69 protein-coding genes and 1 tRNA gene (2 of these 70 running past the window's edge) are annotated in these 54,250 nt (G+C 65.7%); 22 read left to right on the top strand and 48 right to left on the bottom strand.

Annotation, left to right across the window (positions count from 1 at the left end; translation table 11 throughout):
* The 28 genes from A7G45_RS00715 to A7G45_RS00850 all read right to left on the bottom strand — a co-directional run.
* Positions 1-100, bottom strand: partial view of a hypothetical protein gene (locus A7G45_RS00715; protein ID WP_260932377.1) — the start only. 224 nt of this gene lie to the left of the window's left edge; only the first 100 of its 324 coding nucleotides appear in the window; the start codon lies at positions 98-100; its stop codon lies off the left edge, out of view.
* On the bottom strand, positions 97-222 hold the full coding sequence (locus A7G45_RS00720) for a hypothetical protein (RefSeq protein ID WP_260932380.1): 126 nt from the start codon (positions 220-222) through the stop codon (positions 97-99). The genes A7G45_RS00715 and A7G45_RS00720 overlap by 4 nt, the downstream gene beginning before the upstream one ends.
* Complete coding sequence (locus A7G45_RS00725) at positions 219-533, bottom strand: hypothetical protein (RefSeq protein ID WP_260932382.1); 315 nt, start codon at positions 531-533, stop codon at positions 219-221. Before A7G45_RS00725 ends, A7G45_RS00720 begins: the two co-directional genes overlap by 4 nt.
* Complete coding sequence (locus A7G45_RS00730) at positions 530-1,012, bottom strand: hypothetical protein (protein ID WP_260932385.1); 483 nt, start codon at positions 1,010-1,012, stop codon at positions 530-532. Before A7G45_RS00730 ends, A7G45_RS00725 begins: the two co-directional genes overlap by 4 nt.
* Complete coding sequence (locus tag A7G45_RS00735; RefSeq protein ID WP_260932388.1) at positions 1,009-1,374, bottom strand: hypothetical protein; 366 nt, start codon at positions 1,372-1,374, stop codon at positions 1,009-1,011. The genes A7G45_RS00730 and A7G45_RS00735 overlap by 4 nt, the downstream gene beginning before the upstream one ends.
* 64 nt (positions 1,375-1,438) lie before the next feature.
* Entirely contained in the window at positions 1,439-1,732 is a 294-nt protein-coding gene (locus A7G45_RS00740) for a hypothetical protein (RefSeq protein ID WP_260932390.1), read from the bottom strand.
* On the bottom strand, positions 1,729-2,292 hold the full coding sequence (locus A7G45_RS00745) for a 3'-5' exonuclease family protein (protein ID WP_260932393.1): 564 nt from the start codon (positions 2,290-2,292) through the stop codon (positions 1,729-1,731). The genes A7G45_RS00740 and A7G45_RS00745 overlap by 4 nt, the downstream gene beginning before the upstream one ends.
* Before the next feature lie 6 nt (positions 2,293-2,298).
* Positions 2,299-2,628, bottom strand: a complete 330-nt coding sequence (locus A7G45_RS00750) for a hypothetical protein (protein ID WP_260932396.1) — start codon at positions 2,626-2,628, stop codon at positions 2,299-2,301.
* The gene (locus A7G45_RS00755; RefSeq protein ID WP_260932399.1) at positions 2,621-2,965 is read right to left on the bottom strand and encodes a DUF4326 domain-containing protein; all 345 of its coding nucleotides are present in this window, start codon (positions 2,963-2,965) and stop codon (positions 2,621-2,623) included. The genes A7G45_RS00750 and A7G45_RS00755 overlap by 8 nt, the downstream gene beginning before the upstream one ends.
* Entirely contained in the window at positions 2,958-3,467 is a 510-nt protein-coding gene (locus A7G45_RS00760; RefSeq protein WP_260932402.1) for an ASCH domain-containing protein, read from the bottom strand. Before A7G45_RS00760 ends, A7G45_RS00755 begins: the two co-directional genes overlap by 8 nt.
* Positions 3,464-4,027, bottom strand: coding sequence for a hypothetical protein (locus tag A7G45_RS00765; protein WP_260932405.1), 564 nt, complete (start codon positions 4,025-4,027; stop codon positions 3,464-3,466). The genes A7G45_RS00760 and A7G45_RS00765 overlap by 4 nt, the downstream gene beginning before the upstream one ends.
* Positions 4,024-6,711: a DNA methyltransferase gene (locus tag A7G45_RS00770; RefSeq protein ID WP_260932408.1), complete on the bottom strand. Its 2,688-nt coding sequence runs from the start codon at positions 6,709-6,711 to the stop codon at positions 4,024-4,026. The genes A7G45_RS00765 and A7G45_RS00770 overlap by 4 nt, the downstream gene beginning before the upstream one ends.
* The gene (locus A7G45_RS00775; RefSeq protein WP_260932411.1) at positions 6,708-6,956 is read right to left on the bottom strand and encodes a hypothetical protein; all 249 of its coding nucleotides are present in this window, start codon (positions 6,954-6,956) and stop codon (positions 6,708-6,710) included. Before A7G45_RS00775 ends, A7G45_RS00770 begins: the two co-directional genes overlap by 4 nt.
* On the bottom strand, positions 6,953-7,201 hold the full coding sequence (locus A7G45_RS00780) for a hypothetical protein (RefSeq protein WP_260932413.1): 249 nt from the start codon (positions 7,199-7,201) through the stop codon (positions 6,953-6,955). Before A7G45_RS00780 ends, A7G45_RS00775 begins: the two co-directional genes overlap by 4 nt.
* Before the next feature lie 139 nt (positions 7,202-7,340).
* On the bottom strand, positions 7,341-7,580 hold the full coding sequence (locus A7G45_RS00785; RefSeq protein ID WP_260932416.1) for a hypothetical protein: 240 nt from the start codon (positions 7,578-7,580) through the stop codon (positions 7,341-7,343).
* Complete coding sequence (locus A7G45_RS00790; protein WP_260932418.1) at positions 7,577-8,419, bottom strand: DUF2303 family protein; 843 nt, start codon at positions 8,417-8,419, stop codon at positions 7,577-7,579. Before A7G45_RS00790 ends, A7G45_RS00785 begins: the two co-directional genes overlap by 4 nt.
* A 35-nt stretch (positions 8,420-8,454) precedes the next feature.
* On the bottom strand, positions 8,455-8,790 hold the full coding sequence (locus tag A7G45_RS00795) for a YfdP family phage-associated protein (RefSeq protein WP_260932421.1): 336 nt from the start codon (positions 8,788-8,790) through the stop codon (positions 8,455-8,457).
* A 53-nt stretch (positions 8,791-8,843) separates the two neighbouring features.
* Positions 8,844-9,494 (bottom strand): molecular chaperone DnaJ, encoded by a 651-nt coding sequence (locus A7G45_RS00800; RefSeq protein ID WP_260932424.1) that lies wholly within the window; start codon positions 9,492-9,494, stop codon positions 8,844-8,846.
* The gene (locus tag A7G45_RS00805) at positions 9,491-10,555 is read right to left on the bottom strand and encodes a recombinase RecT (protein WP_260932427.1); all 1,065 of its coding nucleotides are present in this window, start codon (positions 10,553-10,555) and stop codon (positions 9,491-9,493) included. The genes A7G45_RS00800 and A7G45_RS00805 overlap by 4 nt, the downstream gene beginning before the upstream one ends.
* Positions 10,552-11,508 carry a YqaJ viral recombinase family protein gene (locus A7G45_RS00810; RefSeq protein WP_260932430.1) on the bottom strand — a complete coding sequence of 319 codons (957 nt, stop codon included), beginning with the start codon at positions 11,506-11,508 and terminating at the stop codon, positions 10,552-10,554. The genes A7G45_RS00805 and A7G45_RS00810 overlap by 4 nt, the downstream gene beginning before the upstream one ends.
* Complete coding sequence (locus A7G45_RS00815) at positions 11,505-12,032, bottom strand: LuxR C-terminal-related transcriptional regulator (RefSeq protein WP_260932433.1); 528 nt, start codon at positions 12,030-12,032, stop codon at positions 11,505-11,507. Before A7G45_RS00815 ends, A7G45_RS00810 begins: the two co-directional genes overlap by 4 nt.
* Positions 12,029-12,328, bottom strand: coding sequence for a hypothetical protein (locus A7G45_RS00820; protein WP_260932436.1), 300 nt, complete (start codon positions 12,326-12,328; stop codon positions 12,029-12,031). The genes A7G45_RS00815 and A7G45_RS00820 overlap by 4 nt, the downstream gene beginning before the upstream one ends.
* Positions 12,325-12,666 (bottom strand): hypothetical protein, encoded by a 342-nt coding sequence (locus tag A7G45_RS00825; protein WP_260932437.1) that lies wholly within the window; start codon positions 12,664-12,666, stop codon positions 12,325-12,327. The genes A7G45_RS00820 and A7G45_RS00825 overlap by 4 nt, the downstream gene beginning before the upstream one ends.
* Positions 12,663-12,956 carry a hypothetical protein gene (locus A7G45_RS00830; protein ID WP_260932439.1) on the bottom strand — a complete coding sequence of 98 codons (294 nt, stop codon included), beginning with the start codon at positions 12,954-12,956 and terminating at the stop codon, positions 12,663-12,665. The genes A7G45_RS00825 and A7G45_RS00830 overlap by 4 nt, the downstream gene beginning before the upstream one ends.
* 54 nt (positions 12,957-13,010) lie before the next feature.
* Positions 13,011-13,316: a hypothetical protein gene (locus A7G45_RS00835; protein WP_260932441.1), complete on the bottom strand. Its 306-nt coding sequence runs from the start codon at positions 13,314-13,316 to the stop codon at positions 13,011-13,013.
* A complete protein-coding gene (locus A7G45_RS00840) occupies positions 13,313-13,504 on the bottom strand; it encodes a helix-turn-helix domain-containing protein (protein ID WP_260932444.1) in 192 nt (63 codons plus the stop codon). Before A7G45_RS00840 ends, A7G45_RS00835 begins: the two co-directional genes overlap by 4 nt.
* A gap of 85 nt (positions 13,505-13,589) precedes the next feature.
* Entirely contained in the window at positions 13,590-14,438 is an 849-nt protein-coding gene (locus tag A7G45_RS00845; RefSeq protein WP_260932446.1) for a phage antirepressor KilAC domain-containing protein, read from the bottom strand.
* Between the two features lie 56 nt (positions 14,439-14,494).
* Positions 14,495-14,758 carry a helix-turn-helix transcriptional regulator gene (locus A7G45_RS00850; protein WP_260932450.1) on the bottom strand — a complete coding sequence of 88 codons (264 nt, stop codon included), beginning with the start codon at positions 14,756-14,758 and terminating at the stop codon, positions 14,495-14,497.
* Positions 14,759-14,978: 220 nt separating this feature from the next.
* Here A7G45_RS00850 and A7G45_RS00855 point away from each other — a divergent pair, with 220 nt between their 5' ends.
* The 3 genes from A7G45_RS00855 to A7G45_RS00865 all read left to right on the top strand — a co-directional run bounded on the left by A7G45_RS00855 (position 14,979) and on the right by A7G45_RS00865 (position 17,394).
* A complete protein-coding gene (locus A7G45_RS00855; RefSeq protein WP_260932454.1) occupies positions 14,979-15,944 on the top strand; it encodes a hypothetical protein in 966 nt (321 codons plus the stop codon).
* Between the two features lie 671 nt (positions 15,945-16,615).
* Positions 16,616-16,831, top strand: a complete 216-nt coding sequence (locus A7G45_RS00860) for a hypothetical protein (RefSeq protein WP_260932457.1) — start codon at positions 16,616-16,618, stop codon at positions 16,829-16,831.
* Entirely contained in the window at positions 16,828-17,394 is a 567-nt protein-coding gene (locus A7G45_RS00865; protein WP_260932461.1) for a DUF1942 domain-containing protein, read from the top strand. The genes A7G45_RS00860 and A7G45_RS00865 overlap by 4 nt, the downstream gene beginning before the upstream one ends.
* A gap of 9 nt (positions 17,395-17,403) precedes the next feature.
* Here A7G45_RS00865 and A7G45_RS00870 read toward each other — a convergent pair whose 3' ends face one another.
* The 3 genes from A7G45_RS00870 to A7G45_RS00880 form a co-directional block, all read right to left on the bottom strand.
* Positions 17,404-17,826 (bottom strand): hypothetical protein, encoded by a 423-nt coding sequence (locus A7G45_RS00870; protein WP_260932464.1) that lies wholly within the window; start codon positions 17,824-17,826, stop codon positions 17,404-17,406.
* Between the two features lie 7 nt (positions 17,827-17,833).
* Positions 17,834-18,328: an ImmA/IrrE family metallo-endopeptidase gene (locus tag A7G45_RS00875; RefSeq protein WP_260932468.1), complete on the bottom strand. Its 495-nt coding sequence runs from the start codon at positions 18,326-18,328 to the stop codon at positions 17,834-17,836.
* A gap of 198 nt (positions 18,329-18,526) precedes the next feature.
* Positions 18,527-18,603 (bottom strand) — tRNA-Leu (locus A7G45_RS00880).
* Positions 18,604-18,817: 214 nt separating this feature from the next.
* On the opposite strand from A7G45_RS00880, the gene A7G45_RS00885 reads away from it, so the two are divergent.
* From A7G45_RS00885 to A7G45_RS00895, 3 genes are read left to right on the top strand one after another with little or no spacing between them, the layout of a single operon-like run.
* A complete protein-coding gene (locus tag A7G45_RS00885; protein ID WP_260932471.1) occupies positions 18,818-19,291 on the top strand; it encodes an XRE family transcriptional regulator in 474 nt (157 codons plus the stop codon).
* 2 nt (positions 19,292-19,293) lie between these two features.
* A complete protein-coding gene (locus A7G45_RS00890; protein WP_260932474.1) occupies positions 19,294-19,812 on the top strand; it encodes a hypothetical protein in 519 nt (172 codons plus the stop codon).
* A gap of 8 nt (positions 19,813-19,820) precedes the next feature.
* Positions 19,821-20,960, top strand: coding sequence for an MAB_1171c family putative transporter (locus tag A7G45_RS00895; protein WP_260937878.1), 1,140 nt, complete (start codon positions 19,821-19,823; stop codon positions 20,958-20,960).
* Here the strand turns inward: A7G45_RS00895 and A7G45_RS00900 are convergent.
* The 3 genes from A7G45_RS00900 to A7G45_RS00910 all read right to left on the bottom strand — a co-directional run bounded on the left by A7G45_RS00900 (position 20,957) and on the right by A7G45_RS00910 (position 24,358).
* The gene (locus tag A7G45_RS00900; RefSeq protein ID WP_260932477.1) at positions 20,957-21,853 is read right to left on the bottom strand and encodes an alpha/beta fold hydrolase; all 897 of its coding nucleotides are present in this window, start codon (positions 21,851-21,853) and stop codon (positions 20,957-20,959) included. The two genes, A7G45_RS00895 and A7G45_RS00900, sit on opposite strands and share 4 nt — an antisense overlap.
* A gap of 125 nt (positions 21,854-21,978) precedes the next feature.
* Positions 21,979-22,728 (bottom strand): DUF2510 domain-containing protein, encoded by a 750-nt coding sequence (locus tag A7G45_RS32455; protein ID WP_260932478.1) that lies wholly within the window; start codon positions 22,726-22,728, stop codon positions 21,979-21,981.
* Between the two features lie 4 nt (positions 22,729-22,732).
* Positions 22,733-24,358, bottom strand: a complete 1,626-nt coding sequence (locus tag A7G45_RS00910) for a hypothetical protein (protein WP_260932480.1) — start codon at positions 24,356-24,358, stop codon at positions 22,733-22,735.
* Between the two features lie 214 nt (positions 24,359-24,572).
* Between A7G45_RS00910 and A7G45_RS00915 the strand changes: the two genes are divergently transcribed.
* Positions 24,573-25,160, top strand: a complete 588-nt coding sequence (locus A7G45_RS00915) for a hypothetical protein (RefSeq protein ID WP_260932482.1) — start codon at positions 24,573-24,575, stop codon at positions 25,158-25,160.
* Between the two features lies 1 nt (position 25,161).
* On the opposite strand, the gene A7G45_RS00920 is transcribed toward A7G45_RS00915, so the two are convergent.
* The 5 genes from A7G45_RS00920 to A7G45_RS00940 form a co-directional block, all read right to left on the bottom strand.
* Complete coding sequence (locus A7G45_RS00920) at positions 25,162-26,415, bottom strand: RNA polymerase sigma factor (RefSeq protein ID WP_260932485.1); 1,254 nt, start codon at positions 26,413-26,415, stop codon at positions 25,162-25,164.
* 7 nt (positions 26,416-26,422) lie between these two features.
* Positions 26,423-26,818, bottom strand: a complete 396-nt coding sequence (locus A7G45_RS00925; RefSeq protein WP_133763353.1) for a YciI family protein — start codon at positions 26,816-26,818, stop codon at positions 26,423-26,425.
* Between the two features lie 168 nt (positions 26,819-26,986).
* Positions 26,987-27,364: a hypothetical protein gene (locus A7G45_RS00930; RefSeq protein WP_260932494.1), complete on the bottom strand. Its 378-nt coding sequence runs from the start codon at positions 27,362-27,364 to the stop codon at positions 26,987-26,989.
* Positions 27,365-27,376: 12 nt separating this feature from the next.
* The gene (locus A7G45_RS00935; RefSeq protein WP_260932496.1) at positions 27,377-28,732 is read right to left on the bottom strand and encodes an acetyl-CoA hydrolase/transferase family protein; all 1,356 of its coding nucleotides are present in this window, start codon (positions 28,730-28,732) and stop codon (positions 27,377-27,379) included.
* Positions 28,733-28,739: 7 nt separating this feature from the next.
* A complete protein-coding gene (locus A7G45_RS00940; RefSeq protein WP_260932499.1) occupies positions 28,740-30,386 on the bottom strand; it encodes an acyl-CoA synthetase in 1,647 nt (548 codons plus the stop codon).
* A 630-nt stretch (positions 30,387-31,016) separates the two neighbouring features.
* Between A7G45_RS00940 and A7G45_RS00945 the strand changes: the two genes are divergently transcribed.
* The 6 genes from A7G45_RS00945 to A7G45_RS00970 are packed head-to-tail and all read left to right on the top strand — an operon-like array spanning position 31,017 to position 39,124.
* Positions 31,017-31,106 (top strand): K+-transporting ATPase subunit F, encoded by a 90-nt coding sequence (locus A7G45_RS00945; RefSeq protein ID WP_020099126.1) that lies wholly within the window; start codon positions 31,017-31,019, stop codon positions 31,104-31,106.
* The gene (kdpA, locus tag A7G45_RS00950; protein ID WP_260932562.1) at positions 31,106-32,776 is read left to right on the top strand and encodes a potassium-transporting ATPase subunit KdpA; all 1,671 of its coding nucleotides are present in this window, start codon (positions 31,106-31,108) and stop codon (positions 32,774-32,776) included. The genes A7G45_RS00945 and kdpA overlap by 1 nt, the downstream gene beginning before the upstream one ends.
* A complete protein-coding gene (kdpB, locus tag A7G45_RS00955; protein WP_260932565.1) occupies positions 32,777-34,945 on the top strand; it encodes a potassium-transporting ATPase subunit KdpB in 2,169 nt (722 codons plus the stop codon). It abuts the gene before it with no gap.
* Between the two features lie 2 nt (positions 34,946-34,947).
* A complete protein-coding gene (locus tag A7G45_RS00960) occupies positions 34,948-35,907 on the top strand; it encodes a potassium-transporting ATPase subunit C (RefSeq protein ID WP_260932568.1) in 960 nt (319 codons plus the stop codon).
* Between the two features lie 11 nt (positions 35,908-35,918).
* Entirely contained in the window at positions 35,919-38,447 is a 2,529-nt protein-coding gene (locus tag A7G45_RS00965; protein ID WP_043398996.1) for a DUF4118 domain-containing protein, read from the top strand.
* Positions 38,444-39,124 carry a response regulator gene (locus A7G45_RS00970; RefSeq protein WP_043398993.1) on the top strand — a complete coding sequence of 227 codons (681 nt, stop codon included), beginning with the start codon at positions 38,444-38,446 and terminating at the stop codon, positions 39,122-39,124. The genes A7G45_RS00965 and A7G45_RS00970 overlap by 4 nt, the downstream gene beginning before the upstream one ends.
* A gap of 2 nt (positions 39,125-39,126) precedes the next feature.
* Here the strand turns inward: A7G45_RS00970 and A7G45_RS00975 are convergent, their stop codons facing one another.
* Positions 39,127-39,954, bottom strand: a complete 828-nt coding sequence (locus tag A7G45_RS00975; protein ID WP_260932575.1) for a class I SAM-dependent methyltransferase — start codon at positions 39,952-39,954, stop codon at positions 39,127-39,129.
* 255 nt (positions 39,955-40,209) lie between these two features.
* Here A7G45_RS00975 and A7G45_RS00980 point away from each other — a divergent pair, with 255 nt between their 5' ends.
* The 5 genes from A7G45_RS00980 (at position 40,210) to A7G45_RS01000 (ending at position 43,787) form a co-directional block, all read left to right on the top strand.
* The gene (locus tag A7G45_RS00980) at positions 40,210-40,965 is read left to right on the top strand and encodes a cutinase family protein (protein WP_043984083.1); all 756 of its coding nucleotides are present in this window, start codon (positions 40,210-40,212) and stop codon (positions 40,963-40,965) included.
* A 475-nt stretch (positions 40,966-41,440) separates the two neighbouring features.
* Positions 41,441-41,764, top strand: coding sequence for a WXG100 family type VII secretion target (locus A7G45_RS00985; protein ID WP_260932584.1), 324 nt, complete (start codon positions 41,441-41,443; stop codon positions 41,762-41,764).
* Positions 41,764-42,048 carry a WXG100 family type VII secretion target gene (locus A7G45_RS00990; RefSeq protein ID WP_260932585.1) on the top strand — a complete coding sequence of 95 codons (285 nt, stop codon included), beginning with the start codon at positions 41,764-41,766 and terminating at the stop codon, positions 42,046-42,048. Before A7G45_RS00985 ends, A7G45_RS00990 begins: the two co-directional genes overlap by 1 nt.
* Positions 42,045-43,418, top strand: a complete 1,374-nt coding sequence (locus tag A7G45_RS00995) for a CdiA C-terminal domain-containing protein (protein ID WP_260932586.1) — start codon at positions 42,045-42,047, stop codon at positions 43,416-43,418. The genes A7G45_RS00990 and A7G45_RS00995 overlap by 4 nt, the downstream gene beginning before the upstream one ends.
* 12 nt (positions 43,419-43,430) lie before the next feature.
* The gene (locus A7G45_RS01000) at positions 43,431-43,787 is read left to right on the top strand and encodes a hypothetical protein (protein WP_260932587.1); all 357 of its coding nucleotides are present in this window, start codon (positions 43,431-43,433) and stop codon (positions 43,785-43,787) included.
* A gap of 176 nt (positions 43,788-43,963) precedes the next feature.
* On the opposite strand, the gene A7G45_RS01005 is transcribed toward A7G45_RS01000, so the two are convergent.
* The 5 genes from A7G45_RS01005 to A7G45_RS01025 all read right to left on the bottom strand — a co-directional run bounded on the left by A7G45_RS01005 (position 43,964) and on the right by A7G45_RS01025 (position 48,160).
* Positions 43,964-44,923 (bottom strand): Ppx/GppA phosphatase family protein, encoded by a 960-nt coding sequence (locus A7G45_RS01005; RefSeq protein WP_260932590.1) that lies wholly within the window; start codon positions 44,921-44,923, stop codon positions 43,964-43,966.
* Entirely contained in the window at positions 44,914-45,405 is a 492-nt protein-coding gene (locus tag A7G45_RS01010; protein WP_043398984.1) for a DUF501 domain-containing protein, read from the bottom strand. Before A7G45_RS01010 ends, A7G45_RS01005 begins: the two co-directional genes overlap by 10 nt.
* A complete protein-coding gene (locus A7G45_RS01015) occupies positions 45,398-46,078 on the bottom strand; it encodes an FtsB family cell division protein (RefSeq protein WP_043398981.1) in 681 nt (226 codons plus the stop codon). Before A7G45_RS01015 ends, A7G45_RS01010 begins: the two co-directional genes overlap by 8 nt.
* A 23-nt stretch (positions 46,079-46,101) precedes the next feature.
* Entirely contained in the window at positions 46,102-47,391 is a 1,290-nt protein-coding gene (gene eno, locus A7G45_RS01020) for a phosphopyruvate hydratase (protein ID WP_043398978.1), read from the bottom strand.
* 100 nt (positions 47,392-47,491) lie between these two features.
* Entirely contained in the window at positions 47,492-48,160 is a 669-nt protein-coding gene (locus A7G45_RS01025; protein ID WP_276554809.1) for a lytic transglycosylase domain-containing protein, read from the bottom strand.
* Between the two features lie 250 nt (positions 48,161-48,410).
* On the opposite strand from A7G45_RS01025, the gene efeU reads away from it, so the two are divergent.
* Genes efeU through efeB form a run of 3 tightly spaced genes read left to right on the top strand, consistent with a single transcriptional unit; the run spans position 48,411 to position 51,764 of the window.
* On the top strand, positions 48,411-49,307 hold the full coding sequence (gene efeU, locus A7G45_RS01030; RefSeq protein ID WP_260932597.1) for an iron uptake transporter permease EfeU: 897 nt from the start codon (positions 48,411-48,413) through the stop codon (positions 49,305-49,307).
* Complete coding sequence (gene efeO, locus A7G45_RS01035) at positions 49,304-50,464, top strand: iron uptake system protein EfeO (RefSeq protein WP_083420457.1); 1,161 nt, start codon at positions 49,304-49,306, stop codon at positions 50,462-50,464. Before efeU ends, efeO begins: the two co-directional genes overlap by 4 nt.
* Positions 50,445-51,764 (top strand): iron uptake transporter deferrochelatase/peroxidase subunit, encoded by a 1,320-nt coding sequence (gene efeB, locus A7G45_RS01040; RefSeq protein ID WP_260932605.1) that lies wholly within the window; start codon positions 50,445-50,447, stop codon positions 51,762-51,764. The genes efeO and efeB overlap by 20 nt, the downstream gene beginning before the upstream one ends.
* Here the strand turns inward: efeB and A7G45_RS01045 are convergent.
* Positions 51,737-52,027, bottom strand: a complete 291-nt coding sequence (locus A7G45_RS01045; protein WP_043398968.1) for a hypothetical protein — start codon at positions 52,025-52,027, stop codon at positions 51,737-51,739. The two genes, efeB and A7G45_RS01045, sit on opposite strands and share 28 nt — an antisense overlap.
* 498 nt (positions 52,028-52,525) lie before the next feature.
* Positions 52,526-53,476 carry an AraC family transcriptional regulator gene (locus tag A7G45_RS32195; protein WP_276554695.1) on the bottom strand — a complete coding sequence of 317 codons (951 nt, stop codon included), beginning with the start codon at positions 53,474-53,476 and terminating at the stop codon, positions 52,526-52,528.
* Between the two features lie 34 nt (positions 53,477-53,510).
* Between A7G45_RS32195 and A7G45_RS01060 the strand changes: the two genes are divergently transcribed.
* Positions 53,511-54,203: an alpha/beta hydrolase gene (locus A7G45_RS01060; RefSeq protein WP_071287838.1), complete on the top strand. Its 693-nt coding sequence runs from the start codon at positions 53,511-53,513 to the stop codon at positions 54,201-54,203.
* Here the strand turns inward: A7G45_RS01060 and A7G45_RS01065 are convergent.
* Positions 54,191-54,250 carry the end of a nucleoside triphosphate pyrophosphohydrolase gene (locus A7G45_RS01065; RefSeq protein ID WP_043398959.1) on the bottom strand. 888 nt of this gene lie beyond the right edge of the window, so 60 of the gene's 948 nt are visible here — the last part of the coding sequence; the start codon falls outside the window, past its right edge; the stop codon is at positions 54,191-54,193. The two genes, A7G45_RS01060 and A7G45_RS01065, sit on opposite strands and share 13 nt — an antisense overlap.

Raw genomic sequence — 54,250 nt, forward strand, 5'->3', positions numbered from 1 at the left:
CCGCCGACTCGATGCGGGCCAGCCGTTTGCGTACGTCCTGGACCGACTCCGGCGCGAACAGGCTGTCGCTCGCATTGGCGATCAGGTCATCGGCGGTCATCGCGCGACCTCCGTGAGGTACTCGCGGCGCACGGTGACGGTGGCGCCGTCAGTGTGGGTGTGGCCGCGATATGCCTCCCAGTAGTAGGTCAGCCGATGGTCGCCCTCCAGGCGAATCGTCACCCATACCCGTCTGGAGTTTCGCCGACGATCGCGCCGGTGATAAGGCCCTTGCGGCAGTGCTGCCACGTCCGCACCCGCGGCGCGTCGGTGTAGTAGTCGAGTTCTGTTGCGGCCCCAGCTGTTCCGTAGATCGCGGTTGCGTAGACCCAGTTCTCCAGGGTGTCTTGGACACCCAGGAGCATCGCTCGCAGGCCCTCGCTCATACCAGGAGCGAGCCAGTCGAACACGTCGGCCAGCTGGTCCCATATGCCCGCGATGCACTTCCGGACCGCCTGCGCGAGCTCGTACGAATCGCCGATTTCGACGGTCATTTGGTTCTCCAGTGGATGACGAGACATGGGAGTGGGCAGAGGTAGTGGTGGACGCCGTCGGGCCGGCGGTCCCAGAACCATCCGATCCAGACGTCGCGCGGTTCGAAGCTGATCGTCAGCCGCGGTGCTCGCGGGGCAGCCGTCGCGTAGCTCGGTTCTGGAAGCAGCTGGACGCCCATCCCGCTCGTGGCGAAGAGGGCCTTCAGATCAGCCAGCGGCATGTCCTCAAGCGGCTCCCAGCCTTCGGGGCTGATCAGCCATCTGATCGTGGCGGTTGAGCCGAAACCGTCGGGTCCGTCCTGCTCCACGAGGGATTTCAGATGTTCGTAGCTGTATGCGCCGCAGGCGAATTCGTGGTCGCCGATGCCCGCTATGTGGGTGTCGACGGGCCGGTACAGCGGCCACACGGCTGGCGAGTCGTCGCCGCGTACGAGTTGATTGGCCAGCCAGACGAGCGTGCGCGCGATCCGCCGCCTCATCGGGGACCGTGCTCGGGGCAGTTGCCGTCAACGGTGTTGCAGCGGCAGTCGTCCTCGCCGTCGCGGTTGCCGGTCTCGCCGTGGATATCGCAGAACATGCACGCCGGCTCATCGCACTCGCATTCCGGCCGGCCGCGCAGTACCTCGCGCAGCTCGGCGGCCAACTGCGGGTAGTCGTGCTCGCATGAGTCGGCGTAGGCCTTCAGCGCGACGGCCGCGTGTGGGTCGGTGGTGTAGCGCAGCACGAAGAACGGGTCCGTCACCTGGTAGTGCTCGCGGACGTTGCCGGAGTCATCCTCTTTGACGCGGTACAGCTCGTATTTGCGGTAGAGACCGCGCTCGCGGTCATCGATTTCGCTCATCGGATTCTCCATGCGGTTCGGCTGAGGCGGCGCCGGTTACGCCAGGCGACAAGGGATTCGGCGGTCATGAGATCACCAAGTGCCATTTGAAGTCACCGCTGTCATCGACGCCGGGATATCGATTGCCGACACCGAATGGGTTCGGCTCGAGGTGATGCTCGCGCGAGTGCGCGTTGAGCTCCGCCCGCCGGATGAACGTCTCCTGGCAGCCATCCACAACGCAGGCGATAGAGTGCGCGTGTCGGTAGTGGCTGGGGGCGTCCCAGAGCAGCACGCCACACAGCTTGCAGGCGACGAGTTGCACGGGTGGCCAACCTGTTTCGATGACGTCGGCCAGGTCGCTGATGTCTGCGCTCATCGGTTGCCTCCGGTGATGGCGTCGTATTGGGCCATGACCCAGCGAACGTCGCCCATGGCGGTGTGCCGCGCGAACTTGGCCGGGTCTACACCGAGTGCGAGTGACAGCTGATCCGATGACCACGGCGGCGCGGGCAGTCGGCCCGCGGCCGCCAGCCACCCCTTCGCCATCGAGCTGATGTCGTCCGGGTGGTAGTGCCAGGCGTGTTCGATTCCGTTGCGCAGCAACAGATCATCGAGACGCCGTGAGTCGAGGTCGAAGCCAGGGTTGCAGCCGATGACCCAAGCACCTTTGGTGATGGCGTGGATCTCTTTGGCGGCCTCGGCCTCGGTCAGCGCGTGCGCCTTGTTGTAGCGTGCGCGGTAGTCCGCGGCCAACGCCGCGCCCTTCGGTCCTTGACCTTCCATCCTGTCCACCCAGTAGGCGGCCTGGTGCTTGATGGTGAATTCTCTTGTCTCGACAGGGAAACAGGGTCGGACGCGGATGGCGGCGAACTCCCAGATAGGTGCCTGCGGGTCGAGGCCAAGGGTCTCGGTGTCGAGGAAGACGATGTCGCTCATAGTGTTTCAGGACTTTCTGTTGGCGTTGGCGTGGTCGGCTAGGGCTTGGAAGAAGTCGCGCAGTCGGTCCGTGGACTTGTTCATCTGGTCGGCGAGCTGGGCGAACGCGGCCATCACCTTTGTGAACGGGTTGGCGTCGTGGCGGTGCTCGACGCCGTTCTCGAAGGTGTAGGCGGTGATGGTCGGGTTGCTGTTGAGGCCCAAGACCGCTGTGGCGCGCAATACCTCGATCGGCGGGTACGGTCGGCCGGCGTTCCGCAGCCAGTACTTCGCCATATCGACGCGGTCGAGCACGGAATCGCGTGCCGCGGTGAGCGTTTCGTGCAGGTCAGGCATTGGCGATCTCCAGGAGGATGTCGGCGTGGCAGGGCTGGTCCAGTGGGCACCAGCAGGCGAGGTCGCGGCCGCGCAGCTCGGCCCGTATCTCGTCGGGCGTGGGGACGGCAGGCTGGTTTGAGAGCGGGTAGAGCACGGCGTGCCGGAAGTGCCGGACCGCGCCCTCCCGGTCGTCGGCGATGTGCACCGGGCACCACGGGTGCTCGTCACCGTCACAGCGGGCGGTATGGACGTGGACCGTCCACGGGTTACCCCAGCGGGTCGGCCGACCGACGTAGACGGCGCCGTCGGGCATCCGCCAGCCTGCGGTGCGCTTGCGCTGGATTCGTTCAGGCACAGGTCCACCAGCCTGGGCGCGAGGTGAGGACCGACGACAGCGTGTGGCCGCCGACGGTGATCGTCGGGGCGATCGCCGCCTGCAGTTGCTCGAGGTCCTCCGGCGACGGGGTCCACAGGCCCAGCTGGCCGCGGGCTTTGAACTGCTTGTGCAGCGGGATCGGGCGCGGGTTGGCCAGCATCAGGTGCCAGACGCCGGGCTCTGCCCACGATCCGCATTGCGGGCCACAATCCGAGCGGTCACCGAACGGCTTGTCTTCGTGCACTTCGACCAGGTCGACGACGCCGAGGAACACGCCGTAGTCGAAAACCCGCGGCTCAGTTACCCATTCGGGCGCACGTCGTGGCAGGCGCCGCAACGCTTCCATGTCCGGCGCCAGACCCGCATGGATGGCCACGGGCCCGCGGTACTTGCCGGCGATGTTACGGGTCCGGTTCTCAATGTTCTTGCGCTGGTTGATGATCTGCCACGCCCACGGCTGGCGCACAGTGAGGGCCCTCATGCTGCCACCTCACCGTGCAGTGCGGCACGGAGCCGGCTGCCGGCCCACGTGCCGACGGCGGGGCTGACTGCGTTGCCGAAGCCGTCGGTCTGGTCGCGGTCGCTCCCCCAGACGATGAAAGTGCCCTTGTGCTCAACGAAGTCGACGTCGAAGCCACAGCCCCGGCCGATCTCGTGCGCCGCCATCATCCGGAAGTAGCAGTCCTCGAGCCTGAGATCGGCGAGCATGGCCCGCCACTCCGCCGCGAGGACGGCCGTGGTGTCGCGGCCGGTGAGCGTGCCCAGCGGATCCGACAGCGGGTGCGGCGCTGTCTCGCTGCCCGTGCTGCCGTTCTGCTTGAACCAGCCGGAAAACAGCAGCGCCTGCGCCGGCTGGGCGGTGATCGCGCCGAGTGCATTACTCACCGGATGCGACCGGTATTGCTGCCCATACCGGACGCTGCCGCTCGGCGGGACGCCGGTCTTCCACGTCCACACCGTCTCGACGATGGTGCGCACCTGGTCATCTGACAGGGCTTCGATCGCCTCACGAACCATGGCCAGACAATCGCGGCCGGTCACGCCAGCGCCTCTTCGACGTCGAACAGCGATGGCATCTCTCGGCGGCGTTCCTCGGCCTGTAGGTACTTCACGCCGTCGAAGTAGTAGCCGGGGTTGAGTTCGACGCCACGGCCGCGGCGTCCGGCCTTCAACGCTCGAATGGGAACCGTCATCAGGCCGCCAAACGGGTCGAACACCAGGTCTCCCGGGTTGGAAAAGCGTGCAATCAGCCGGTCAACGATGTCGAACTGGAGCGGGCACACGTGAAGCTGTTGCGCGCGTTGAGATTGCGTCGTGTTGAGCGTCAGCATCCGGTTGACGTCGTGCCATACCTCAGGTGACCAGGACCCGGGCGCGAGCGACATGAACGTGGCGGGCAGCGCGCCGCGGCCGTCGAGCTGCTCGCCGATCTTCACGTGCGACTCGTAGTCGTACACCTCCCGCAGCGTCTGCTCGGTGAAGATGCGCGACAGCTGGTCCGGCTTGAGTCCGGCGAGCTCGCCGGTGGTCAGCAGCCGGTCTCCGGACGACCGCCAGAATGCGTGCGCGTCGACCTGCCACCGGGCCCGCGTGTAGATGTCTTTCGACTTGGTGACCGGGGTGTCGGCGTACCCTTTGCTGCGGTCGGTCTGTGGCTTGTGGAACAGCAGAACGTATTCCGGTGACCCGACCCCCATCTTGGTGGCGTCCTTGCACTGCTCGGACCAGCCCAACCGGTAGGTCTGGTTGTTCTCGCGCACGACGTCGGTGACGACGGTGATCATGCCGAGGTAGTCGAAGCCGTGCTTGCGTCCATGGAATAGCGCTTCGGCATGGAACGGGCTGACGGTGGGCACGCCGGCGCCGGTGACGTTGCCGAACAGGATGCGATCCTTGACGTGGCAGGCGTAGATACGCCCGGGCGCGAGGATGCGCAGCAGCTCCGGCGTGAGGTAGTCCATCTGCTGCCAGAAGTGGTCGTTGTCGTCGGTGTGGCCGAAGTCGTTGTAGCTGGGCGTGTACTCGTAGTGGTTGCTGAACGGGATGGACGTGACAATCAGGTCAACCGAATCTGACTCCATGCCTTGCGTTTCCAGCACGCAGTCGTTGTTGGCCGCCAACCATCGGTCTCCCGATGCTTCGATGCGGTCTACGCCGATCGACCGCTGCAGCGCTTCGCTGATCTTCGTCGGGTCAAGCCCATACTCGTGAATGACGTCGGTCATGGTGCTGGTCAGTTCCTTGTGCTGGGACCACTTCTGGTTGATGACGCGGACGACTTCTCGTTCGGTCTCGGAGTGGATGAGATGCGCTGTGCACGGGTCGGTTTGACCGAACCGCTGAATCCTGTGCAGCGACTGGATCAGGTCGTTGAACTTGAACGTGATGCCGATGTACACGCACACGTGGGCCTGTTGCAGGTTCATGCCCTGGCCGAGCATCACAGGCTTGCCGATCAGCGCGTAGGTGTCCCGGTTCTTCCAGTCGGCCAGCCGCCGCTCCACCTCGTCGGGGTCCAGCGATCCGTACACCGACGAGAAGCTCAAACCGACAGCGGCGAGGGCTTTTTCGATCTCGCGCTGCTCGTCGTTGAGGTCACACCAGATGACGATCTGGCCATCATCGGACCCCGCGTGCTCGGTGACGATGGCCATCAGCTTGGCCAACCGCACGGGCAGTGTGCGGCGCTTCTCGCCGGCGGCTTCGGCCAGGCCGATCGAGACGCCGCGCACCAGCTGGCCCTGGCCATCCTTCTCGAACCCGAACTCAGACGCAGGTGGGTCGACCTCATGCCACTGGACCTCGAGCGGGGGCAGGTCATAGCCGGTCGCATCGTGACCGAGGTCGGCCGGTGACTGCACGAACGCGGCCCAAGTGTTGAGCCACAACCAGAACTCGCGCTCCTTGTGCGGGTACAGCGTCAGGTTGTTGGCCTTGGTGGAGTCCCGCTGGAACCACCGCGTGAGGGCGGCCCCCGTGTCCATGACGCCGAGGTATCCGGCGTAGTGGATCAGCTCCTTGTACCGGTTCGGTGACGGCGTTGCGGTCGCCACGTACCGGTACGGCACTGCGGAGAACAGGTCCAGGAACGACTGGTACGTCTTCGAACCGAATGACCGCAGCACGGATGCCTCATCGAGCGACACCGCGGTGAACCAGTCGACGTCGACCTTGCCATCACGGACCGACTCGTAGTTCGTGAGGTAGATGTCCGCGTACCCGCTCCCGCCTGGCGCGAGCAGCTCGGCCGTCGATCGGATGAACCGGACGGTGAGGCCGAGTTTCTTGGCGTCGTTCATGAACTCGAGTCGCACGCCGAGCGGGCACACGATCAGCGCCATCACGCTGGGCGGGTTCGGACGGTCAGGAGCACAAGCACCGCGGTCGCCGTTGGCCGCACAGTGCGCCTTGAGCGTCAGACGCAGCACCTCGAGCTGCATGACCGTCTTGCCGAGGCCGAACGCGGCGAAGATCGCGCGTCGGCCGCCGGAGACGGCCCACCGCACCAGGTCCCGCTGGTGTGGCTTGAGCATCTTGTGAACGTCTGTGTCGGCCACCTGGTGGCCGTAGGTGTTTTCGAAGCGCGCTTTGGCGGCGACGAACTCGGTGTAGTTCAGCCGGTATTCCGGGCAGCCACATACGCCGCAGCGACGGTCGACGGCGTCGTGACCAAGCTTTGTATGTCCGCACGCGCAGGTGGACCGGCGCCAATGAAGTTCGCTCATGCGCGGCCGACTTGGCAGTCGGTGCAGAGCAGCTCGCCCGACTCGATGTGTCGGAGCCATCCCTCGCGCCCGATGGTTTCACTGTGCGCCTCTTCGGCGCTCGTCCACTCGTAGAAGTCGGCCTTGCCGCAGCTCGTGCACTGGGCCTTGTAGTACGTGATCGTCTGCACGTCAGGGAATTTCGGTGCGGCAGGCATCTCGGGGGCTTCGCCGAGAGGCTCGACACCGTCCTCAGTTGCGTTCATGGGTGGTCCTTCAGTGCGTGAAGCGGTCTGACAGTTGGGTTTCGGGGTGGCCGCGGCCACGGCACGATCGGTAGGTTGCCGCGGTAGATGACGCGGCCGCAGTGACAGAACGAGCCGGGCTCACCGGCGAACCAGTACGGGTGCACGGCGCCGACGGGGTGGCCGTCGTCCTGGCACCGCGCCCGGGTCTCCAGCTCGGGCCCGGACGCGGGCCGCAGCGCGCGAAGCTCGAGGACGACGGTCATGCTGGGGTCTCCGGTTCGGCCAGCGTGCTACCGATCAACCGGCCTGCTTCGTCGCGGCACGCCCGATATGTCTGCGCGGGTTTGATGTGCCACCAGCCGCCCGGAAACTTCACGACCGGCTGGTGGCAGTGCTTGCAATTCACCGCGGCGGCCAATTCCAGTGCCCCGAGCGCGAATAGGTGACATCAGGCACCGAGAGCGGATCGACGGCTTGCCGAACGTGCTGCTTGAACGACAAGCCATTCGGATAGAACACGCACAGGTCCACGTCGTTCTCGTGAACCGCGGTGACTATTGCGGCGACCGGCTCCGACGGGTGCTCACCACCGGGTGTGCCGTAGCTTTGGTAGTGGACGATGCGCCCAACTGTCGGGTTCATCGGCCGGTGTTCGCGGCGTAGATGTTGGCGCCGATCTTCTCGGACACATCGCCGACGACGACCTTCCACGCGTCGCGCACGAGGTGCTGGTATGGCTGCGGGAACAGGCCCAGCACGAGGTTGCCCTGGTTGATGTTCAGACGTAGCCAGCAGGTCACCGAGATCAGTGGGTAGTCCTCGTACGGGCGCGCGGCGAAGACGATTTCCTTGGGAACCTCAATGTCTTTGGTCGACGAGGTGGTCTTGCCGCGGACGGTGACCTCTTCGCTGTAGGTGAGGTTCTGGCTTCCGTTGGCGCGGTTGATCCGAGACTCGAATGATCCCTTCGAGCTGGCGCGGATGCTGTCGATGATCTCCATCAGTTCCGCCGCGGGGTGGCTGGTGATGAGGTGGCCGGCGGTCTCGATGAGGTCGCCGAATGCTTCCTGGCCGTGCCACTTGGCGTCAGCAGCGTTGAACAGGGTGGTCCAGTCGGGGTCATCGACGAACCGCAGCGTCAGCCGGTCATTCCGGCGCTCATACTCCTCCCCGGCGTCAGGGTTGAGCTCGTCGTAGATGGCGGTGATTTCGCCGCGCTGACGGTTTCCCCACACTGTCGAGACGCCCTCGATCAGCATTCGGCGTTCGAGTTCGGCGGCGAACGAGTCCTGGTCAGTCACGACGCGCTCGGGGACAGTTCTGGGCGGGAATGCGTCCGGCGCCTCCTTGCGGACGTCGATGACGAGCTGCTCGAGGCTGTGCGCGGCGTTCGCGGTCGCCAGGTACAGCGGACTGTCGGCGGCGGGCTCGTCGATGAGTTCGACGGTGTGGTTTGGCAGTTCAATGGTGTTGTCGGACATGCGTTTTAATCCTTGTCGGGTTGGTGGTGTGGTGGTCAGTGGTTGCCGTAGAACATGCCGGCGTTATCGCGCGACAGGGTGCCCTCGCCGTCGGCGAAGAAGATGGTCCCGGCGGGGTCCTTCGCGGGGCTGCAGGAGACATCCGAGATCAGCGACACCGCGCCGGATTCGAGCGGCTCGACCTTGATCTTCAAGGTGACCGAGCCGCCCTTCTTCTCGGTCGCCAGCGCCGCCTCGACGACCTCGTGCAGCGCCTTCGTCGCCTCGACCTGGGTTCTGCCCTTGTTCAGTTGGGCGAGCACCACGAGGAAGTCGGTGACGTCACCGGGCTGTAGTTCGGTGCTGGCCTCGGTGGATTCGGGTTCGGGCATTGCTGGTTCCTTTCGGGTTGTGACGGTTGATGTTTCGTGCTGCTGGGTTGTCATCAGAGGCGGCCCGCTGCGCGGAGGAAGTCGGCGGCGGCTTCGACGCGGTCCCATTGCGACTGATCGCCGCCGTTGCGGTCCGGGTGGGTGTTGCGGCGCGCACGCCGATACACCTGCGCCCGCGTCTCAAGCCCCAGGGACGGCTCGTCTGCTTCGCCGGCCACGCTGCGCAGGTATGCCTCGGCGCTCGTGACCGTGAACGCTGGACCGCTGGCCTGCTGCGGGATGGCGCGCCATCCGGCGTACTGCTCATCCCCCGGCGTGATGCCGTACCGGCTGATCTTCCGGAGCGCTTCGAGGCCGAGTGCGATGGCGCGGAGGTTGTCCTGCCAGCGGGTGAACTTGTCGCACGGGTAGGACAGCGGGCCCTTGCTGGATTCGATGTGCAGGACCACGCCCGGGAATGACACCACCGCGTTCGCGCGGGGCATGCCGTCGTTGCGGAAATCCTGCTCGCGCAACGCGATTTGCAGCACGCTCGGCGCGTTCCCGCTCCAGTTGCCGTCCTTCAGGTGGAACAGCTCGCGATCGAGCAGCTCCAGCGTCGCCGACCACGTCGCCGAAAACGGTGACCGGCCGCGATCCCGTGTCTCCGGATACGTCCACGACACCAACGGCCGCAACGTCATCCGATCCGGATAGTCCGTCATGACTCCTGGGACTCCGCGTTGGCCGCCACGAGTGCCGCGGCGTTGAGGATTTCGCGAACCTGGTCCTCGGTCTTGTCGCTCTTGGCCCAGTCGTTCAGTTTGTTGACGACGGCCTTCAGGTCCTCGTCGGGCATCTCCGCGCTGGGGTCGATCTGTCGGCCGTCGAGAATCGCGGTCGCGATGGTCAACTGGTCGCCCGGGTCGGCGACGTCGGCCTGCGCCCACAGATCGACGAGTCGGTCGACCCACTTTTTGCGCGCAGCAGCCGACAGTTTGGCCGCCGCAGCGTCGCGCCCCTCAGGCAGCTGAGCGCTGGCCGTTTCCATGCTCGTGGCATCCGACTCGGTGGCTGCCTTAGCGGACGCTGCAGCCTCGCGCAGCGCGTCGACACCGCGGGCACGCTCCGAACGCACGCGGACCGGCTCGACCTCGCCGTCGATCACCTCGTGGAACTCGGCGGGCTCGTAGACCTGCGAGAAGTCTTGCGGGAACGCCGAGCGCCACGCCGCGGCCTCGGCGCACTTGCCGATCATCGTCATCGGCTTGTCGCGCCACTGACCGGTCGCGTCACCGTTGCGCGTCGTCTGGACGTACTCAGCGAACTTGACGACAGCCTCCGCGAATACCTGGCCGCCGCAGGTGATTATGCATTTCGCGGCGACCGGCGGACCATCCTCGATGAGCACGTCACGCCAGATGCCGTCGCGACCGCAGAACTGGCGGTGTGCGATTGGTCGGCCGACACCCTCACGGCGCGCGACCCGATGACCGGTAACCCGGAACCCGTCAATGCTGACCTGAATCGTGTATTTCGTTTCCCATCGCTCGGGCTCGCCGTTGTAGCCGCCGACCTTCGTCTTGCGCCCGATCATGTAGATCTGCTTCTGGAACGGGTCCAGCCCAAGCCGTTTCGCGGTGTGAAAGAACACCTGCTGATCGCCAGTGCTGGCGTCGTCGATGCCGAGCTGCTTGAGTCCGGCGATCTGCGCCGGGGTGAACTCGGTCTGGTCGTCGGCGATGGCCAGCGTTGTCGTTGTAGCCGTGGCGATTTCGGTTGTCATTCAACTATCTCCAATTCTTCGTCGGTAATGGGTCTCAGTTCGGGGTACGGGTAACGCTCGAACAGCGCTTCGAAGTTCTTCTTGGCGATGACGAGGGACACGGCGCCGCGCGTGCCCGGTTGGCGGCCGGCGATCTTGATGCCGTCGCAGACGGCGGTTTTCGCGTTGCCCATCAGTTCGAGCAGCTCGGTTTTGTGGCTGCGCAACCGCTTCTCGGCGCCGTCGGCTTCGCGGTGCCAGTCGAGGACCGCACGCGCCAGCGCCGGCGGCACCTCGACCTCACTGCCGTCGATGTCCGGGTGCAGACGCCGGATGGCCTCGTAGCAGGACACCGAATCATCGAGCGGCGGCGGTTCTTTCGCCGCCAGGGACTCAGTCCACGCAACGCACTGCTCAACGATCCAGTCGGCAACGTCCTGGTCCCACTCGATGACGTAGATGCGCGGCATGCCGAATTGCGGCCACAGAACTAGATCGGCCTGTTCGTGCCATCCGGTGATGAGCATCTGGGTCATGACTTGCGCGGCGTAGTCCTGCGGAACCACGCCGGTACCGTCGTCGCCCCACTCTTCGAGCGAGCGCGCCTTTTTCACCTCGACGCATCGGCGCTTACTGCCGATCGACGCCCGGAGGTCGACGGTCGCCAGGTTGCCGAACGGCAGGTCCGGATCGCTGTACTGCACCTCGCCGCGCGAGAGCCGCCAGCCCTTGCCGTCCTCCAGCCCGCGGTTCGCTTTGTACAGCCAGTACTCGCGGGCGGCCAGTTCGACGGCGTGGCCATAGTCGAAATCGTCCTGCTTGGCCTCGGAGATCGGCGCGGGCTCGATGATGCCGGCCATTTCCAGCCACAGTTCACGCTGAGACTTCCACCGCGAAACACCAAGGATCGACGGCACTTTCGACGGTGTGATGATCTTGAGCCACTCGGGCGATCCGGGCTTGATGGCGGTCACGCTCCGACCTCTAGCAACTCGGTCCAGTCGGGCCACAACTCACGCTGGATGCGGTCCAGATCGATCGCGGCGAGCGCGTACATGGCGATGGCCTGGACCTCGTGCGCCGACAACCCAGTGAGGTAACGGTCGACATGCAACGGGTTCTCGTCCTGGATGCTCGCGGCGAGCAGCGCCACTTGCTTGCATCGACGGTCGTGGGTCTGTGGTGTGCCCTCCACGACCTGAAGCGGCATCAGACTGTTCGAGCACAGATCATCACCGGCCGGAATTGTCTTGTGCGCCTTGTACCTCAGTGTGGTTGCGCCGACGCGGCGATTGCAGACTGGGCAGTATTCGCCCGTGGTGTTGATCCGGTAGTCACGACGCGGCGACTTCATGCCTGATGCTGTGCGGTGACGCTCGACCGTACGCTCGGAGATGTTCATCACCTCGGCGATCTCCTGGCTGGTCGCCCCTTCGGCCGCCATCTTTTGGATGCGTGCGCGGCGGTCTCGTATCGCTTCTGATGTCTGCTCGATCACGCCGCCTCCACCAGCTCGTAGTCCGACCAGATTTCCTCGTGCCACTTGGACAGCTGCCGGTCGACGTCGGCCCATATCTCTTCGCAGTCGGCGTCGAAATCGAGAAGCCGAACTTCCAGTCCGACAACGGCCGTGAGGAACTCGGCGTGGACCTCACCGCACTTAAAGGTGAAAGTGACGACGCTCGCGGGGTCAACCGACCTGTGGTCATGAGCCGCCACGATGGCGATTGCCGCGCCGACCGCCTGCGACAGCTCGTGGGCCGATGGCGCCATGGCCTTGGTCATCGCGCTCACCAGACCACCACCGCAGCGTTGCTGCCGCCGACGCACAGCGCCGAGGTCACCACGGCGCCATCGCTGAACGCCGCGCGGTAGCCGGGCTGGCACCACATGTCGTATAGGCCGCCCGTGACGGGGCTGTAGGCGATGACCTCGCCACTCCCCTGGCTGAAGTAGCCGCGACGGACGTTGTCGGCGAACGCGCAACTGGTGACCGCCGTGGCGACGCCAGCACGCCCGCTCGGGCACATCACGAACGGCGTATCAGCGCGCGCCGGGAGCGCCAGGAAGGCGACCATCGGGATCAGCCAGCAGACGACCAGGCCGAGAAACACCATCGCCTTGCGGATCATGCGGGCACCGCCGGTACGCGCTCAGTCGCACGGGCGCGGCGCTGCTGCTCACGCTCGAGCCGCTTTTGACGCTTGGCCGGAATCGACTCGATGCCAAGGAAGACCGCGCCAACAAGCGCCTTCCACTGTCCGACAGTCATGTACGCGGTGACGTCCCCGCCCAGATCGATGCCGATCTCGGTGTCGTCAGCGACCGGCGAAAGGTCGTCAGCGAAGTAGTTGCCGGACTCGCGCGCGGAGAATTGTTCGTCACCTGGCTCGATGCGGATTGATACTCTGGTTGATGACATGGGGATCCCTTCTGTGTCGTGGCCCGTGCCAGGTTGCAGCTGGCGCGGGCCTACCTATCTCTGAAACTTGTTGGCGGCAGCGGTGACCCGGTCCAGCCGAACCCGCTTGCACGGCGGAATGCCGTAGTCGCTGAGTGGTGGTCCCGGGGCGGGCGCCGTAGGGGGAAGTCCGGCGCTCACCGCCCCGGGACCAGGCCCTGGCACTACACCAGGGCCAGCATGGAAGAAGTCGATCAGCTCGTTCTCTTCGCGGACCGCCTGCGCGTCAGCCGCGGCATCGCGGCCACCACGGACCGAATCATCCAGCGGCCAAACAGTATTGATCCACCAAGTCAGCAGCCGGTCGAGCCAGCCGATCACGCCGACTCCTTCAAACCGTCGATGTAGCGGTCCAGCTCCTCGCGCGGGAACTTGTTCTTCCCACCCTCGAACACCGCGATCAACTTCCCGCCGCGCCGCAGATCGTCGATGTGGCGAGGCGAGGTCGACAGGTACTCGGCCGCGGCATCGCGGTCGTAGAGGCCACGCATGGCGATAGATGCCGTCACGGCTTTCTCCTTGGTTTCGATTCGTAGAGTGGACGTTTCGGCTTCGGGAAATGCTGAACCTTCGGCTGCGGCGACGAGCAGTAGGTCACGCCGCGGCCTCGCGCGCGACCAGACGGGCGATGGCCTCTGCGCCATTCGGGGTGATCTTGAGGGTGTGCATGACCTCACCCTTGAACCGCGGAGCTTCGTGGGTTTCGATCGGCTTGAAGTACGACCGCTTGTGCGCGTACGCCGAGTAGCGGCGCCGAATCTCCACGCAGCCTTTGGATTCGGAGAACCGCCGCTCGGTCTCGACGTAGATCCAGCCCTTGTCGACGAGCAGGTCGCGCAGCCATTCCTCGCCGACGTTGTTGTTCGCGGCGACGGTGCGAAGTTTCAAGCAGTCCGTGTCGGCGACGTACAGCTCGACATAGTTGACCTTGGGAGCGTCTTCGGCGATCTTGTCGGCCATGCGCTGGTTGTCGATCGACAGACGTTCGTTGCGGCCGCGCAGAATCTGGAAGGCCTCGAACAGCTTCTCGTCTTCGGTGAGTTCACGAGCCGGAGATTCGCGCTCGGCGTTGAGGAGGTAGTCGCGGACCTGGCGGGCGACGATGGAGTCGCGGAGCAACATCCCTAGCCTGAGCACCGCGCGACGCGGCAACAGCCCGACAGATCGTGCCCGCGGGTCCAGACTTGAGAGGGAGCCAAACTCACTCTCAAATTCGGCGCGGTTGGCGACGCGGTAGCCGTCCGAGTCGAACTCGTCGCGGTTGGCCTTCAGGTGGTAGCGCACCAGCTCGACGTCGACCTCGTAGAACGTCGCGGCCTCGGTGGTAGTGACGTGCATGTCGTCGGGCAAGCAGCGGAGCACGCCCACCTTGTCCAGCACGTCGGTGTGGCCGGCGAGCTCATCACGCTCGGCTCTTGCGGCCGGTAATGTCAGGTCAGACATTCGAGCTTTCCTCTCGTTGTCGGTGCCCTCACCCCTCGCCGGGTGGGGGCTTTTGCTTAGGCGGGCCGTCGACCGTCTGCGCAGACCGCTGACACAGCGGGCACGCGGACTTCGTCATGAGCGATGAACAAGTCCTCCCAATGGCGGTCCAGGCGGCCGGCAAGTGCGAGCGCGAGGTCCTCGGAGATGTTCTTGAGCTGGCCAGTCTCGATCTTGTGAATCGTGGTTTGCGTGCGCCGGACGAGGTGCCCGAGGTCGCGCTGCGAATAGCGCTTCTCCTTGCGGGCCCGTCTCATCGCAGCCGGGTCGCGGACTTCCATCCAGCAATCCCTCCTCAGTACTGGCGGTTTGCGTCTTGCGCGGATCATGTTGCCTCCCAGTTTTCAGCGTGTCAACTGTCTGCGCAGACGGTAGCACTGTGGTTTTCAAACCGTCAACCACTGACTTGGCTATCTGACATGCGACGATTGATCTTGTGGTTTTCACGCATGAGGGCGCGTCGCTGGTACACCGAGAAACCGCTACGGAAAGTTGGCGGTCGTGAACGCACACACCCTGCGAAGCCTTCTTCTCTTAGGCCTCGACAAGCGGGCAGAGAACGGCCTGCCAACCGACTACCGAGCGGTAGAGAATGCCGTCAGGTACGAAGAAGAAGTGAGGCCCCGGGGACTGTCCCTGAACCGCACAACCATCTCCCAAATCCTGGACGGCACCTACAAAAAGGCGCCCAAGGACGGAACAGTCCGAGCGATCGGTTGGCTAGCTGATGTCTCCGACGAGGTTGCGTTCACAGCTGCAGGACATCAACCGCAAAGGGTTCCATTCGCAATGGAACTCCCTCGAGGGATCGATGATCTGACAGCACCGGAACGGCGCGCGGCACTCGACGTGCTGCGCGTACTTGTGGCGCAACGACAGGAGATCAATCGACATGAGCAGTCAGAGTCAGGCAACGATCATGATTCGTCCGCGACGACGGGAACATCGAATGAAGCGACCGAAGACGAGAAGACATTCGAATTCAACGTGTTCCGGTATGACCCATCCGATCCGGACGTGGTGGTCCAGGCCGCGACCCTTGAAGCTGCTAGTGAGCGAGATGCGCGCGACCAAGTCCGCTCCAGCCTGGCCCTAGCTGGCATCACCCTTTACGACAACAGTGGCGGAACCATGGTGGTCACGCATCGAGGATTGGGACCGCTGTTGTTCGATGTCGTTCGCGCAGATAAGTCTGAGCGAGATGAACGGGTCTTCGCCAGGCTGCGGGAGCTGGGGCAGGAATACGTTCGCGAACTAGACGAAAAGGCCGGCGCCACTGCTGCTCATCGTGGTGGTTTCATCGCATCCGCGGGGGACGTGGCCGAGCAGTTCCGGAGCTACATGAATCCGGCCAACGGCGGCGCGGATTCAACGAACGAGGGTCAATCCGCGCCGGACCGGTTCCGAGACTTCAGGGGTAGGTCCAATGCCGGCGAGGTCGAACGCCCAGACAATCAGGCGCAGTAGCGGCTTCGGCCAACATTCGAATGGCTGAGCGTCGAATCTGTCCATGACGTCGTGCTGTAGGCGCGCGAGTTCAGGGTCAACGGCCAACCTTCCACCCCGTTGCTGAAGCTGTCCGGATTCGCCGGTTGAGTTTACGTAATTCCATCGCGCAGATGACTTTTCAGCGGTAACTCGGGCGCCGGAGACCGGGCAGATGACGTGCGAATATCATTGTGTTCCTACAGTTTTCGTGCGAACGGCTTCCCCGGGCGTCAGCGTTAATTTACCTACCTAACGTATTTATTGACAGGAAATTTCGAGCGTTTGCACAATTGTTACCAATGTTGCTGGCGCGCCCCTTCTCGCTACTCGGCACACGTCAATAGCCAGCCAATTTTGCCGCGTTAGCTGACCCCCAAAAACTGCGGGGGGGGGGGCGTCTTTTGCCGTCTTTGATTTTCACCGAATTCGCACGGTGCAGGTCGAATCCAAGCGCGCTACACCGGCTGCGGTAATCACGTTCTCGGCACGCCGGCCGTCGACGAAGTGCCGTTGCCACCAGCAACGCCAGGAAACTCGTAGCCGGAGCAGCCTATCCAGTACCGCCGGTAGCAAACTCAACCTATTGCATCCAAGACGGACAGCAACCTCCTAGGATCGACACAGATTCAGACAAGACCAAGGGGGAAACCATGTTCCACACGCTCGCGCTGGCGACAGCGGCAGCCGGCGCCGCAGCCACAGCAATCGCAGTTTCGGCGCCTGCACGCGCCGACAACGTGGACTTCGGCACCAACCGCGCAGCGTGCCAGGCGGCAGAACAGCAACTGCATTCCGGCGGCAACAGCAGCGCGGACTGCTTCGAAACCGGCCCGGGCCACTACTCCCTGTACTACAGCCGGCGATGACCACAGCCGGAATCGATAGCCCGGTCGAAAAAAACCATCCGGTACGGCTGACGACCTCGATGGGCGTCCTGATCGCCCTCGCGGCAGTGATTGCTCTGAATGGCTGCAGCGGCCCGGCCAAGACCACCGTGCTCGCCACGTCGGGCACGCCCGAAGTCTCAACTGCACCGGTGCCGCAGTCAGCGCTCCTCGGATCGACACTTCAGGTCACCAAAGGCGACAACATCGCCGCCTACACCGTATCCAACCTGCGAATGGGCGCTCCGTCCCAGTACGCCGATTACGGCGTCAAGCCAACCGGAACGATCTACACCGTCGACGTCACCGTGCAGACGCAGGTTGGCGTGACCAGCGTCAACGCGTTGTATTTCAACGCGCGATCGGCAGATGGCACCAACTTCGGAGCCTGGACTGGAACGTCGGAGAGACAGATTGCACTGACACAACTGCCGCAAGGCCAGAAGCTCCGCGGGACAGTCGACTTCGACACCACCGCGCCGATAACGCAGATCGTTCTCAGCGGGCCGCTTGGCGAACAACTCGGGCTCTGGACTGTCGGATAGGAGACAGCCCTACTTCTGTTCACCGTCTTTCTTCTCCGGCCCCGAGTTCGGGAACAGGTATCGGCTGATGATGTAGAGGATGCCGATCGACTCGACGACGATCGATGAGAAGAACGCGATCATCACGCTGGACTCGACCTGATCCCATTGCGACACGAAGTACGTGACCATGAATCCGGTTGCGGCCAGGACAAGGAACCCGACGGTGATCAGCGTGAATCTGACGATCCGACGCCGGTACTTCCGCGCGTCCTCGAGTTCGCCCAAACGCGCCGCGTCGATGCGCTCAGCAATGGACGCGTCGGGAGGATTAGATTCCGGCGCGTTCGCGAGGTCATCGACTGAGGCCCTGAAGAACTCCGAAAAATCGATTGGGGATAGGCGGCCGTCTTCGCCGTCATCGGCTGGGGACAGCCCATGGAAAGTGACCATGTACTCGCTACGCGGACTCGATACGAGCCAGGCGATCAACCCGCTTTATCAGAGCTGGCACAGAGACGCCGAAGTACGCCGCCATCGCGACGTTCGACTCCCCACGTGACCGCAGGTACCGGACCTCCTCGGCCGGCATGAGCAGGTTGCCTGCGAACTCGTCGGCGTAGAACTCGTGCAGGTCGTACTTGGTTCCACGCTCGTCGATGAATGCGAAGTCGAGCACGCCCTGGTTGCTGCGCTCGACGTAGTGGCCGAGCTCGTGCGCGATCGTGAACCGCTGACGAGCCGGTGCCTCGGTCTTGTCGACGTAGATAACAGGGACCACGCCCGGGCGGGCTTCGATCATGCCGGAGACGCCGTCGCGGAGGTAGGTGTATTCGACCCGAATACCCATAGCCATGGCGATGGATTCGACGTCGACGGGGAATCGACCAGGCACACCGTAGTCGTTCTTCACGGTTATCGCGGCTTCTCTAGCCGCATCGACGACAAGCGCCATGGTTGATTCACCTCCCTCGTTGCCCTCAGTCTATCGATCAGCGGTATACCCGCAGGGTACCCGGCATGTCCGACATGGCCACTCGCCGACGCGCACAGCTGTACACGTCCGTCATGCGTGGTGTACACAGATGCCCACCCTGGAACCGATAGTGTGCAGTGATGTGTACATGAAGGCGAACCTAATATGGCCCTGACCTGGTGCCCCCAGTCGGGCTCGAACCGACACTTGGCGGATTTTAAGTCCGCTGCCTCTGCCAATTGGGCTATGGGGGCGGGCACCGAACCAACCGGCGCCGCCATGACGTTAGCGCCCCACGATCCGACCGAGCGTAGCGGTCCGGCCGAGTCGTGCCACTGCTGCGCGGCAGCATTCAGTGGGCGCCATCCGCCGACCAACAACACCACGCGGATCAACCATGCGTTGGAATCATGGGATACCACTCGTCTACGAGTTGAGGCCGATGGGTATCGATGCTTCACTGGACAGATGGCGACTTCGCCGACCACACCGATGAGCCAAGATACCCACGACACGGGCGTCAACCTGGCTGAGCGCATCAACGCGCTCTTCGACGCCCATCGGCGTCCCGATGGGCGGATGTGGACCAACGACGAAGTCGCAACCGCCCTCAAGAAGGCCCATCCCGATATCAAGGTCGGCGGCGCGTACCTCTCCGCGCTGCGTACCGGCAAGCGGGCGCGCCCCGGCATCGACCTGCTCGGTGCGTTGGCCGATTTCTTCCAGGTGCCGTTGTCGACCATCACCGATCCGGCTCGGTCACACTCACTCGATGAGCGGTTGGGAGCACTCGATGAATCCGCCCGCGACGACGTCGAGCTGATTGCCTTGCGTGCCATCGGCCTCAACAAGGAGTGCCTGGAAACCGTTGCCGCCGTACTGGATCACGTGCGCGCACTGCAAGGCCTGCCGACCATTGCCCCCGTGAAAGCCGAACGGTAGTCATGGACGCGTCGTGTGGCGCAGCAGCCGCTCTGCGCTCGACGCGCGAGCTCAAGGCGATTCACCGCGACTGCACACGCAAGCTCGTGGATTGGGGGCTGGACAAGCTCACCGCGGTCGACGACATCCGCGAGGTCGCCGGCCGGATCAGTGGGCGTGACATCCAGCTGCTGCCGTACCGCTTGTCAGGAAGCGGTGTGCACGGCATGTTGGTGCGAACAGGACCCACCGACTACGTGGTCTTCGACAGCGAGACCACCACGATGCACCGCGAGCACATCATCTTGCACGAGCTCAGCCATGTGCTGTGCGGCCACTCCGCCGCCGGCCACACTGGCCTGGGCGAAGTGCTGCGCCGGGAGAACTACCTGGACGACCAGGAGATCGAGGCTGAAACACTCGCCTCCATCATGGGACAACGGGTCAGACGCGATGCGCCGCAATCCATCTCGATATCGAACGCCAACTTGGGACGCATTCTCGCTTCGCTGAGACTCGAGGGCAATTCGGCGACGCCGTGATGTCTTCAGTGGCCCGCTTGCTCGAAAACACGGCGTTCAGTTATGTGGTCTCCGCAGCGTTCATATGGGGCGCCGTCGTCGTGGTGGCGCTGGCCATCAGCCGTTCCCCGGTGCGGCCGCCCGCCTCCATAGCACTGCTGATGTCGTTCCTGTTCAAAGGAATTGCGGTCACGCTGTCCATTCCGAGCGTCTCGGTATTGCTGGACCGCGCGATCGGGGTGCACAACATCTGCCGACTCATCCTGAGCCTGACCGGGGGCATGGCCTGGACTGCGTGCGTCCTCGCGGTCATCACGTTCTGGGGAGAGCCCGGCCGGCGTGCCTATCGCAGATTGCGCCTGTGGATCGTCCTTGCCTGCCTGGTCGCCGTCGCCTTGATTGTCTGCTGGATCGTCGCCCCGGAGGCCGAACTCCCCGTGGATTTCTACGCCGCGCACGGCGACGATCCGCTCTGGGTCACCTACATGCTGCTCTACCTGAGCACGTATGCCCTTGGCGCAGTTGTCATTATCGTCCGTTGCCTGCAGTACGCTCGCTACCACGAGGTGGCCTGGCTGCGGCGCAGTCTGCTGCTCACCGCCGCCGGCGCCGCGCTGTGTCTGGTCTTCTGCCTGCTGCGCGCGGACTCGGCCATCTACGGCTTGCTCACCAACCGCAGCATGTCCTGGCAGCACCTGGCGCCTTTCGTCGCCGCGGTGGGGCAGGTGCTGATCGTCATAGGTCTTGCGGGACCGTCCTTTTCCCAACTGGCCCGCGCAGCGGCCCGCCGCGCGCAGATCTACCGGTGGCACCGGCAACTCGAGCCGCTGTGGACCGCACTCTACGAAGGCAGTTCACACATCGCCCTCGCGCCGCCCCGAGCACCAATCGGCGACCATGACTACCGGCTGTACCGCCGCATCGTCGAGATCCGCGACGGGCTCAGCGCCATCCGCCCATACATCCGCGATGGCCCGTCGAAAACATCGGCAGCGCAACAAATTCGGTGTGCAATTCAGCATCAGCGCACCGGGCAGATTCCGGGTGGCGATTCACATGCCCAGATCGCCGGCGAACCGCGGGACACCGAGCAGGCCAACGAACTCGGCTGGCTTCTCGATGTTTCCCGCCAGCTACGGACCACCGGCAATCCCACGACGGTGACCTAACCGACGGCGCTGAGCTTCTCGATATCCGGGAACTCTGCCAACCGGAAGAATGCCTCCGCCCGGTCCAGAATGCGTTCCCGCATCGCGATGGTCTGACTGTGATCGGCGCCCTCGAGCAACGTGAAGTAGGCGCGCGGCATCAATGCCGCGGCATCGCGGGAATCGGCCAACCGCAACATGTCTCGGGAACCGGCGAAGAACAGCGAGGGTGTCCGGACCTGCGCCAGTACATCCTCGGGAACTCCAGGTTCGGCATCCCACTGCCGCATCAAGGCGACCAAACCCCGCGCGCCGAGGGCCTCGACCGTGGCGCGAAACCCTGAGCCCATCGACACCCCGCGATGCTCCTGCCACCCCCGCACGAATCCTTCGACACCCGACTTCTCCGTCACCGCAATGGCATCGGGGAACATCACAACGTTCACCGCACCACGTTGCGGCCGGGACGACGAGCCGGCGACCACCAAGGAAGCGAGCCGCTCCGGGGCAACCGCCGCCATGGTCAAACCGATACGACCGCCCAGCGAATACCCCAGGTAATGCGTCTTGCCGATCCCGAAGTGGTCGAGCAGCGCACACACGTCGCGCACCGAGGCCTGAATGTCGTACCCGGCGGGGTGTTCAGGCCTATCGCTGAGCCCGTGGCCACGCACATCAATGGTGATGACCCGGTAGCGCTGCGCCAACTGCGCCACGTAGCCGTGCTTGGACCACACTTTCGAGGACTGCAGCGAACCGTGAACGAGCAGCACGTCGCCGCAGACCGCACCCGGACGTTGCCGACCCCACGTTTGGTACGCAACCCGGACGCCGTCGGGATCGTTGCGCCGTATGAAACCTGTTTCAGTGGCGGTCATTCCGACCGCCGCCGCTGCGGACCTGAGAGTGGACATGACTGAGGACGCCTTCCCAACACAGTGAGCACTGCCGGACGTATCTCGCGCGACGCTGCGCATCCCTCAACTGGCCGTTACCAGATTGATAGGCAAATCAACTGTCCGTTGAATTCGCTCGCTCGTCAAGTCGAGAGCGGAAGAACCTGTTCACCGGCAATGGGGTCGGATACCACGCGGCCCTTGGTCGAGGCTTGGTCAGTCCAACGCGTCCCGTCCCATCGGCGAAACTCGTACCGGTGCAAGGGATCGGGGTACCAGTTCGCACTCGGTGATTGCGCATCGGTGACCACAGCGCGGTCGGCCGAGGCAGCAGTTGCCGTGCGTTCGGCCAGCATCAGCCCATGGCCAAGCGGGATTTCGCCACCCAAGTTGAACCGGCCCTGGCGTTTGACGACCTCGGTCTGCGCGATCTCCAATGCCGTGGTGACGATGCACCGGCCGGATTCGATGGCCGTGATCCGACCGCGCTGAACCACGAGAACCACCAGGTCCATGTCCAAGGAGACCGCCAACTCCACCTCGAGGGTGCCGGCCGACTTGCCGTTGACCAACACCTCGACGGTCCACAGGTGGCTGAACTCGATCCGGTGCGTCACCAGCTTCACGGTCTCCCGGGCCGCCGGGTTGTCGCCCGTCCGGCGGGCGGCGTCCATGAGCTCTGCAAATTTCTTCCATCCGTCGACGGCCAGATCAAGCAAGCTCTGCGACAGGAGGCCATCGATCTCCTTGGCCACCTCCCTCTCGACGAGAGACGAAACGCCGGGAAAGCGGGCAACGAGGTTGCTGACCGTCCCACTCTGCTGCAGCGAGTCGGCCAGCGCCTGAGTCGGTTCGACCGGCGCATCGCCATACAGGAGGTCTCGAACGGTCACCGGCTCAGTCAATGCGGATGGGCTCATCATCTTCCCCTTTCAAGCTCATGACATCGGGCCGGGAATGCACCGCCACTTGAATCGCGTACGTCATCTCGCCGGCCGCCGGCCTCTCACGCAGCCTGACGACCGCCGGACCACGGGGCCGCGTGATGACCCGGACCCGCGGGGGCCGAAGTGCGCGGCGGCCGAAGTGGACGGCCGCGGCCAACAGGAGTACCGCAATGACACCAGCGACCACGACGACCGGCCACCATTTATGGGGCGGCGGCGGGATGATGGGAGGCGGTGACACCGGCGGCGTCGTGATAGGTGGCGGCACCGGCAGACCTAGGGTCACGATGGTGAATTCTCCAGTGTCCCAAGCTGATCCATCCGTACAGGAGGCGCGCACGGTATGGCTGCCGACTGCGGCATCGGTTGGGACGGCAAACCACGTCGTGAATTCGCCGAGCCCATCGACAGTCACGTTGAACCGGGGTGGGGCGCCATCCCACGACAGCCCCACCGCCCGTTCGTGGTTGGCGCAGTTGAACTGCCAGCCGACGACCCGCACCGCGTCGCCTCGATGCCCCTGCGTCGGGTCGAGCGAGATGGACGCCGCCGGCGTTCCCTGGTTCGTCACCGGGCTGACGACCGTGAACTGCTGACTGGCTGCGACGTCTGGATCGCCGGCGCAGGCGGCCAGCACCGTGTACTCGCCGGCCGATGCCGTCGCGGGCACGGTGAACGGGACGCGGAAGAGGCCGGACGAGGCCTTGGTCGCCGGAGACCTGTCACCGTCCCAGAACAACAGCACGCTGCCGCTGTCCGGGCACGCAAAACCGGTACCTGTCGCCGTGAATTCCGAGCCCGCGGGTCCCTTCGGGGTACTCAAAGTCAAAGTGGGTTTCGGAGTTTCGACCACCGTGAAGGGTGCGGACGCCACCACTGATGCTATGCGCAGGGTCCCGCATACCGCGGTGACGGTGTGTGCGGCTGCCGGGCCATCCGGAACCGTGAACGCCAGGCTGCCAATGGCGGGGTCCACGGCCTTGGCGGCCAGAGGCTGGTCGTCCCACTCGAGGTGCGGCGCCTCGAGGCACGTCCCGAAGCCCTCAGGTGTAGCCGTCACCTGCGAGCCGGCGGACCCCTTGCCGGGATCCAGTGTGAGAGTGGGCTTCTCGGTCGCATCGACGGTGAACGTCGCCAGAGCCACCGTGCGGGCCCCATCCAGGAGTCTGCACACCGCAGTCACTCTGTGGGCACCGGCCGGACCATCCGGCACCGTGAACGTCAGGCTGGCCGATAACGCCTGACCGTCCCACAGCAGGTGCGGGGCGTCCAGGCAATAGTCGAAGCCCGTGACGGTGGCCTTGACCTGAGCTCCCGCGCCACCGTGGGTGGGCTCAAGTGCGAGGGTGGCCTGGTCCGCGGCCGGCGCAGGTGCCGCAATGACCGGTGGCAGCGCTTTGAATGCAGGTATAGCGGACGTCGTGGGCGCAGTCGTTGTAGGCGCGGTAGTTGTGGACGACGGATCGGCGAAGACCACGCCCGCGCCCCCGAACAGGATCGCCAACGAGATCGCGCATCCGCGGGCCAGCGCACCTGCCGCGCGGCGCGAGTAGCGGCGAGAACGTAGCGCACCCATGGCGCACCTCCTCTCACCTGGAAGCATCCGACGATGGCGCCCGGCCATCACGAGTACTGCAGTACTCGTTTCTCTGGTAGGTCGCTCGGAGAGGTGAAGTGCCGCAGCCAGAGCAGGCATCAGGACGTCAAGCCGTTGCCACCAAACACCCAGGTTTGACTGCTAGCTTCGCGCCGAACCTGGGAAACGAGCCAACTTTTACTGGAGGCAACCCGTGAACACGCTGGTCCGTCTGATCGCCGTCTTGGTCATCCCCGTCGTCCTGCTGGTGGGCGGCTGTGGGCACAAACAAGAAGCCGCGCAGGGAAACACCACATCGGATTCGATCCCCGCCGACCCGTCGGGCGACGCCGGTGACGCCGCGCCGATCTCCCAGACCTGCCCGGCGCAGGCCACCACGTCATTCGCCAAGACGAAGTTCGTCGCGCACAGCGGCCTGGCCTTCGGCGCGTTCCACCGCTGGCTGTGGAAACCGTTCCAGGCCGGCACGTTCAAGAAGGGCGCCGACGGACGCATCAAGGCCTTCATCAAGGGCGGCCTCTCGGCGCTGTTCGTGAAGCGTGAAGTCCGGCTGGCCGCCACCGACGTGCAGGCCGACCCCACGCTGTGCAAGGCGATCATCGCGCCGCTCGACAAGCTCGGGGACACCGTCCAGGCCGCGTTCGACAAGCTGAAGGGCGGCGACGCCAGCGGCATCACCGACCTGAACACCTCGATCGGATCGATCGAATCCATCTCGCAGAAGGACGGCGTGCCGATCCAGGAGGACGAGAACGCCGACCTGACCAAGAAACCGGCCTAGGTCATTCAGCACGCCCCAGCAGCAGCGAGCGCTCCGCTTCATTGGTGCTGAGGTCGGCGGCCTGAGTGAATGCTGCCGACGCCTCGGAGGTTCTGCCCAAGCGCTCCAACAGATCTCCGCGCACCGCGTGCGGCAACGGCGATCTGGGCATGGGATCGGGGCCGAGCGCGTCGAGGACCGCCAGCCCCGCTTCCGCGCCATGCGCACGGCCGTGGGCCACCGCACGATTGACCTCGACAACAGCACCGGGGGCGGCGAAAGCGAGCACGTCGTACAGGTCGGCGATCCGATGCCAATCGGTGTCCTCGACCCGGATCGCGCGCGCATGGCAGGCCGCGATCGACGCTTGCAGAAAGTACGTCCCGACGGGCGCGCCCGTCGCGGCGAGCTTCTCGGCGCGGGCCAGCGCCTGCAGGCCGCGGCGCCGCAACAGGTGATCCCACCGGGCGCGGTCCTGATCGTCCAACAAGACGGGCGCTCCGTCGCGATCGGTACGCGCAGGAATCCGCGATGCCTGAAGTTCGACAAGTGCCTGCAGCCCAAGCGAATCCGGAATGTCCGGCACCATGGCGGCCACCATACGCGCCAGCCGGATCGCTTCGAAGCAGAGATCGGGGCGCGTCCAATCCTCGCCGGCGGTCGCCACATAGCCCTCGTTGAACGTGAGGTAGATGGCGGCGAGCACGTCGTCGATACGGTCGACGCGGTCGGCCCCCGCCGGCAGCTCCATGTCCACGCCGACGAGGCTCTTCTTCGCACGGCTGATCCGTTGCGCCATCGTCGATTCCGGCACCAGGAAGGCACGGGCTATCTCGGCGGTGCTCAGTCCCGACACCAGCCGCAGCGTCAGCGCCGCCCGCGACGCCGCCGACAGCTCGGGGTGACACGTCAGGAACATCAGCCGGAGCACGTCGTCTTCGATGAAGTCGAGCTGCCCTTCGAAATCTGGCATGTCGACCTCCTCCAGCCGGTGCCCGACCTCCTCGGTCTTGCGGCGCAGTGTCTCCGCACGCCGGATGTGATCGATGGCGCGGCGCTTCGCCGCCGTCATGAGCCAGGCGGCGGGGTTCCCGGGAATCCCGCGGTCGGGCCATTCCTCCAGTGCCGCAACGAGTGCGTCCTGCGCGGCGTCCTCGGCAAGGTCGATGTCGCGCGTCATGCGGGCCAGTGCCGCCACCAGGCGCGCCGATTCGGCGCGCCAGGCGGCGGTCACTGCGTCGGCGCCGGTCGAGCCGGCACCTCCGGTACGGGTCACCGCAATGTCAGGCGCCCGGTTCCGGCGCGCCTGCGGGACATCCGGTGTCCGCGGGGCCTTCGATCAGGTGCTGCTCGATCCGGCCTTCCCATTCCGGCCAGTACCGGCGATGCAGCTCGGTGAACTGCCGGCAGCCCTCGGCGGCCTCGGCCGGGTTGCGGTACTCCAGGATCGCGTAGCCGCCGATGATCTCCTTGCCTTCGGTGAACGGCCCGTCAGTGCTGCTCAGCTGCCCGGAACGCACCTCGTAGCCGACCCGACCGTCTCCCTGCCCCAGACCGCCGCCATCGAGGAAGATGCCGTCAGCGGCATTCTTGGCGACGTACTCCCCCATCGCATCCACCAGTTCCTGCGGCGGCGGACCTTGGTTGGGATCCATGATGACCAAACCCATGTAGCGCATTGCGTGACCTTTCGTCGTCGAGTCAATCCTTCACACACACGTCGAACGGGCGGGGCCGTTTTCGACATTGCTACGGAAATGACTCGCGATCGAGCGAAAGTTCATCGCGTCGAACGTGAAGACGATGGTCAAAAATCGGCGGATGTTGACGATCTTCTTCACGCTCGGCTAGAGGTCGCCCAGGCCGAGGTGCTGCCTGACCGTGCCGGTCTGGACGGCCTGCCACCCGAGCCGCGTCAGCCCGACGTCGAAGCTGGAATGACTCGACGGGACCAAGACCCGCAGCAGCAGGCCCGAGCGTTCGAGCAGCTGCATGGCCTCGGCGACGGCCCGCAGGTCGGGATTCTGAAACACATCGCCGCGCGTCGAGACGCCCGCGGAGAACATTCCGCGCGGGGCCCGGGCGCCGGTTCGGAGCCACGACACGACGTCCGTCATGGCTCCGCGCTCACTGTCGAACGACGAGGATCCGAACAACGGCAGGATCGCCGCCGCGAGTTCAGCGACGGGCGCGGAAATCCACCAGGGCTGGTCGCTGCTCGTCATGGCGGCAGTGAATCACGAGTTCTGCGGCTGCGCCGGAAGATTGGCGTAGTTCTCGACCGGAGAACGCCCCTTCGCGGCGCGCAGTGCCGCTGCCAGCAGCGCGTCGCGGAACTGCGGGTGCGCGATCGCCGCCAACGCCTCACCGCGTTCTCGGACGGTCTTGCCTTCCAGTTCCGCGGCACCGTATTCGGTGACGATGACGTCGACCTGGTGCCGCGGCGTGGTGATGACGGCGCCCGGCCCGAACCACGGCACGATCCGCGACCGCAGCTGGCCGTCCTTCACGAAAGTCGAAGGCAGACAGATGAGTGAGCGGTCCGACAGCTCCAGACCCGCCCCGGCGACGAAGTCCTCCGCGCCGCCGATCCCGCTGAACTGTCCCCCGTCGATGGTGTCGGCGATGACCTGTCCCTGAATGTCCACCGCGAGCGCGCCGTTGATGGAGACCATGCCGGTGTTGGCGGCGATCACCTCCGGCGAGTTGACGATGTCGACGGGCAAGAACGCGACATCGCGATTGTCGTCGAGCCAGGAGTAGAGCTCCTGCGACCCGAACGCGAACGTCGTGACGCTGACGCCCTCGTACTGGCCCTTGCCGGTGTTGGTGATCTTGCCGGCGCGATGCAGGTGCATGCAGCCGTCGGTGAACATCTCGGTGTGCAGGCCATACCCGCTGCCGTCACCCTCGGCCAGCAAGGTGGCAATCTGGTTGGGAATTGCGCCGATTCCGGTCTGCAGCGTCGCCCCCGAACCGATGAAGCCGACGGCGTGCTGCGCGATCGCCCGCTCGACCTCCGTGAGCGGCACATCGCCCCCGGGCAGTGCCAGCGGGGCGTCGGTCGAGCGCACGAGGATGTCGATCTCGTCGACGTGCAGTGCGTGACGGCGCGAGCCGTAGCCGAAAGTCCTTGGGTAAGCGTCGGAAACCTCGACGATGAGCAGGCGTTGTGGGTCGGCGCCGGCGCGGCGCAACTCGTCGATGGTGCCGCCGGCGTGCAACGACAGCGAGCACCAACCGTCGGCATCCGGTGGCGTCGCCACTGTCGTCATCACCCGCGGCGCTTGCCGTTCCAGCAGTGGGGCGAATCGGCGAAAGTCCGCGGCCGCGAACTCGATGTCGGCGCCCATGTCCCGCAGCGCCCGCTCGATCGGGCCGAAGAAACCGGACACGTAGTGCACGCCCGGTCGCGAAAACAGTTCGGTACCAACGGCTAACAGCGCACCGAAGACTCGCAGATTCGTCCAGTCCTGGCGTGCACCGAGCGCCCGCAGCACGGCCGGCGGCTGGCCGGGACCCAGGGTGATCCCGATCGTGTCGACCGGCCCCAACCGGGCAGCGGCCTGGTCGGCACTGAGTTCGGTTGGCATCGCTGCCTTAGACGTCCATCTCGATCAGGACCCGGCGCAGCAGCTTGCCGGTGGTGTTGCGCGGCAACTCATCGATGAACACCACGTCGCGGGGCACCTTGTGCCGGGCCAGATTGTTCTTGACGAACGCCTTGATCTCATCGGGGTCCTGCGCGGCGCCGGGCTGCAACACGACAAATGCCCGCAGGCGCTTGCCCCACTCGACGTCGTCGACGCCGACCACGGCCGCGTCAAAGATGTCGTCCCTCTCGGCGAGGAGTTCTTCGACTTCTTGCGGGAAGACGTTCTCGCCACCGGAGACGATCATGTCGTCGTCACGGCCGTCGACGAACAGCAGCCCATGGTCGTCGAAGTGCCCCATGTCGCCGCTGGACATGTAGCCGTCGATGATCTGCTTGGTCCGGCCGTCGGTGTATCCGGCGAATGGTGCGCCGTTGCGGACGAAGATGCGGCCGCGACGGTTGTTTCCCTTGATGCGTTGGTCGTTTTCGTCGTACAACACCACCTCGCACGTCACGGGCGCCCGTCCGGCGGTGCCCGGGGCGAGACGCAGTTCGGCCGGGGTGGCGACGCTGGCGATGGCGCATTCGGTCGAGCCGTACAGGTTGTGGAGCACGTCGCCGAAGGTGTCTTGGACCCGGTTCGACAGCTCGGGGCTCAGCGCCGACCCGGCGATGAGGATGGTGTTCAGCGACGAGGTGTCGTACTTGCCGATGACCTCGGGCCCCAGTTCGACGATCCGGTGCAGCATCGTCGGCACCGCGACCAGCATCTGGGCCTTGTGCTCGGCGATCAGCTGCAGGGTCCGCTCGGCGTTGAAGCGCCGGGCGGTCACCACCTTGTTGCCCAACGCGGCGCCGACGGTGTAGGTGGCCCACCCGGTGCTGTGGAAGATGGGCGAGACGATGACCATGGTTCCCTTGCGCGGGAACGGAATTCGGTCGATGATCTGCGCCGTCGCCAAGGGCGATACCGAGCTGCGGGGTGCGCCCTTCGGCAGGCCCGTCGTCCCGCTGGTTAGGATGACCGATCCACCCGCCTTGCTCGGCGCAGGCAGCGGCTCGGTGGAGTTGGCCGCGATGATGGCGTCCAGGGTAAGCATCGACTCGGGCACGTCGACGCCCTCGTCGACCCACGTCAACCCGCGCGGCATGTCCGCGGGCAGGGCATCGAGAAGTCCGAGGAACTCGCTGTCGTGCAGCACCACCTTGACGCCTTCGCGCTCGCAGACCTGAGCGAACTGCGGCTTGGCGAACCCGGTGTTCATCAGCACCAGCCGGGCCCCGAGCTTTCCGCACGCCGCCATGGCAAGGACCAGACCACGATGGTCCCGGCACAGCAGCCCGACGACGGAGCCTTCGGTCACGCCCAGGCCCTGTAGCCCGCGCGCCAATGCCCAGGACTGGTCGTTCACCTCTCCGTAGGTCAACGTGCCGCGTTCATCGACCAGCGCGGGCAGGTCCGCGTATTTGCGCCCACCCTGGATGGCCATGGACGCCTGCGGCCCGAATACCGGCGCGTTCTTGGCGGTCTCCACCATCACTCCAGGGTTGGACAGATCCAAAAATCCGGTCTCAACGAGCCGCTTCACCGCGTTCACGGACTCCCCAACACGGCCCAGCTTCTGCAGCACTCCACCGACGACGTCGAACACCTATGCCTCCCAAGTTCGAGGGGTGATCGACCCCACACGACTGGCACGTTAGCCGGTAGAACGCCGTGAGAACACCACCTACCGGGAGCTAGGCACTACACAACGTCGGCTGCGGCCGTGTGAGGCCGGTCCCTGATGCACCCAGCAACATGAGACCTCCAAAAGCGGTGTGTTTCTCCAGGCTTACCCGTGTCACCAGCGACAACGGCCGGCTCTGCCACAGTCTTGATATGACCGCACCGAAAACTTGCGGCTTCTTAACGCCACTCGACCCCTTTGCGTCCAGGGTGTAAAGACGCTGGGCACCACCTGTGGGCACCAGCCCAAATTGCCAGACTCACCCTTTTGACCTGGTAAAACTCCGGCCAGTTCAGCCAGCTCGCACCCCGAAATGCTCCCCGGATATGACCCATGTCACCGTGCCCGCAAGGACTCCGTAAATGAACGCGCGGCGCCCGTAAGGAAAGCATCAAGACCAGAGCCGGACCCACCGTGGCGGCGTTTACTTCGCCTCGTGGGCGCCGCCGAGACGCGCCCGAACGGAGCCAACATGTCTGTCGCGATTTTCGTCGTGCTGACCATCGCATTGTTCGCGGTGCTCGGCCTGATCCAGAAGGCGGTGGAACGCCTGTGAACTACGCCAACGCCATCGGCCTGGTGCTGTGTCTGGTGATCGCACTGTTCCTCGTCGCCGCACTGCTCTTTCCGGAGCGGTTCTAGTGAGCCCCACCGCCGCAGGCATCACGTTCCTGCTCTCACTCATCGTCGCGCTCGCGGCGGTCCATGTGCCGTTGGGCGACTACATGTTCCGCGTATACACGTCGGAAAAGCACTCGCGCGCAGAACGTCTCATCTACAAGGCAATCGGCGCCGATCCGCATGCCGAACAGAACTGGGGCGCCTACGCCCGCAGCGCGCTGGCCTTCTCCGCCATCTCCCTGCTGTTCCTGTTCGCCTTCCAACTGGTGCAGGGCCTGCTGCCGCTGCACCTGAACAACCCGGCCACCCCGATGACGGCCGACCTCGCGTGGAACACCGCCGTCAGCTTCGTCACCAACACCAACTGGCAGGCCTACTCGGGTGAGACCACCCAGGGACACCTGGTGCAGATGGCCGGCCTGTCGGTGCAGAACTTCGTCTCGGCCGCCGTCGGCATGGCAGTCGCCGTCGCACTGGTCCGCGGGTTCGCCCGCCGGCACGCCACCGAACTGGGCAACTTCTGGGTCGACCTGGTGCGCGGCACCATCCGAATCCTGTTGCCGCTCGCGGTGATTGCCGCAGTGATCCTGATCGCCGGTGGCGTGATCCAGAACTTCCACCTGCACGACCAGATCGCCAACACCCTGGCCGGCGCCCAGCAGACCATCACCGGCGGCCCGGTGGCCAGCCAGGAAGTCATCAAGGAACTCGGCACCAACGGTGGCGGTTTCTTCAACGCGAACTCGGCGCACCCGTTCGAGAACGCGACCGCCTGGACCAACTGGGTGGAAATCTTCCTGCTGCTGGTGATCTCGTTCTCCCTGCCGCGGACCTTCGGCCGCATGGTCGACAGCCGCAAGCAGGGCTACGCGATCGTCGCGGTGATGGCCACGCTCGCCCTGATCAGCTGCAGCCTCATGATGCTGTTCCAGGGACAGCACCACGGCACCGTCCCCACCGCCATCGGGTCGGCGATGGAAGGCGTGGAACAGCGCTTCGGCGTGGCCAATTCGGCAGTCTTCGCCACCGCCACCACCCTGACCTCCACCGGCGCCGTGGATTCGTTCCACGACTCGTACACCTCGCTCGGCGGCATGATGACGATGTTCAACATGCAGCTCGGTGAGGTCGCACCGGGCGGTACCGGGTCCGGCCTGTACGGCATGCTGATCCTCGCGGTGATCACGGTGTTCGTGGCGGGCCTGATGGTGGGGCGCACCCCCGAGTACCTGGGCAAGAAGATCACCCCGCGGGAGATCAAGCTGGCGGCAAGCTATTTCCTGGTGACCCCGCTGATCGTGTTGACCGGCACCGCTTTCGCCATGGCCCTGCCAGGTGAACGCGCGGCGATGCTCAACGCGGGCCCGCACGGCCTGTCCGAGGTGCTGTACGCCTTCACCTCCGCGGCCAACAACAACGGCTCGGCATTCGCAGGCCTCTCGGTCAATACCGTTTGGTACAACACGGCTTTGGGCCTGGCCATGCTGATCGGCCGCTTCCTGCCGATGATCCTGGTGCTGGCGCTGGCCGGCTCGCTGGCCAAGCAGGGCAGCACTCCCCCGTCGATCGGCACGCTGCCGACGCACCGTCCGCAGTTCGTCGGCATGGTCGCCGGCGTGACGCTGATCCTGGTCGCCCTCACCTTCCTGCCGGCTCTCGCGCTCGGCCCCCTTGCTGAAGGAATCCACTAGATGTCCACCAACACCGCAACCGTCGGGATCGCTGACCCCGACCACCCCGCACAGGCCCACGGCGCCAAGAGCAAGGGCCGCGTACAAGGCGGCCTGCTCGACCCCAAGATGCTGTGGAAGTCGCTGCCGGACGCCCTGCGCAAGCTGGACCCGCGCACCCTGTGGCGCAACCCCGTGATGTTGATCGTCGAAATCGGCGCCGTCTGGTCGACGGTCCTGGCCGCGTTGGAGCCCAGCTGGTTCGCCTGGCTGATCGTGTTCTGGCTCTGGCTGACAGTCGTTTTCGCGAACCTGGCCGAAGCCGTTGCCGAAGGCCGCGGCAAGGCGCAGGCCGCGAGCCTGCGAAAGACCCAGTCCGACACCATGGCCCGCAAGCTGGTCGGCTGGGCGCCGGGCAGCGCCGGAACCGAAGAGGAGATCGCCGCTCCGCTGCTGCAGCAGGGCGACATCGTCGTCGTCGAGGCCGGGCAGGTCATCCCCGGCGACGGTGACGTCGTGGAAGGCATTGCCTCCGTTGACGAGTCGGCCATCACCGGCGAATCAGCCCCCGTCATCCGGGAATCCGGTGGCGACCGCAGCGCCGTCACCGGCGGCACCACGGTGCTGTCCGACCGGATCGTCGTGCAGATCACCCAGAAGCCGGGCGAGAGCTTCGTCGACCGCATGATCGCGCTCGTCGAGGGCGCCAACCGGCAGAAGACCCCCAACGAGATCGCGCTCAACATCCTGCTGGCCGCGTTGACGATCATCTTCGTGTTCGCCGTCGCGACGCTGCAGCCGCTGGCCATCTACTCGAAGGCCAACAACCCGGGTGTGCCCGACACCGAGGCGCTCGACGCCTTCGGCGTCACCGGCATCGTGATGGTCTCGCTGCTGGTCTGTTTGATCCCCACCACAATTGGCGCACTGCTGTCCGCCATCGGTATCGCCGGCATGGACCGGCTGGTGCAGCGCAATGTGCTGGCCATGTCCGGCCGCGCCGTCGAAGCCGCCGGCGACGTCAACACCCTGCTGCTCGACAAGACGGGCACCATCACCCTCGGCAACCGCCAGGCGTCGGGCTTCCTCCCGGTGCCCGGTGTCACCGCTGAGCAGCTCGCCGATGCGGCGCAGCTGTCCAGCCTCGCCGACGAGACCCCTGAGGGTCGGTCAATCGTGGTGTACGCCAAGGAAACCTACGGCCTGCGCGCCCGGACCCCGGGTGAGTTGACCGACGCCACCTGGATCGAGTTCACCGCGCTGACCCGCATGTCGGGCGTCGATCTGCACGACGGCCAGCAGCTGCGCAAGGGCGCAGCCAACTCCGTCGCCGACTGGATTCGGGGCCACGGCGGCACCGTGCCATTCGAATTGGGCGAGATCGTCGACGGCATCTCCGCGGCGGGCGGCACCCCGTTGGTAGTCGGTCGCATTCAGCAGGGCAAGGCCGAAGTGCTCGGCGTCATCCACCTCAAGGACGTCGTCAAGCAAGGCATGCGGGAGCGGTTCGACGAGATGCGCAAGATGGGCATCCGCACCGTCATGATCACCGGCGACAACCCGTTGACCGCCAAGGCGATTGCCGACGAGGCCGGGGTCGACGACTTCCTGGCCGAAGCCACGCCCGAGGACAAGCTGGCACTGATCAAGAAGGAACAGGCCGGCGGCAAGCTGGTCGCGATGACCGGTGACGGCACCAACGACGCCCCCGCGCTGGCCCAGGCCGACGTCGGCGTCGCGATGAACACCGGCACCTCGGCGGCCAAAGAGGCCGGCAACATGGTCGACCTCGACTCCGACCCGACCAAGCTCATCGAGATCGTGGAGATCGGCAAGCAGTTGCTGATCACCCGCGGCGCGTTGACCACGTTCTCCATCGCCAACGACATCGCGAAGTACTTCGCGATCATCCCGGCGATGTTCGTGGCCCTGTTCCCCGGCCTGGATCTGCTGAACGTCATGCGGCTGCACAGCCCGCAGTCGGCGATCCTGTCCGCGGTGATCTTCAACGCCCTGGTGATCATCGCGTTGATCCCGCTGTCGCTGCGCGGTGTCCGATACACCCCCAGCAGTGCGTCAAAGCTCTTGAGCCGCAACCTGTATGTCTATGGCCTCGGCGGCATCATCGCCCCGTTCATCGGCATCAAACTCATCGACCTGCTCATCCAGTTCATCCCGGGGATGTCTTAATCATGAATATTGGCAACCTGATTCGCGTACACGCTGCCGCCCTGCGCGCGCTGCTGGTCCTGACCGTCATCACCGGTCTGGCCTACCCGGTGCTCGTCTGGGCCATCGCCCAGCTCCCCGGGCTCAAGGACAAGGCCCAGGGCTCGCTCGTCACCGCGGGCGGCAAAGTCGTCGGCAGCTCCCTCATCGGCCAGCTGTTCACCGACGCCAAAGGCAATGTGCTGCCGCAGTATTTCCAGGGTCGGCCGTCGGCCGCCGGCACCGGGTACGACCCGATGTCCAGCGGCGCGAGCAACCTCGGCCCCGAGAGCATTGTCGACACGCCAGGTGACCCGGCCGAGATCAAGGCAGGCAAGTCGGCCAGCGACGCCGGATTCAAGCCGAGCTTGCTGACCCAGGTGTGCACGCGGAGCTACGGCGTCGCGGACACCGAGGGCCTGGACCACAACGCCGGGGCACGTCCGTTCTGCACCTCGGACGGCGTGGGCGCGGTGCTGTCGGTGATCGGGCCGCGGGATGCCACGGGCAACGTCACTCATCCCACCAAGGTGGTCAGTGTGAACCAGCCGTGCGACACGACCAAGACGCCGTTCGCCACGACCTATGAGGGTGTGCGCGTCGAATGCGCCAAGTACGGCGAGGATTACACCGCCGGGCAAATCGTCGCGATCCGCGGTTCAGCACCCGCCGACCCGCAGGTTCCGGCCGACGCCGTCACGGCGAGCGGCAGTGGCCTGGACCCTGACATCTCGGTCGACTACGCCGACCTGCAGGTGGGCCGGGTCGCCAAGGTCCGACACATCTCGGCCGACCAGGTCCGGGCTCTGGTGCAGGACAACACCAGTGGCCGTGCCCTGGGTTTCATGGGTGAGCCGCGGGTCAACGTCCTGCAGCTGAATCTCGCGTTGGATAAGCGATACCCGCTCGGGTCATCTGCCGGACTTCGTCCGGCAACCAGCTGACCTACTGGACAATGGGACATATGGAAGTGCCGGACAAGCGGGGCGAGCTTCGCATCTACCTGGGTGCGGCCCCTGGCGTGGGCAAGACCTTCTCGATGCTCGGCGAGGCGCGCCGCCGGCTCGAGCGCGGCACCGACGTGGTCGCGGCCGTGGTCGAGACGCACGGCCGCAAGAAGACGGCCGAGGCAATGGAGGGCATCGAACGGATCCCGCCGCGGTTCATCGACTACCGCGGCGGGACGTTCGCCGAGCTGGATGTCCCGGCGGTGCTGGCCCGCCACCCCGAGGTGGTGCTGGTCGATGAACTGGCGCACAGCAATACGCCCGGCAGCAAGAACGCCAAGCGCTGGCAGGACGTCGAGGAACTGCTCGCCGCCGGCATCACCGTCATTTCCACGGTCAACGTCCAGCACCTCGAGAGCCTCAACGACGTCGTCGCCCAGATCACGGGCATCGAGCAGCAGGAGACGGTGCCGGACTCCGTGGTGCGCAGTGCCGCCCAGATCGAACTGGTCGACATCACCCCGGAAGCGTTGCGCCGCAGGCTGTCCCACGGCAACGTGTACGCACCCGAACGCGTCGATGCGGCGCTATCCAACTACTTCCGGCAGGGCAACCTCACCGCCCTGCGCGAACTGGCACTGCTGTGGCTGGCCGACCAGGTCGACGCCGCACTCGCGAAATACCGTGCCGAACACAATATTTCGGATACCTGGGAAGCCCGCGAGCGCGTCGTCGTGGCGGTCACCGGCGGCCCGGAATCAGAGACCCTGGTCCGGCGGGCGTCCCGCATCGCCTCCAAATCCAGCGCCGAGCTGATGGTGGTGCACGTCGTCCGCGGCGACGGACTGACGGGCGTCTCCGCCCCGCAGATGGGCAAGGTGCGCGAGCTGACGACCAGCCTCGGCGCCACCCTGCACACCGTCGTCGGCGGTAGTGACGGTGACGTCCCCAGTGCCCTACTGGATTTCGCCCGCGAGATGAACGCCACCCAGTTGGTGTTGGGCACATCGCGACGGTCACGCTGGGCCCGGCTCTTCGACGAGGGCATCGGCGCCAAGACCGTCCAGAACTCCGGCAAGATCGACGTGCACATGGTCACCCATGAGCAGTCCCAGCCCGGCTGGTCCTGGTCGACGGCGACCCGCGGGCAGCGGCACCTGGCGTCCTGGCTGGCCGCTATCGTCGTGCCCGGCATCATCACCGCCATCACCTCCCTGCTGGATCCGTTCCTGCACATCGGCGGCGAGAGCGCGGTGTTCTTCATCGGCGTCCTGATCGTCGCGTTGCTCGGCGGCGTCGCGCCGGCCGCCCTGTCGGCAGTCCTGTCCGGGCTGCTGCTCAACTACTTCTTCGTCGCCCCGCGCTACAGCTTCACCATCGCGGATCCGGACAGCGCGCTGACCGTCGTGGTGCTGCTGGCCGTCGCGGTCGCTGTCGCCGCGCTGGTCGACGGTGCCGCCAAACGGTCCAGGGAAGCCCGGCACGCCTCGCAGGAAGCTGAGCTATTGGCGCTGTTCGCCGGCAGCGTGCTGCGCGGCGCCGACCTGACCACGCTGCTGGAACGCGTCCGCGAGACCTACGCGCAACGGGCCGTCAGCCTGCTGCACGAGGAGGACGGCATCGTCGCCTGTGTCGGCAAAGAACCCTGTGTGACAGTCGATTCCGCTGACACCGCCATCGAAGTCAGCGACGACGAATACTGGCTGCTGATGGCCGGCCGCAAGACCGAGGCGCGCGATCGTCGGGTGCTCGGCGCCGTCGCCCGGCAGGCGGCGGGGCTGGTGCGGCAACGTGCCTTGGCCGAGGAGGCCGGCCGCGCCGAAGCCATCGCCAAGGCCGACGAACTGCGCCGCTCCCTGCTCAGCGCCGTCAGCCACGACCTGCGCACCCCGCTGGCCGCGGCCAAGGCGGCGGTGTCGAGCCTGCGCAGTGAGGACGTCGGCTTCTCCCCCGAGGACACCGCCGAACTGCTGGCCACCGTCGAGGAATCCGTCGACCAGCTGACCGCATTGGTGGGCAACCTGCTGGACTCCTCGCGGCTGGCCGCCGGGGTGGTGAAACCGGAGCTGCGGCGCGTGTACATGGAAGAGGTCGTGCAGCGGGCGCTGCTCGGAATCAGCCGAGGCGCAACCGGTTACGGGCACCGTGGGCTCGAACGGATCAAGGTCGAAGCCGGCGACGCCGTCGCACTGGCCGATGCGGGCCTGCTGGAGCGGGTGCTGGTCAACCTCATCGACAATGCGCTGCGCTACTCCGCGGGCAGCGTGGTGCGGGTGAATGCCGGACAGGTCGGCGACCGGGTGCTGATCACCATCGTCGACGAGGGGCCAGGCATCCCCCGCGGCGCCGAGGAGCAGCTGTTCGCGCCGTTCCAGCGCCTCGGCGACCATGACAACAGCACCGGCGTGGGACTTGGCCTTTCGGTCGCGCGCGGTTTTGTCGAAGCAATGGGCGGCACCATCTCTGCCACTGACACCCCCGGCGGCGGGCTGACCGTCGTGGTGGACCTGGCAGCCGCGGGAAAGGATCGGGTGTGACACGGGTTCTGGTCATCGACGACGAACCACAGATTCTGCGTGCGTTGCGGATCAACCTGTCGGTGCGCGGGTACGACGTCACCGTCGCGGCCACGGGCGCCGAGGCATTGAAGGCGGCCGCCGAACACAAACCGGACGTGGTGATCCTGGACCTCGGCCTGCCCGACATGTCCGGCATCGACGTACTGGCCGGGCTGCGCGGCTGGCTCACCGCTCCGGTGATCGTGCTGTCGGCGCGCACCGACTCGATGGACAAGGTCGAGGCCCTCGACGCCGGGGCCGACGACTACGTCACCAAACCGTTCGGCATGGACGAGTTCCTGGCCCGGCTGCGGGCCGCCGTGCGGCGCGGCGCGGCGGCGTCCGAGACCGACGAGCCCGTCGTCGAAACATCGTCATTCACCGTCGATCTCGCGGCCAAGCGAGTGACCCGCAGCGGCAACGAGGTGCACCTGACCCCCACCGAATGGGGCATGTTGGAGATGCTGGTGCGCAACCGCGGCAAGCTGGTGGGCCGCGAGGAACTGCTCAAAGAGGTGTGGGGTCCGGCGTACGCCAAGGAGACCCACTACCTGCGCGTGTACCTGGCGCAGCTGCGCCGCAAGCTCGAGGTCGACCCGTCACACCCCAAGCATCTGCTGACCGAGGCCGGGATGGGGTACCGCTTCCAGGAGTAGCGTCAGCCTTTCACCGCTTGCAGGGTGTAGGTCATCGGCATCCGGTCACGCCCGCCGGCGAGGACGTATTCCTCCTCGAAGTCGCTGCTGGGGATCATCGCCTCCCCCAACGGATTCCATGGCACCTCGCGATGTTCTTCCAGCGCGGTGACGGTCAGCCCGGCCTCGGTGAGCGCGGTGAAGATCTCCCCGAGACCATGGTTGAAGCTGACCGACTCGGGCGCGGTGACGACACCCGAGCCGGCGTAGCTCTCGTGTTCGACGAAAACCGTTCCGCCATCCTCGAAGTAGGGATACTCCAGCACCAGCAGACCGTCCGGCCGCGGGTCGCAGATCGCCCACAGCACGGGGTGCCCCTCGCGCATGAACAGCCGTCCCCCTGGCCTTAGCAGCTCGGCAACGACAGCCGCCCACCGACGGATGTCGGGCAACCAGCAGAGGGCGCCGATGCCGGTGTAGACCACATCGCAGCATCCCGCGCCGAGCGCCCCGACCGCACCGTCCACGTCGGACTCGACGAAGCGCACGTCGGCGTTGGCCCGACGAGCCAGGTCCCGGCCCGCGTCCAGGGCGGCCGGCGAAAAGTCCAGCCCCGTTACCGAGCGGGCACCGAGCCTGGCCAGCGATACCGTGTCGGTACCGATGTGGCACTGCAGGTGCACCACGTCGCGGCCGTCGAGCTGCCCGAGCCGCGGCAGGTCGTAACGCACGACGGCCGAAAGGTATTCGGGGTCGTCGAAGGCAGCCAGGTCGTAGCCATCGAGCGCGGTGTGCAACGGCACCCGCGCCTCCCAGTTCGCCAGATTGATGCTGCGCCAGTCGTCGATCACGGCTTCATCCTCACAGCCCGGCGCGTGCAGTTCGACTGATTTTTATCCGTCAGTTGGCCGACCACACGCGCTCCCCGTGACGCGAACGACGGCACCCTGATTTGCGCGGTACGAACCCAACGCATCAGAGCCCGCAGATCATCCCTAATGGTTAGCCACCCTAGATATGCGGTACGTCACACCGGGCAGGCGGAATCGCAGCACCCCCGTTCGGCTTATACCAGGCAACTAGAACTTCAAGGACGGGGAAACAACATGAGCGCCATTCGTAACGTGGCCAACAAGGTGGCACTGACCGCCGTGGCCGCCTTCACGATCGCCGTCGGCGCCATCGCCGGCCCGGTCGCCACCGCCAGCGCCGCCGACGACTCCTGTGCGAACGTCGAGGTCGTCTTCGCCCGCGGCACCTTCGAAGGCCCCGGCGTCGGAGCCACCGGCCAAGCCTTCGTCGACGCACTGAACGCCCGGATGCCCGGCCGCAACATCGACGCCTACGGCGTGAACTACCCCGCCTCCCTGGACTTCGGCCAGGCCGCCGAGGGCGTCGCCGACGCCACCAACCGCATCGAGTCCATCGCCGCCTCGTGCCCCGCCACCAAGATCGTCATCGGCGGCTACTCGCAGGGCGCGGCCGTCGCCGGCTACAGCACCATGAGCAGCGTGCCCGCCGGGTTCGTCCTGCCCGCCGGCATCAGCGGCCCGATGCCCGCGTCTGTCGCCTCGCACGTCGCCGCAGTGGTCCTGTTCGGCACCCCGAGCCCGTTCGTGCTGAGCGTCGCCGACCGCAGCGCCCCCGCCATCAACATCGGCGGCGCCTACGCCGGCAAGACCATCCAGCTGTGCGCCCCCGGCGACCCGATCTGCGGTGGCGGCATGGACCGCTCCGCCCACAGCGCCTACAAGTTCAACGGCATGGCCAACCAGGCCGCGGACTTCGTCGCCCGCCAGCTGGGTGCCCCCGCCGCTCCGGCCGCGCCCATCGTCCAGACCTCGGACGACACAGCCAACTGAATCACCCCCAGCCGACGGCCGGAAGCCAGTCTCACGAGGACTGGTTCCGGCCGTCGGTCTGTCCGGCGACCTTCACGCGGCACCCCGATCGAACTATGGTGAAGTAGTCATATCTCGATACGCCGAGACAAACAGGGGTGAACAGTAATGAAGGTTTCCACCAAGAACGTGTCGACCTGTGGCTGTCAGTGCAACGCATGCCGCGACGGGCACCACTGTCACAACCGCCCGAACTGCAAGGTCTAGCCACCGCTTCTGCCCCGACGCGACGCACTAGGACACACGTCGTGTCGCGGTAGAAGCCAGTCATTTACGAATCCCCCTTTTGTGCGAAGTTGACGCGCCGGAGGGGGATTTTCGTTTTTCGGCTGCGTTTGTCTCGCATCAGCCACGTGACATTTTGGTGCAGGGGCCGGTCCGCCGCCGCTCTTACGATTGCTGAGGGGACTTGTCTTTGATGCCAATAGGGGGCGAAGTGAAACAGCTGACGGTAGACACCGACGCAGCCTTGAACGCGGCACAGGGCGTGAGCACTGATGCGGCGGAACTCAGACAAGAGCTGGCACGCCTCGAGCGCGAATGGCAGGACATCGCACACGGCTGGAAAGGCTCAGCCGCGGGTGCCTACACCGCGCTATGGGAGCAGTGGCACGACGCAGCCACCAAGGTCGTTCAGTCGGTGTCCGAGTCCGCACAAAAGCTGAATCAAGCGGCCGCCCTCTACACACAGCAGGACGAAGAATCCGCCAACGTGGTGCGGTCCGCATCACCCCACCTCACCGCCGAAATGGGGCTGTGATGCGGTACAAGGTCGAGCTGACCGAACTCGAGCGATTCGTCGAAAAGCTGCAAGCGTTCGAACGGCATGCCGAGACCGTCACCGCGCGGATCGACGGACAGATCGCACACCTACACACCAGCTGGTCCGGCGATGCCGCCGACGCGCACCGGGCCCAGCACGACAACTGGGTCGCGGCGGCAGCAGAAATGCGTGAGGCGCTGACCGGCTTACGTGAGGCCGCGCACAACGCTCACCGCAACTACACCGAAGCGGCCGCAATGAACGTGGCGATGCTGACGTGACTCAAGACGTCGATCCACAGACCTACTACGACGTTGGCAAGGGCCTGTATGAAAAGGCCGGCACTGTCTACAACGCGTTCAAAACCAGCGTCGCAACGCTGGGCGAGACAGGCTCGATGGCCGGAAGCACCGATGACGGAAAAGCCTGGGCCCAGTCCTACGACAGCCGGGCCGCCGATGTGCTCGGCGCGGTCAACGACCTGACGAAAGCACTGGAGAACTACGGCGGCGTCATCATCCAGGCGGGCTACAACCACGCCATGGCCGAGTACAACGCGAACCCGTCTCGAAAGGGCGCGCCGCCGGTGCGTCCCGCCGACCCAGCAAGTGTCGCCGGCGAACTGACTGCGCCACCGTCGGCGGGCGGCCCCGGAACCGGTTTGATCGAGAACATCGGCGTACTGGAACACATCGGTATCCCAGTGCCTGACGGCGACACGGACAAGCTCGGCAAAGCATCCACAGCGTGGAATCAGCTCGCGACAGGTCCCGGCACCACGGGTGTGGTACAGGCACTCGGCGGTAACGCTGCGAAGTTCCGGGATACCAAGTCCCCGGAGGTCGACTACATCGTCAAAGACCTCGATGAACTGCACCAAGCCGCCGATGCGGTCCTCGGCAGCTGCGCTGAGCTGGCCCAGTCGTGCTCCGAATACAAGACGTCGCTCGATGAGCTCCGCACCAAGATGAAGGAGACCGTCGAAGACCTTGTTGAGGAGCTCGCGATCAGCGCCGCCATCGGCATCGCGACGGCGTTCCTCAGCGCGGGTGTCGGAGCCTTCGCCGCCACCGCCAAAGCCGCCGCGTCGATCAAGAAATACGCCGGGATCATCCGCGGGTTCATCGAAACCTGGAAGATTTCGAAGAACATCAAGTCGGGCGTCAAGAAGGCTCACGACGTTGCCGGTATCAGAAAGCGCTTGGAGCGCATCAAGAACCTTGGCCGAAAAGGAAAAGGCGAGGAACCGAAACCCGAGCCGAAGCCCACGCCTAAGCGCGGCAAAATCGACGAGAGCGCCAAGCCATTCAGTCCAGAAGAACGTAAGGTCGCCGACCTTCTCGCAGACGAAGGCAAAGAAGTCAAAGCACTCAAAGAGGCTGACAGCCCGGGTCAGCGGACGCCTGACGCGCTAGTTGATGGAAAACCGACCGAGTTCAAGAGCCTGAGTGAAGGCGCAACGAACACCACGGTAAAGAACGCGTTGAATAGCGCCAAGGGCCAAGCGGACAACGCTGTCATCGACGGTCGAGCAAGCGGAATAAGCAAGGAAGAGGCGCAGAGGGGCTTAGACAGGTTCCTTGGCGCCAATCCCGACAGAATGACTAATATCAGAATCGTCGGAGACGGCTGGGAAATCCTGTGGCCGTAGAAAGGATCGACAATGACTGCGCACCACCAAATATTCATTCAAACAACCAAGCCTGAGCACGAGTTCATAGCAGACCTCGCCTCGGCTACGGGCACCGACATCACGCCAATTCAAGCCGTATCCGGAACTCCGTCGTATGGAGGGAAATTCGACAACAGCATCGCAGAAGTCGAGATGCGGCATGATTTTGACGACGATCTAGGCATCGAATTCAGCCAATATCCAGCCGTAGTGACGATCCGCGACGTCAACAGCGATAAGTCCGCAGAGGAAGAAAAAGCACGCGACGTATTTGAAAAGCTCAAAAATATTGGCGGCTACAAACTTCTCCTGGCATTCGATTTGCAAAAGCTGCTTGCACAATCTTGATTTCGGAAGTACCCCAGACCGCCACCGGTACTCGCGAAATTGATGCGGATGAACTTCGACGTAGATCTACCGCCACGCATCAGCGGCTCGACGACAAGGATTACGACACTCCGCGTAATTGGCCTGGTCGGCCACAGAACAGCGGCATTGCGTAAGCCCCCGGTCGGACGCAGACGTCAGACAGACAGCGCGATGCCGTCCAGGATGTCGTGCTCGCTGACCACCAATTCCGTGATCCCCGCCCGCTGACCGAATTCGCGGGCCAATTCCTCGACGACGATGGACCCGCCGCCGATCACCGGCACCCGGCCCGGATGCATGGGGCCGAGCTCGGCGCGCTGCGCCCGCGGCATCGCGATCAGGTCGTCGCACACCTTGACCACATCGGGAATTCCGATGCGGGACAGGTGAATTACCTCGGAGTCATACTCCGGTAGGCCCAAGGCCAGCGCGGCCACCGTGGTGAACGTGCCGGCCACGCCGACCCAGGTGCAGGCACCTCCGATGGGCACGATATCCAACGCCTCGGCCAGCTTCTCGCGCACCACAGCACGCGCCGCTGCCACCTCGTCTGCGGTGGGCGGGTCCGACAGCAGGCACCGCTCGGTGAGCCGCACGCAGCCGATGTTGGCCGAGAAACTGGCTACCACGTCCGCGACCTCGGCACCGGACCCGCCGAGCACCACCTCGGTCGAACCGCCGCCCAGGTCGACGACCACGAAAGGTCCTGTCGCCGGGTCCAATTCGCCGACGGCACCGCGGAACGACAACGCCGCTTCCTCGGTCCCGGTGATCACCTCGGCCACCGCGCCCGGCATCACCCGGCCCAGTTGGCGCGCCGTCATGGCGAAGAATTCGTCGCGGTTGCCGGCGTCCCGGGCCGCGGAGGTCGCGACCATCCGCACCTTGGACACATCGTGCGACAGCATCACGTCGACGTAGTCGGCCAGCGCGGCTCCGGTCCGGGCCAGCGCGGCAGGCGCGAATTCGCCTGTGGCGTCGACACCTTCACCGAGGGTGACGATCCGCATCTCGCGATGGACATCCGTCAGCCGACCACCAGAAACGTCAGCGATGAGCAGACGGATCGAGTTGGTACCGCAATCGACCGCCGCAACGCGCGAACTCACACCCACACCTTCGGATCCAGAATCCCGGCCATCGCCGGCTCGACCGCCAACAACGCCAGCGCCTCATCGCCAAAGGGGTTGACGCCCGGTCCTTTTGCCAACGAATGCGCCATCACCACATGCAGGCACTTCACCCGGTCCGGCATCCCACCGCCGGAGAACGTCGTCCCCAGCGACTCGATGGCGTCCCGCTCGGCCAGGAACGACTCGTGCGCCCGCAAATACGCCGCGCCCAACTCTTCGGATGCCTGCAGACGTTCGGTCATGTCCCGCATCAACCCGGACGACTCCAGCCGGCTGGCCGCAGCCGTCAGCGCCGGATGGGTCAGGTAATACAAAGTGGGAAAAGGAGTTCCGTCGGGCAACCGCGGTGCGGTCTTGACCACGCCGGGTTCGCCGTTGGGACAGCGGTAGGCGATCTCCAGAACCCCACGCGGTTCCCGCCCCAGTTGGGCCGCAACGGCTTCCAGATCAGCAGTGTCAACCACCGGGCGGCGCCTGAGGTGCGGGCTGGTCAGTCGAGGGCACGGCACCATCGGGGCCGGGCGGAACGACCGCCGGCGTCGGCGTCAGGCCGTGCGGCTGATCGGCAATGGTGTGCCACAGCGCGGTGTACCAGGGCTGGTTGCTCTTCGCGGTGGGCGACGGCGCGGGCGCGACGGGCGTCGCGACGGCACCGGGAGGCAGTTGCACCTGATACGGGATATCGCCCGGCATCACGAAGCCCAACCGCTCACGGGCCTGCGCGGCGATGTACACCGGGTCGGCCAACTTCACCTTTTGCTGCTCCAAATTGCTGATCTGCGAACGTAATTGGGACTCTGCCGTGGCCAACTGCTGCATCTCGGTGCGCTGCGCGAAGAAGGTGCGCACCGGGCCGGCAATGGTCAGGGTCAGCACGCACACCACGACGGCGAGAATCGCCGCCCGGCGCGCCGCAGACCCCAGCCGCTGCTCGGCATGGTGCTCGACCGACTCCGTGTAGGCCTGCCGGATGGGCTCGGTGACGGGGACGGGCAGATTTTCCGGGACCCGCCGGGGCTCGGCCTTGGGCCGGTTACCCGCCTTGGCGGCCGACGTGCCGTTCCCGGCGCGCCCCCGCTTCGCCTCGCCGGGTTTGGCGGGGCGAGAGGCAGGGGAACGCCGTTTGGGATCGGCCATGTCGGTAGGTCAGACCCGCGAAACTACTTGGCTTCCACCGCAAAACGCGGGAACGCCAGGTCGCCGGCGTACCGCCCGGCGTCGCCCAGGGTCTCCTCGATGCGCAGCAGCTGGTTGTACTTGGCGACGCGCTCGCTGCGCGCCGGGGCACCGGTCTTGATCTGGCCACAGCCGCACGCGACAGCCAGGTCGGCGATGGTGGTGTCCTCGGTCTCGCCACTGCGGTGACTCATCATCGACTTGTAGCCGTTGGCGTGCGCCAGGGCGACAGCGTCCAAAGTCTCGGTGAGCGTGCCGATCTGGTTCACCTTCACCAGCAGCGCGTTGGCGGCGCCCTTTTCGATGCCCTCTTCCAGGCGCTCCGGGTTGGTGACGAACAGGTCGTCGCCGACGAGCTGGACGCGGTCACCGATCGCGGTGGTCAGCGCCACCCAGCCCTCCCAGTCGTCCTCGGACAGCGGGTCTTCGATGGACACCAGCGGGAAGGAGTCGAGCAGCGAGGCGTAGAACTCGGCCATCTGCTCGGCGGTGCGGGTCTGCTTCTCGAAGGCGTAACCCGTTCCGTCCGTGTAGAACTCGGTGGCCGCGACGTCGAGGGCCAGGGCCACGTCGCTGCCCAGCTTCAGGCCGGTGGCGTCGATGGCGGTGCTGATGAGTTCGAGCGCGGCGTACGTACCGGCGACGTCGGGCGCGAAACCGCCCTCGTCACCGAGGCCCGTCGACAGGCCCTGCTTCTTCAGCACGGACTTGAGCGAGTGGTAGACCTCGGCGCCCCAGCGCAGCGATTCCTTGAAGGTCGGGGCACCGATCGGAGCGACCATGAACTCCTGGACGTCGACGCCGGTGTCGGCGTGGGCGCCACCGTTGAGGATGTTCATCATCGGCACCGGCAGGATGTGGGCGTTCGGGCCGCCGATGTAGCGGAACAGCGGCAGGCCGGCGGAGTCGGCAGCGGCCTTCGCCACGGCCAGGGAGACGCCGAGGATGGCGTTGGCGCCGAGGCGCGACTTGTCCGGAGTGCCGTCCAGGTCCAGCAGCGCCTGGTCGATGATGCGCTGGTCGTCGGCAGCCTGGCCGATGACCGCGGGAGCGATCTCGTCGAGCACGGCCTCGACGGCCTTCTCGACACCCTTGCCGAGGTAGCGGGGGCCGCCGTCACGCAGTTCGACAGCCTCGTGCTCACCGGTCGACGCACCCGACGGCACGGCCGCACGGGCGAACGTTCCATCGGTCAGTGCGATCTCGACCTCGACCGTCGGATTTCCCCGAGAGTCGAGAATCTCGCGGGCTCCGACCTGTTCGATGATTGGCACTTGGGTCTCCCTTTGGCGTCACGGACTCGTGCGAACGCCCATCAGCCTAAACGGTGCCAGGACCGGAAGTGCGGCAGCTACGGGTAGCGATCTTGGCTACCTATCTTTGGTGCCCGTTCGCATATGCCGTCGCCCAGTCCCGCACAGCGCGGGCGTAGTCGTCGGACATGTTGTACGCGTGCAGCGCATCCATCCAGCCGCGCGGGCTGGACAGATCCTTACCGCGGTAGCAGAGGTAACCCGCCGCCGACAGCGCCGCGTCGTCGATGTTGTCGGGGCTGGCGAAGCCGGTGTTGTTGGCGTCGACGCCGTACAACCGCCAGGTGTCCGGGATGAACTGCATGGGTCCCATGGCGCGGTCGACGGCGTCGTCGCTGTCCATGCTGCCGGAGTCGGAGTCCGGAATCCGCAGGTTGTTCATGGTTCCGTCGAGTGGCACGCCGCGGATCGGGGGCGTCACGTCGCCGTTCGGGGCGATGGTCGCGCCGCGGTAGGTGCCGTGGTGGCTCTCGACCATGCCGATGCCCGCCAGCGTCGTCCACGCGATGTGGCACTTGGGGTTCTCGACCTCGGCGACGCGCGCGGCGTACCCATAGGCCTCCAGCGCCATGACCGGAATGCCCAGCGGCGGTGCCAGGTGCTCAGCCCAGTCGCGCAGCTGGTCGGCGCCGCGGCCCTTCACATGGGTATTGATCGGCGGCACGGCAGGCCCCGCCGGCGGCGGCACTCCACGCAGGTAGCCGGGCTGAAACGAGCAGCTCGAGGCCATCAGGAGCGCCGTCGCGGCGACGACAGCGCTCGCCCGCAGCCAACGCGCTCGCAACACCGGTACTCCCCCATGCACTGAGATTCTCGACGGATTCGTCGCCCTGTCATCGTCGCATGCCGCGCTGGGTGAACCTCGGAGCGCAAGCTTTCCGGTACGCAGCAACCAGGTAGCCGATCCGCTGATAAGGTTGGCTTGCCTTGCTTTGGCAAGCCAACCCTGTGTTGCGGTTTAGTCTATCTAAGGATTGCGGATGACCACCACTTTCGCGGTCTCGACATCGCTGGTCGCTGCGGGCCCCGGCGTTTCCTCGCAGCTGTTCGGCAGCTTGCTGATCGGGCTCCGTGAAGGCCTCGAAACTGCGATCGTCGTCACCATCCTCATCGCGTTCCTCGTGAAGTCCGACCGCCGCGATGCCCTGAAGTGGGTCTGGCTCGGAGTCGCCGGCGCCATCGCGATGACCATCGGCGTTTTCCTCACCATCCAGCTCAGCGAGAACACCATCTCCGGACTGGCGGCCGAGGCCATCGCCGGAGTCGCGTCGCTGGTCGCCGTCATCATCGTCACCACCATGGTGCTGTGGATGCGCAAAGCCGCCGCCACCATCTCCGGTGACCTGCGCGGCGACATGACCCGCGCGTTGGAGACCGGCGGCTGGGCCGTCGCCACCCTGGCCTTCCTGGCCGTCGGCCGCGAGGGCGTCGAGACGGCGCTGTTCATGGTCGGCTACGCCAGCGCCTCGACGGCGTGGCCGCTGGCCGGGCTGCTGATCGGCTTGCTCATCGCCGTCGCCTTCGCCTACGGCATGTACGCCGGCGCGGTGCGAATCAACCTGGCCAAGTTCTTCAAATACACGGGCGCGTTTCTGGTCGTCGTCGCCGCCGGCATCCTGTCCTACGCGATCCACGCGTTGCAGACCGTCGGCTGGCTGCCCGGCCTGGGCGCCAGGGCCTTCGATCTGACGGGCGTCTTCAACTGGTCGTCGTGGTACGGCCAGGCGATCCAGGGCATCTTCAACATCAGCCCCACCCCATCTGTCCTGCAGTTCGTCTGCTGGCTGGCCTACCTGTTGGTCGTCCTGACGCTGTTCCTGCGACCTGTCGCAGCCAAACCCGCCCCTGCTGCCACCCTCGAAAGGTCCGCTTCGTGAATCTCGCTGCCCTGAACGTCAAGACCGGCCTGGCCGCCTCAGCCGCCTTGCTCGCCGGTCTGACCGCGGTCTCCGCGTGCACCTCCAAGTCGGACGAGAACAAGTCCGCCTCCGGCGAGATCACCGTGACCGCCACCGACGACGCCTGCAAGCTGTCGGCGACGTCGGCCAAGACGGGCCCGAGCACCTTCGTCGTCACCAACAACGGCACCAAGGTCACCGAGTTCTACGTCTACGGCCCCGGCGACAAGGTGATGGGCGAGATCGAGAACGTCTCCCCCGGCCTGCAGCGCAAGCTGATCGTGCAGCTGCCCGAAGCCGGCACCTACAAGACGGCGTGCAAGCCCGGCATGGTCGGCGACGGCATCCGCGGTGACTTCACCGTCACCGGCGACACCGTCAAGATCGACGACACCGGCAAGTTCAAGGACGCCGCGGAGTTCTACAAGAAGTACGTCGTCGACCAGACCACCGCCCTGGTGCCCGCCACCGAGGCGTTCGCCGCCGCGGTGAAGAAGGGCGACGTGGCCGCCGCGAAGGCCCAGTACCCGAAGGCCCGCACCTTCTACGAGCGCATCGAGCCGGTCGCCGAGTCGTTCCCCGACGACCTGGACCCGCGGATCGACCTGCGCGAAGCCGACGTCAAGCCGGGCGACAAGTGGACCGGCTTCCACGTCCTGGAGAAGCAGCTGTGGGTCACCGGACTGCAGCCTGACGCCAACGCGCTGGCCGACCAGCTGGTCGCCGACGTCAAGGAGCTCGAAGCCGGCGTCAAGGATCCCAAGTGGACCATCGACTCCACCAAGATCGCCGGTGGCGCGCAGGAGCTACTGGACGAGATCGCCAAGACCAAGATCACCGGCGAGGAAGACATCTTCAGCCACACCGACCTGTGGGACATCCAGGCCAACATCGAGGGCTCGCGGACCGCGGTCGGCTCGGTGGACCCAATCCTCGACGAGCGCAACCCGCAGCTGGGCAAGGACGTCGACGCCGCCTTCGAGAACGTCCAGAAGCTGCTGAACAAGTGGCGCCAGGGCGACGGCTTCATCTCCTACGACAAGGTGACCGAGCCTGAGCGGCAAGAACTTTCGCGCGCCGTCGATGCCCTGAGCAAGGAGGTCAGCGAGGTGCAGGGTGTCATCGCCAAGCAGTGAGCCCCAGCCGGGCACCACTGAACCGACCGTGACCGAGCAGGGCGGTCTCAGCCGACGCAAACTGTTCGGCGCAGCCGGAGTGACGGCCGCGGTGGTCGGCGCCGCCGCCACCGGCGCGCTGGCCGCCCGCTCTTCCGCGGCCGTGGTCGACAACAGCCTGCGCAACCCGGTGCCGTTCCGCGGCACCCATCAGGCGGGCATCGTCACCGCCGCGCAGGACCGCATGCACTTCGCCACCTTCGACGTCACGACGGACAAGAAGGCCGACGTAGTGGCGATGCTGAAGAAGTGGACCGAGATGGCCGAGCGCATGACGCTCGGCGAAGAGGCCGTCGCGCACGGGGCCATCGGGCTCAATCCGTACGCACCGCCGGCCGATACCGGTGAGGCCCTTGGTCTTTCGCCCTCCGCGTTGACCGTGACCATCGGCTTCGGCCCCAGCTTCTTCCGCAAGGACGGCAAGGACCGGTTCGGCATCGACGCCCAGCGCCCGACGCACCTGGTCGACCTGCCCAAGTTCCGCAACGAGAAGCTCGACCCGAAGCGCTGCGGCGGCGACATCGTCGTGCAGGCCTGTGCCAACGACCCGCAGGTCGCGGTGCACGCCATCCGCAACCTGGCTCGGGTGGGCTTCGGCACCGTTGCCGTGCGGTACTCGCAGCTCGGGTTCGGCCGCACCTCGTCGACGACTCTCACCCAGTCCACCCCGCGAAACCTGTTCGGGTTCAAGGACGGAACGAACAACCTCAAGGCCGAGGACACGTCCGCCATCGACCAGCACGTCTGGATCGCCAACGGTGACGGACCGGCCTGGATGACGGGCGGCTCCTACCTGATCAGCCGCCGCATCCGGATGCTCATCGAATCCTGGGACCGCACCGTGCTGGCGGAACAGGAGCGGGTCATCGGACGGCAGAAGGGCAACGGCGCACCCAACGGGTACACCGACGAGTTCACCCCGCTGGACTTCGACAGCAAGGGTGCCGACGGCGCCCCGCTGGTCGACCTCGACTCGCACGTGCGGCTGGCCTCGCCGGAGGCCAACAAAGGGGCGAAGATTCTGCGCCGCGGCTACAACTTCACCGACGGCTCAGACGGTTTCGGCCACCTGGACGCGGGGCTGTTCTTCATCGCGTTCGTCCGCAACCCGGCCGAGTCGTTCATCCCGATGCAGAGGTCGTTGTCCGACAACGATGCCCTGAACGAATACATCACGCACACCGGCAGCGGCATCTTCGCCTGCCCGCCAGGTGTGCGTGATGGTTCGTCGGACTACTGGGGCTCGACGCTGCTCGGCTGAGCGTCGGGCTGGTCGGCGGTGCGGTAGCGGTTGTAGAACGCGAGCGATGCGACCGCGGCGGCGCCGCCGATGACACCCCACAGCGCGATCTGGAAGACCAGCGAGCCGAACAGGAAGTCGTAGGCGAGGGTCAGGTAGAGCGACCACGCCACGCGGTAGCCCGACCAGAAGGCCAGCAGGCCAGTGCTGATCGCGATGATCAGGCTCTGCTGGCGATCGAAGCGGTTGACGTGCTGTTCGATGACGGCGGGCACGATCTTCACGGTGTTTCCTCTCTTTGGACGCTCGTTGATCGGCGTCGTTGGAGCAATCACACCGGGGCCGTCCGGCTACCGATCCCAAGTTCCGGGGCTCGCGGGCGTGCGCACAGAGCGTGGATCTGGTGGCTCGGGCGGTCTATCTGCACGTTCGTAGCCGCTCAGCCACCGCGCTATGCCCGGCACTCCCCCAGCCGCCCTCGAATGCAACTGGGCGGCGGGAAACCGGGCCGAAAACCGCCATGCAGTTGCGTTCGAGGGCTGCGGCGCGCCACATTGCGCGAACCTGACCTGACGGCGGAGATCCGCATCAAAAATCGCCGTGAGGTCAGGCTCGAGGAGCTTCGGCGACCGGTTGTCGCACAGAGGCGGGCGTAACGACCAATGTCGCTGCGGGGCAACGGGAGTGACGAAGGCGGCCCAACCTCGCTGGCGCGCGCACAGATCGCAGATCCGGCGGATTGGGCGCGCTGGCTGCACATTCGCGAACGCAGCGGCGCGACGTCAACCGGCTCGGCCAGTGGTGTTCCGCCAGCGCAGCGGCGGGGCGCCGAAGCGTCGGCTGAACGCCCGGCTGAAACCGGCCTCGGAGGTGTAGCCCACCGCCGCGGCGACCGCGGCCACCGACGCCGTATCCGTTCGCAGTAGCTGGGCGGCCCGGTCCAGCCGGCGGTCGATCAGGTATGCGGCGGGCGGGCGCCCCAGCAGCCGGGTGAACCGCTCGGCGAAGGCGGTCCGCGACAAGTTCGCCATCTGCGCAAGTTCGGCGACCGACCACGGCCTGGCCAGATCCTGGTGAACAGCCGAAAGCACTTGGCCCAGTACCGGATCCAACGCAGCGGTGAGCCAGCCCGACGGCGCCGAGGCGTCCCGCGACCATGCGCGCAGGGTGTGGATGAACAGCAGGTCCAGGATGCGCGAGATCATCACCGCCGAGCCGGGTCGCGGCGCCGCGACCTCTGCCACCAGCAGTCGCAGGCTGACTTCCAGCCACTCCCGGTCCACGCCGCGCCCGGGCACCACGATCGCCGGGGGTAGCACCGACAACAGCGGATCGGCGACGGCCTCGTCGAGCGCGAACGTCCCGGTCACCCATCGTGGTGAATCCTGTTGCGGGAGTTCATCTCCGTCGACGTAGCGGTCGGCGTCGGCAAGATGGCGGGCCGGCACGTTGGGCCCCGCCTGCAGCTGGTGCCGGTCACCCCGGGCCAGCAGTACGAGGTCGCCGTCGCTCAGCGCGACCGGTGGACCGTCACCGCTCACCCGCAACCGGACGTCGCCGTGCTCGACGATGTGCAGCAGACGTTGCCCCGGCATCGCGATGTTGAACGGCACGGATCGGGGCGCATAACGGACGACGTCCTGGCCGCGCAGGCGGACGGCGTCGAGGATTTCGGAGAACGCATCCGATCCAGAAACCGGTGAATCGGCAAAGTTTGACGCCGTATCAGTCATTGAACTTGCCCCATCGTCCAAATACTGTCACCGCATGACCGAAAAACCAACAGTCGTCCTAGTCCACGGATTCTGGGGCGGTGCGGCCCACTGGGCCAACGTGATCGTCGAACTGAACCGCCGCGGCTACTCGTCGCTGCACGCGGTGGAGAACCCGCTCACCTCACTGGCCGACGACGCCGAGCGCACTCGCAAGATGGTCAGCCAGGTCGACGGCCCCGTCGTCCTGGTCGGGCACTCGTACGGCGGTGCCGTCATCACCGAAGCCGGTGACCTACCCAACGTGACTGCCCTGGTTTACATCGCGGCCTTCGCGCCCGATGCCGGCGAGAGCCCGGGAGGGATCACCCAGGAGATGCCGCCCGCTGCGGCCGCCAACCTCGCACCCGACTCCGACGGCTACCTCTGGGTCCTCCAGGACAAGTTCCACGAGAGCTTCTGTCAGGACCTGTCCGCTGACGACGCACTCGTCATGGCCGTCACCCAAAAGGCACCGCTGGCATCGACTTTCGGCGACGCCATCACGGCACCGGCCTGGCGGTCCAAGCCGACGTGGTACCAGGTGTCGACCCAGGACCGGATGATCCACCCGGACAACGAACGCCGCATGGCGCAACGGATGAACCCGCGCAAGATCATCGAACTGGACGCCAGCCACGCGTCGCTGGCCTCCCAAGCGACGGCTGTGGCCGACCTCATCGACGAGGCCGCGGCTCAGACGTCCTGAGCCGGCCAGTGCTCCCGCCACTCGTCCGCTGACACCGCACCCAGCGG

Source organism: Mycolicibacterium llatzerense (genome assembly GCF_025331195.1).
GTDB classification, from domain to species: domain Bacteria; phylum Actinomycetota; class Actinomycetes; order Mycobacteriales; family Mycobacteriaceae; genus Mycobacterium; species Mycobacterium llatzerense.

What these genes read in the sequence shown, in the direction of transcription:
- A7G45_RS00725 (WP_260932382.1), bottom strand. Translation starts at nt 533, where the DNA reads ATGACCGTCGAAATCGGCGATTCGTACGAGCTCGCGCAGGCGGTCCGG.
- A7G45_RS00730 (WP_260932385.1), bottom strand. Translation starts at nt 1,012, where the DNA reads ATGAGGCGGCGGATCGCGCGCACGCTCGTCTGGCTGGCCAATCAACTC.
- A7G45_RS00735 (WP_260932388.1), bottom strand. Translation starts at nt 1,374, where the DNA reads ATGAGCGAAATCGATGACCGCGAGCGCGGTCTCTACCGCAAATACGAG.
- A7G45_RS00740 (WP_260932390.1), bottom strand. Translation starts at nt 1,732, where the DNA reads ATGAGCGCAGACATCAGCGACCTGGCCGACGTCATCGAAACAGGTTGG.
- A7G45_RS00745 (WP_260932393.1), bottom strand. Translation starts at nt 2,292, where the DNA reads ATGAGCGACATCGTCTTCCTCGACACCGAGACCCTTGGCCTCGACCCG.
- A7G45_RS00750 (WP_260932396.1), bottom strand. Translation starts at nt 2,628, where the DNA reads ATGCCTGACCTGCACGAAACGCTCACCGCGGCACGCGATTCCGTGCTC.
- A7G45_RS00760 (WP_260932402.1), bottom strand. Translation starts at nt 3,467, where the DNA reads ATGAGGGCCCTCACTGTGCGCCAGCCGTGGGCGTGGCAGATCATCAAC.
- A7G45_RS00770 (WP_260932408.1), bottom strand. Translation starts at nt 6,711, where the DNA reads ATGAGCGAACTTCATTGGCGCCGGTCCACCTGCGCGTGCGGACATACA.
- A7G45_RS00775 (WP_260932411.1), bottom strand. Translation starts at nt 6,956, where the DNA reads ATGAACGCAACTGAGGACGGTGTCGAGCCTCTCGGCGAAGCCCCCGAG.
- A7G45_RS00780 (WP_260932413.1), bottom strand. Translation starts at nt 7,201, where the DNA reads ATGACCGTCGTCCTCGAGCTTCGCGCGCTGCGGCCCGCGTCCGGGCCC.
- A7G45_RS00785 (WP_260932416.1), bottom strand. Translation starts at nt 7,580, where the DNA reads ATGAACCCGACAGTTGGGCGCATCGTCCACTACCAAAGCTACGGCACA.
- A7G45_RS00790 (WP_260932418.1), bottom strand. Translation starts at nt 8,419, where the DNA reads ATGTCCGACAACACCATTGAACTGCCAAACCACACCGTCGAACTCATC.
- A7G45_RS00795 (WP_260932421.1), bottom strand. Translation starts at nt 8,790, where the DNA reads ATGCCCGAACCCGAATCCACCGAGGCCAGCACCGAACTACAGCCCGGT.
- A7G45_RS00800 (WP_260932424.1), bottom strand. Translation starts at nt 9,494, where the DNA reads ATGACGGACTATCCGGATCGGATGACGTTGCGGCCGTTGGTGTCGTGG.
- A7G45_RS00805 (WP_260932427.1), bottom strand. Translation starts at nt 10,555, where the DNA reads ATGACAACCGAAATCGCCACGGCTACAACGACAACGCTGGCCATCGCC.
- A7G45_RS00825 (WP_260932437.1), bottom strand. Translation starts at nt 12,666, where the DNA reads ATGATCCGCAAGGCGATGGTGTTTCTCGGCCTGGTCGTCTGCTGGCTG.
- A7G45_RS00830 (WP_260932439.1), bottom strand. Translation starts at nt 12,956, where the DNA reads ATGTCATCAACCAGAGTATCAATCCGCATCGAGCCAGGTGACGAACAA.
- A7G45_RS00845 (WP_260932446.1), bottom strand. Translation starts at nt 14,438, where the DNA reads ATGTCTGACCTGACATTACCGGCCGCAAGAGCCGAGCGTGATGAGCTC.
- A7G45_RS00850 (WP_260932450.1), bottom strand. Translation starts at nt 14,758, where the DNA reads ATGGAAGTCCGCGACCCGGCTGCGATGAGACGGGCCCGCAAGGAGAAG.
- A7G45_RS00860 (WP_260932457.1), top strand. Translation starts at nt 16,616, where the DNA reads ATGTTCCACACGCTCGCGCTGGCGACAGCGGCAGCCGGCGCCGCAGCC.
- A7G45_RS00865 (WP_260932461.1), top strand. Translation starts at nt 16,828, where the DNA reads ATGACCACAGCCGGAATCGATAGCCCGGTCGAAAAAAACCATCCGGTA.
- A7G45_RS00870 (WP_260932464.1), bottom strand. Translation starts at nt 17,826, where the DNA reads ATGGTCACTTTCCATGGGCTGTCCCCAGCCGATGACGGCGAAGACGGC.
- A7G45_RS00875 (WP_260932468.1), bottom strand. Translation starts at nt 18,328, where the DNA reads ATGGCGCTTGTCGTCGATGCGGCTAGAGAAGCCGCGATAACCGTGAAG.
- A7G45_RS00885 (WP_260932471.1), top strand. Translation starts at nt 18,818, where the DNA reads ATGGCGACTTCGCCGACCACACCGATGAGCCAAGATACCCACGACACG.
- A7G45_RS00890 (WP_260932474.1), top strand. Translation starts at nt 19,294, where the DNA reads ATGGACGCGTCGTGTGGCGCAGCAGCCGCTCTGCGCTCGACGCGCGAG.
- A7G45_RS00900 (WP_260932477.1), bottom strand. Translation starts at nt 21,853, where the DNA reads ATGTCCACTCTCAGGTCCGCAGCGGCGGCGGTCGGAATGACCGCCACT.
- A7G45_RS00910 (WP_260932480.1), bottom strand. Translation starts at nt 24,358, where the DNA reads ATGGGTGCGCTACGTTCTCGCCGCTACTCGCGCCGCGCGGCAGGTGCG.
- A7G45_RS00925 (WP_133763353.1), bottom strand. Translation starts at nt 26,818, where the DNA reads ATGCGCTACATGGGTTTGGTCATCATGGATCCCAACCAAGGTCCGCCG.
- A7G45_RS00930 (WP_260932494.1), bottom strand. Translation starts at nt 27,364, where the DNA reads ATGACGAGCAGCGACCAGCCCTGGTGGATTTCCGCGCCCGTCGCTGAA.
- A7G45_RS00935 (WP_260932496.1), bottom strand. Translation starts at nt 28,732, where the DNA reads ATGCCAACCGAACTCAGTGCCGACCAGGCCGCTGCCCGGTTGGGGCCG.
- kdpB (WP_260932565.1), top strand. Translation starts at nt 32,777, where the DNA reads ATGTCCACCAACACCGCAACCGTCGGGATCGCTGACCCCGACCACCCC.
- A7G45_RS00960 (WP_260932568.1), top strand. Translation starts at nt 34,948, where the DNA reads ATGAATATTGGCAACCTGATTCGCGTACACGCTGCCGCCCTGCGCGCG.
- A7G45_RS00965 (WP_043398996.1), top strand. Translation starts at nt 35,919, where the DNA reads ATGGGACATATGGAAGTGCCGGACAAGCGGGGCGAGCTTCGCATCTAC.
- A7G45_RS00980 (WP_043984083.1), top strand. Translation starts at nt 40,210, where the DNA reads ATGAGCGCCATTCGTAACGTGGCCAACAAGGTGGCACTGACCGCCGTG.
- A7G45_RS00990 (WP_260932585.1), top strand. Translation starts at nt 41,764, where the DNA reads ATGCGGTACAAGGTCGAGCTGACCGAACTCGAGCGATTCGTCGAAAAG.
- A7G45_RS01000 (WP_260932587.1), top strand. Translation starts at nt 43,431, where the DNA reads ATGACTGCGCACCACCAAATATTCATTCAAACAACCAAGCCTGAGCAC.
- A7G45_RS01015 (WP_043398981.1), bottom strand. Translation starts at nt 46,078, where the DNA reads ATGGCCGATCCCAAACGGCGTTCCCCTGCCTCTCGCCCCGCCAAACCC.
- A7G45_RS01025 (WP_276554809.1), bottom strand. Translation starts at nt 48,160, where the DNA reads ATGGCCTCGAGCTGCTCGTTTCAGCCCGGCTACCTGCGTGGAGTGCCG.
- efeU (WP_260932597.1), top strand. Translation starts at nt 48,411, where the DNA reads ATGACCACCACTTTCGCGGTCTCGACATCGCTGGTCGCTGCGGGCCCC.
- A7G45_RS32195 (WP_276554695.1), bottom strand. Translation starts at nt 53,476, where the DNA reads ATGACTGATACGGCGTCAAACTTTGCCGATTCACCGGTTTCTGGATCG.
- A7G45_RS01060 (WP_071287838.1), top strand. Translation starts at nt 53,511, where the DNA reads ATGACCGAAAAACCAACAGTCGTCCTAGTCCACGGATTCTGGGGCGGT.